Raw genomic sequence first — 54,336 nt, 5'->3', positions numbered from 1 at the left:
CGATGGGATAGTCAGGCTGTATGTTGGCCACACTACTGTGCCCAATGTCAGTCGCCTTGGAAATACTTTCTTTATAGACACTGGATGTTCATTTTCGGATGGCGCTCTAAGTATCGTTGAACTGGGTACCGGTGCAGTCACAACCATCACCTAAAACTTAGAGATTCTCTCGACAAAATGTCGGCATAGATCATTCAAGGATTACGCGAATATTATCGGCCAATCACGATAGTTTTCTGTACCTAAAGTCTCTGAGTTGTAATGTTTTAGCTGATATCACTTTGTGGTGTTTCTCTGTGAGTTGTGCAATGACAAATGCTATTAGATTTGACGCAAGCCAGGAAAGTAGTAGGCCGGAAAGTCCGGAAAAACCGGATTTCTGCAGCCAGAATAATACAGTGTATTGAGTTAGAAATAATGTAAAGCTATATCCCGCCAGGACCTCCAGGGTCATCGATGTTATCGGATGAACTTTAGCGTCCGAATTGTTCGTGTTGGCAGCGAAAAATATAAGCCCGAGGGAAAGTAATGTTCCGGCAAAGAGGTTGTATGCATTAAGTGTGATCATATATGCCAAGGCGGCGAGAAAGATTGATAGCGCCGCGATGTGCTTGCGGTGTCTGACCTGCGTTGCTTTGTCGAAGAGGAGAGCCGCGACTGCACCAATAAGCCAGATAAATTCAAAATGTCCTGCTTCTCCCTTGGCATTGATGAAAAACGTGTAGTAAGCGCCGATACAGATGCAAAATGCTCCTACAAGCCATTTTTTTAAAGAAAACGATTCCGCTGAAAATTATGTAAATCCACCGTTCAAACATCAAACTCCAGATGGTCCTCATTGTGCCAAATGGCATTGACGGTATTAGTGATAAGTTATGCAGGAATATAGAGAGGTTTAAATTTCTCCTAGCTCGAAGTCAGGGTGAATTACGTAGAAGGCGTAATCCACACATCCAACAAAAAGCAAACAAGGAATCAGTGTGCAATATATTCTCGAGAATCTGTCCGCGAAATATCGAGCATAATCCGAGTTCTTGTATTTGATGTTGGTCATTGCGCTTCTGCATATCAGAAATCCAGAGACGAAAAAAAACCTACAACCGCAACTGATTGATGTATGGAACCTTTAGTGGGAAGAAACCATTCCAGTATCCAAAAAAGAATCCGAAACCATGCCCAATAACCGCTATCTGTGCGAGAAGGGCTCTGAGACCATCAAAAAAAGTGACGCACCTTGAACTCAACGCACTCACAGATACTCCCCTTTAAGCTGATATTAATAATGATGTAGGTGGTGTTTCTTATCGTTTTTTGTTTTGTTGAGGAAGCTCTATCGATTTTGCGAAGAGTATTTGTTACAGGTGCGATTTTTTGAAAGTCCTGTTTTTCTGATTCCGATTCCTCGTATTCAGACCGCAGCGCCCAGCATAATCGTGGTCAGTCGCTGGCGGCTATTATGCCGGTGTTTGGGTTGATTTGCATGGATCGGGCCTGTGGCATTCGCTCCGCGGTTTACTCTGCGCGACGCTTCCAGCGTCTACCTACAGCGAGACCCTATCTATCAGAAACATCGTCTCGAACCCTGATTGTTTCATATCCTGCAACAGACACATTTTTGACAGGCTCCAAACATCGCCTAAGTTTAGGAGGTAGCTTTGGAAAAGCTGCTTTCTCAATCGATGTCATGGAGCGTCATTTATGCGTACTGGCTACTTCTACTCTCTGGTTTTTGCCCTGCTCACCAGCGCTTCTATTGCGGCCATTGCTGCACCGACGGCCAAGCCAGAGGCTGGCACTGCACCCTTGGTGCTGGAAGTTTCTCCCGCGGCACAGTCCGGCAAGGTCGATCTGAATCAGGCCGATGCGCCAACCCTTCAGCGCGAGTTGTCTGGTGTGGGGGAAGCCAAGGCCAAGGCGATTGTTGCTTATCGTGAGAGTAATGGGCCGTTTGCGTCCGTGGACGAGCTGCTTGAAGTGAAGGGAATCGGTAAAGCCATTCTGGATAAGAATCGCGAGAAGCTTGAGGTGAACTAAGCTTATACGTCAGCGCCAGGGGCCGGTCATTGACCGGCCTTTTTGCTATGTGGCGAACGCTGTCATGGTGCGCCTTTCGTCGATGCGTGAAAAATTATGGCTATCATATACGGCTAAGATTATGCCTGTAATAAATTAGGTTTTCGCTAAGCGTTCTGGCCTCAGGCGCTTGTCTTTCCCTTTGGCATCTCACAGGAGCACTGTCATGAATTCTGTCCAGTCCCAAGGTACGGCCCTCGTCACCGGTGCTTCTTCCGGTATCGGTGCGATTTACGCCGAGCGGTTGGCGGCGCGTGGTTTTGATTTGTTATTGGTCGCCCGTGATCAAGAGCGGCTGGAAGCAGCGGCTACCAAATTGCGCGCAGAGCATGGCGTTCAGGTCGAGATGCTCAAGGCGGATCTGACTCAAAAGGATGAAGTGCTGAAGCTTGAGCAGCGTCTTCGCAGCGATTCGAGTATCAGCCTGCTGCTGAACAACGCCGGTGTTGCAGCGGATGGTTTGTTGGCCAATGCCGACATGGATCAACTGGAACGCTTGATTCAACTGAACGTGACAACGGTCACGCGACTGGCCTCGGCAGCGGCCGCCAGTTTTGCCAAGGCGGGTCGGGGTACGATCATCAATATCGGGTCAGTGGTGGCCTTGTTTCCCGAGCGCTTCAATGCCACTTACAGCGCCAGCAAGGCTTATGTGTTAAGTCTGACTCAGTCGTTGAACGCCGAACTGGATGGCACCGGGGTCAAGGTGCAGGCCGTGTTGCCAGGCGTAACACGTACCGAAATCTGGGAGCGCTCCGGTATCGACGCAACCCAGATTCCGGCGGATATGGTTATGGAAGCTGGGGAGATGGTCGATGCGGCGCTGTCGGGTCTGGACCAGGGTGAGTTGATCACCATTCCTTCGTTGACGGATGCGGCCGACTGGGATGCCTTCATTGCGGCGCGTCATGTACTGGCGCCGAATCTTTCCAAAAGTAAGGCCGCCGCGCGTTACACGTGAGGCATCATGAATCGGCTTGAGGTATTTGCGGTATGAGTGATCGTCGAGTAGTTGTAACGGGCATGGGCCTGGTGTCTCCATTGGGTTCTGGTGTGGAAGCCGTTTGGTCGCGTCTGTTGGCCGGGCGTTCCGGGTTGCGTAATTTGCCGGATGAGGTGGTTGCCGATTTGCCGGCCAAGGTCGGGGGCGCAGTGCCGACGCTGGCTGACGATCCCGAAGCGGGTTTTGACCCGGATCGGGCGACGCCACCCAAAGAGCAGAAGAAGATGGACCGCTTCATTATGTTTGCCATGGAAGCGGCGCGTCAGGCGCTGGAGCAGGCCGGTTGGCAAGCGGCGGACGCCAATGCCCAGGAGCGTACGGCAACCATTATTGGTTCCGGCGTGGGTGGTTTCGGTGCGATAGCGGATGCGGTGCGCACCACGGACAGCCGTGGGCCGCGACGCCTGTCGCCGTTCACCATTCCCTCATTTCTGGTCAACCTCGCTGCGGGTCATGTGTCGATCCAGCACGGTTTCAAGGGCCCATTGGGTGCGCCGGTGACGGCTTGCGCCGCCGGGGTCCAAGCGATTGGTGATGCGGCGCGGTTGATTCGTTGTGGCGAGGCAGACATCGCGGTATGTGGCGGTGCGGAAGCGGCGATCGATCGCGTCAGTCTCGCCGGGTTTGCCGCTGCTCGTGCCTTGTCCAGCGGTTACAACGACACCCCGGAGCGTGCCTCGCGGCCGTTCGACAGTGACCGCGATGGCTTTGTCATGGGGGAGGGCGCTGGCCTTCTGGTGATTGAATCCCTGGAGCATGCCTTGGCCCGCGGTGCTCAACCGCTGGCGGAACTGGTAGGTTACGGCACCAGTGCCGACGCCTATCACCTGACGGCGGGTCCCGAGGATGGCAGCGGTGCGCAACAGGCGATGTCACTGGCGTTGGCCCAGGCGGGCATTTCGCCGGCGCAGGTGCAGCATCTCAATGCTCATGCAACCTCGACACCGGTCGGGGACTTGGGAGAGTTGGCGGCCATCAAGGCGTTGTTCGGCACGGATAACAAAATCGCCGTGACATCGAGCAAATCGGCCACCGGGCATTTGCTGGGTGCAGCAGGCGGAATCGAGGCGATCTTCACGTTGTTGGCGATTCGCGATCAGATCGTGCCGGCCACCCTCAACTTCGATAACCCGGACCCCGCCGCCCAAGGAGTGGACATCGTTCACGGTCAGGCGCGGCCGATGGCGATCGAGTACGCACTGTCCAATGGTTTCGGGTTTGGCGGGGTCAATGCCAGCGTGCTGTTCAAGCGCTGGCAGGATTAGTCCTGGGGCTGTTTGAGAAACTCGCGTGTCACGTCGAGAATCCGCTGGGCCAGTTCTGGGTTCTCGACACTGCGCGATAGCAGCAACGCCCCGACCAGGGCGGACATGATGAAGATGCTGCGGTCGGCGGCATCTTCGCCTTCAAGCGTGCCTTGCACTTGTTCGAGCCTTGAATTGAGCACCACGTCAGAGGTTGGACTGGGTTGTCCGCGCAGACCTAGTTCCGATGACATGGTCGGCAGCGGGCAGCCTTCATCGGGCGTGGTCTGGTGCCATTCGGACAGATAGGTGTCGATGAACGTTTCCAGCGGGCGATCCTGAGCGAAGAGCTCGGCGCAGGTGGCGTCGCACTGCTCGCCGGCGGCCTGCAGTGCCTTTTCCACCAGTTCGTCCTTGGACTTGAAATGCGAGTAGAAACCGCCGTGAGTCAAGCCCAATGCTTTCATCAGGGGTTGCAAGCCGGTCGCGCCGATACCGTCACGGCGAAATCGCGCTGATGCTTCCTTGATGATGCGTTGATGGGTCTGGGCTTTATGGTCCTGCGAGTAACGCATCTGGAATCTCCGCAACAATGCGCCATCTTAACCAATGAAAATTGGATGGTGACTGTACTTCTACTTCTAAAAAGCATGCAGATGCGTCCAACGTCGTCCTGCCGCGTCGAATGAACTGGCACGAATAGTGATTATTAGTCAGTTGACGATTGTTGAACAATCACGAGGCGATGAGCATGAACAGTGGACTGTCCCTGGCCGACCACATCACATTGGAGATACGCGCCGACATCATTGGCGGTCGTCTATTGCCTGGCATGGCGTTGGTGGAAAACGATCTGGTGTCTGCCTACAACGCCTCCCGTAACACCATTCGCGAAGCCTTGCACCGCCTAGGACAGGATGGTCTGACTCGATACGTGCGCAACAAGGGCGTGATGGTGCGCAGGCTGGGCGTGGATGATGCGCGGGATCTGTTCAAGGTTCGGCGCACCCTGGAGTTGCAGGCCATCAGCGTCAGCCCGCCACTTCGCGACGACCAGTCCGTCCGGATGCTCGAGGCGCTGGAGGCCACCGAACTTGCCCGTGAGCGCGAGGACTGGCGCGCCGTCGGCACCCATAGCCTGGCGTTTCATCAACACATCGTCGGATTACTGCGCAGCCCATTGTTCGATGAGTTTTTCACCAACGTTGTTGCGCAACTGCGCCTGGCGTTCTGCACCGCTCCCGATGAATCACGGTTTCAGGCGCCTTGGCTGGCTCGCGACCGACAGATTCATGACCTGCTGGCCGAGGGCGACAAATCCGCAGCCGAGGATGCCATGAGCCTTTATCTGGACGATTCCGAACACCTCCTGTTGCAGATGCTTGCACCGATTTCCCGTCACTGATCGAGGATTCTTGCCATGTACAAAGACTATCCGGCGGCCTATCAAGTCAGCAAAGGCTCGGCCTTGCAGGTGGACAAAGCCTTCTACGAGCGGATCCGCGACACGAAGGAGGGGCGTACGCTGATTGAGCAGTTCGAAGTGCCGATCCGCACCGGTCGGGCCTGGAACGTACCGGCCGGGCACGTGTTCCGCGTGACCACGCCGGTCGGCCCGCAAGTCGGCGACTTCAACGTCTGGAATGCCAACGACCCGCGCGAGCGTCTTTGGGCTTCTCGGACCCGGCAACTGCAGGGCGCCCATGTCAGCACCCACGACCGGCTCTGGTCGAACCTGCCCTTTTTACGACCGCTGGTGACCATTACCGACGACAGCCTGGCCGGTTATGGCATTGATGAACATGGCGGCCGCTTGCACGATTTGCTGGGCACTCGCTGTGATCCCTACGTGAACAAAATGCTCACCGGAGAGGATTTTCATCATCACTGCCACTCCAACCTGACTCGCGCCGTGTTGCCCCATGGCCTGACCGAGTTCGACGTGCATGACGTGCTGAACATTTTCCAGTGCACGGGCCTGAACCATGACGATATGTACTTCATGAAGGCCTGTCCGGCGCAGAAGGGCGATTACCTGGAGTTCTTTGCCGAGATCGATTTGCTGTGTGCGCTGTCGACTTGTCCGGGAGGTGATCTTTCGCTGGCCATGTGGGGGCCAGAAGCGCAGGACCCGCTGAGCGTCTGTCGCCCGCTGGGGGTGGAGATTTATCGATTGGAGGATTCGTTGCTCGCGGGCTGGAGCCAGCCGGAACGTGCAGCGTACAAAGGGCTGCATGGCTTGCACATTGCCAAGGCGGATTGGGAGCAGTAGAAACGTCAAACCCTGTCATTCATCAGGAATGACAGGGTTTGTTTTCAGCGGTCCTGCGCATCCTTGGCGTCCGCTTCCGCGTTGCGTTCAGCGACTCGTTTACGTTGCTCTTCGGTGAGGTCGACCTTGTTGGCGGTGTCACGCAACATCATCAAACCACCAACGATCGAGCCGATTGCAACGACCAGAATCAACCAGGCATACCAGGGCATAGGGCTCTCCTTGAGGGCAGGCCGATTGGCGGGTTTCGCCAATCGATCGTGCATACCACTTTGAGCGATTTCATTTCGCAGTGGTTCCATTCTATGCCTGATATGACAGCTGCACTGCGCCTGATTAAAGTCCGGTCAACATTGCGTCTGCCGGCGCATCCGCGCGCAACTGCGCCGTGAGCATGAAATACACGAAACCCACCGCCATGAAGCCGAGGAAGATCAACCCGATCAACGTGTTGAACCAGGCCATCGCCACCAGGCACACCACCGCCAGTATCAGCGCAATCAATGGCACCAACGGGTAGCACGGCGCGCGGAAGGTGCGCTCCAGGTTCGGTTCGGTTTTGCGTAGTTTGAACAGGCTGAGCATGCTCATGATGTACATCACGATCGCGCCGAACACCGCCATGGTGATCATCGCCGCGGTCAGCGTCATGCCGCCCAAATTGATCAGGCCGTCGCTGTAGATTGCCGCAATACCGATCACGCCGCCGGCAATGATGGCCCGGTGCGGGGTCTGGAAGCGCGACAGTTTCGCCAGTGACGCCGGCAGATAGCCGGCGCGGGCAAGGGCGAAAAACTGCCGCGAGTAGCCGAGGATGATCCCGTGGAAACTCGCCACCAGGCCGAACAGGCCGATCCATACCAGCATGTGCAACCAGCCCGAACTTTCGCCGACCACGGTTTTCATCGCTTGTGGCAGCGGGTCGTTGATGTTCGAGAGGGTGCGCCAGTCGCCGACGCCGCCAGCAAAGAACATCACGCCCATGGCCAGCAATACCAGGCTCAGAATGCCGCTGATGTAGGCCTTGGGGATTGTGCGTTTCGGGTCTTTGGCCTCTTCCGCGGCCATGGCTGCGCCTTCGATGGCCAGAAAGAACCAGATGGCGAAAGGAATCGCCGCGAACATCCCGGCAATCGCCGGCGCCCCGAACACATCGGAACCGGCCCAGCCATTGAGTGCGAAGTTACTGAAGCTGAACGCCGGCGCAACCACACCCATGAACACCAGCAGTTCCGCCACGGCCAGTACGCAGACAATCAACTCGAAGGTTGCGGCCAGTTTCACCCCGAGAATGTTCAGACCCATGAATACGATGTAGGCGCCGACCGCTGCGTGTTTCGGGTCGAGGGCCGGGAATTGCACATTCAGGTACGCACCGATTGCCAGTGCAATCGCCGGCGGGGCGAAGACGAATTCAATCAGCGTCGCCAGCCCGGCGATCAATCCGCCTTTCTCGCCAAAGGCACGGCGGCTGTAGGCAAAGGGGCCGCCGGCATGGGGAATCGCCGTCGTCAGTTCGGTGAAACTGAAGATAAAGCAGGTGTACATCGTGGCGACCATGAAAGAGGTCACCAGGAACCCGAGTGTTCCGGCCACGCCCCAGCCATAACTCCAGCCGAAATATTCACCGGAAATCACCAGCCCGACCGCAATGCCCCACAAGTGCAACGTGCCCAGCGTGGGTTTTAGTTGTGTGTTCATTCGTTTGCTCCCTGAACGGTTTGGACAGCTTCGGGGGAGGGCGTTTGCAGTGGGCGTGCCAGCGTTGTGATAGCAGTCGTAAAGCGTAAAAAGGCGTCGTAGCGGGGATGTTCTGTGGTGGATGGGCACTTTTTGTGCGCCAGTTCGGAGCGTTGTTGCCTGTAATGCCGCCTTCGCGAGCAAGCCCGCTCCCGCATTCGGATTGCGTTTGCCCAAACAACTCCGAACCCTGTGGGAGCGGGCTTGCTCGCGAAGAGGCCCGAACAAACACTGCAAAACTCCGCTGTAACAAACCCATAAACCCACTCTTTACTCTTTCTTTATGCCCAGCCAGCCCCCTCGATCTCGCTCCTTTACAGCCTCCCTGCCGACAATCACTCCACACGCGGCAATACGCCGTAACACGGAGAACTTCCATGAGCGTTCTGGACGGGGTGTCACTGCTACTCGCAGTGGGGCTGTTCATTTATCTGTTGGTTGCGCTGTTGCGCGCGGACCGGAACTAGGGGCGGCTATGCACAGTTATGACTATTGGCTGATCCTGGCCTTCTTTGCCTTGGTGCTGATCCCGGCACCGTTCCTCGGGCGGTTCTACTACAAGGTAATGGAAGGTCAGCGCACCTGGCTGACACCGATCCTGGGACCTGTGGAGCGTGGCTGTTATCGGGTGGCCGGCGTTGATCCGCAGGCCGAACAGAGCTGGCAGAAATACACCCTGGCCTTGCTCGCCTTCAACCTTGCGGGCTTCTTGCTGTTGTTCGTGATCCTGTTGTTCCAGGACCACTTGCCACTGAACCCGCAGAACCTGCCGGGTCAAGAGTGGACGCAAGCGTTCAATACTGCCGTCAGCTTTATGACCAATACCAACTGGCAGTCTTACAGTGGCGAAGCGACCCTGAGCTACCTGAGTCAGATGGTCGGCCTCACCGTGCAGAACTTTGTCAGCGCCGCCACCGGCCTCGCCGTGTTGGTTGCCCTGTGTCGCGGGATCGGCCGCAAGTCGAGCAAAACCCTCGGCAACTTCTGGGTCGACATGACCCGCGCCACCCTCTACGGTTTGTTGCCGCTGTGCCTGCTGCTGGCGCTGTATTTGGTCTGGCAGGGCGTACCGCAAACCTTCGCGCAGTACGTGAATGCCGTGACGATGCAAGGCGTCGATCAGGTGATCCCGCTTGGCCCGGCCGCCAGTCAGATTGCGATCAAGCAACTGGGCACCAACGGCGGTGGTTTCTTCGGCGTCAACTCGGCGCACCCGTTCGAGAACCCGACGGCGTGGAGCAACCTGTTCGAGATGACTTCGATCATCCTGATCCCGGTCGCCCTGGTTTTCACCTTTGGCCACTACGTGAAAGACCTGCGTCAGAGCCGCGCGATCATCGCCTGCATGCTGGCGCTGTTCCTGATCGGCGGCGCGACTTCGCTGTGGGCCGAATACCAACCGAACCCGACCCTGAACAACATCGCCGTCGAACAGACCGCGCCGCTGGAAGGCAAGGAAGCACGGTTCGGCACCACCGCCACGGTGCTGTGGTCGGTGACGACTACCGCGGCGTCCAACGGTTCGGTCAACGGCATGCACGACAGCCTCAACCCGCTGAGCGGCATGGTCGCGCTGGTCAACATGATGGTCGGCGAAGTGATCTTCGGTGGCGTCGGTGCCGGGCTCTACGGCATGTTGCTCAACGTGTTGATCGCGGTGTTCCTCGCCGGCCTGATGATCGGTCGCACGCCGGAATACCTCGGCAAGAAACTGCAGGCCAGGGAAGTCCAGTTGCTGGTGGTGACCTTGCTGGTGATGCCGGTCGGCGTGTTGGTGCTCGGTGCGATTGCTGCGAGCCTGCCCGGTCCAGTGGCCTCGGTGAGTAACCCCGGCGCCCATGGTTTCAGTCAGTTGCTCTACAACTACACCTCGGCCAGTGCCAACAACGGTTCGGCGTTCGGCGGCTTCGGTGCCAACACGGCGTTCCACAACCTGATGCTCGGTCTTGGCATGTTGATCGGTCGCTTCGGTTACATCCTCCCGGTACTGGCGTTGGCCGGCAGCCTGGCGATGAAGAAAACCGCACCGATCGGTCAGAACAGCTTCCCGACGCACGGCCCGCTGTTCGTGACCCTGCTGACCGTGACCATTTTGCTGGTGGGCGGTTTGACCTTCCTGCCAACGCTGGCTCTGGGTCCTATTGCTGAACATTTGAGTATGGGCTTCTAAGGAATCCATCATGAATATGCCTGTAAGCAAAACCGTCGCCGCCAAGGCGCCGGAACAACCGAAAACCGCGATCTCGGCCCTCTGGCGCCCGGCGCTGGTGCAAGCCTTCGTCAAGCTCGACCCACGGCAATTGCAGCGTGCGCCGGTGATGCTGGTGGTCGAACTGACCGCCGTCCTGACCACCGTGCTGTGCTTCATTCCCGACAGCGCCGTGCCAACCTTCGTCGCCGCGCAAATCGCACTGTGGTTGTGGTTCACCGTGCTCTTCGCCAACTTCGCCGAAGCCCTGGCCGAAGGTCGCGGCAAGGCCCGCGCCGACAGCCTCAAGGCCGGCAGCGAAGGCTTGAGCGCCCGCCGCAAAACCAGCAACGGCACCTTTCAAGTGGTGCCGGCGACCATTCTGCGCAAAGGCGATGTGGTGCGCGTTGAAGCCGGGGAAATGATCCCCGGTGACGGCGAGGTCATCGAAGGTATCGCCGCCGTCAACGAAGCGGCGATTACCGGTGAATCCGCGCCGGTGATTCGCGAGTCCGGGGGCGACCGTTCGGCCGTCACCGGCAACACCCGCCTGGTATCCGACTGGCTGCTGGTGCGCATCACCGCCAATCCCGGCGAGTCGACACTGGACCGCATGATCGCCCTGGTCGAAGGCGCCAAGCGCCAGAAAACCCCGAACGAGGTCGCGCTCGACATCCTGCTGATCGGCTTGACCCTGATCTTCCTGCTGGTGGTCGTGACCCTGCAACCGTTCGCCCACTTCGCTAACGGCAGCTTGCCGCTAGTGTTCCTGGTGGCGTTATTGGTCACGCTGATTCCGACCACCATTGGCGGTTTGCTGTCCGCCATCGGTATCGCCGGGATGGACCGTCTGGTGCGCCTGAACGTCATTGCCAAATCCGGTCGCGCCGTGGAAGCGGCGGGGGACGTTCACGTCCTGCTGCTGGACAAGACCGGCACCATCACCTTCGGTAACCGTCGCTGCACCGCTGTTTATGCAGCGCCCGGCGTGACCGCGAAGGAGCTTGCTGAAGGTGCGTTGTTCGCTTCGCTGGCCGATGACACCGCCGAAGGCAAGTCCATCGTCGAATACCTGCGCGGGATGCATCCGCAACCTGAGCCCTCCGCTGACCTGTTGACCGCTGTGCCGTTCAGCGCCGAAACCCGTTTGTCCGGTGTCGACTATCAAGGCCGTGTATATCGCAAAGGTGCGGTCGATTCGTTGCTGGCTTTCGTTGGCCTGAAACGCGCCGATCTGGCCCCGGCCCTGTCCCGGGAAATCGACAAGATCGCCCAGAGCGGCGGCACGCCATTGCTGGTCTGCGCCGAGGGTAAATTGCTCGGCGCGATCCACCTCAAGGACGTGGTCAAGCCCGGCATCCGCGAGCGTTTCGCCGAGCTGCGCAAACTGGGGATCCGCACGGTCATGGTGACCGGTGACAACCCGCTGACCGCTGCCGCCATTGCCGCCGAAGCGGGTGTCGATGACGTGCTGGCCGAAGCCACGCCAGAGAAGAAACTGGCGCGCATTCGTCACGAACAGAACGACGGTCGCCTGGTCGCCATGTGCGGTGACGGCGCCAACGACGCCCCGGCCCTGGCCCAGGCTGACGTCGGCATGGCGATGAACGACGGCACGCAAGCGGCTCGCGAGGCGGCGAACATGGTCGACCTCGACAGCGACCCGACCAAGCTGCTGGACGTGGTGCAAATCGGTAAAGAATTGCTGGTGACCCGTGGTGCGTTGACGACGTTTTCCATCGCCAACGACGTGGCCAAGTACTTCGCCATCCTGCCGGCGTTGTTTGCCTCGATTTACCCGCAATTGGGTGTGCTGAACGTCATGCACTTGAGCAGTCCGCAGAGCGCGATTCTGTCGGCGATCGTGTTCAACGCCTTGATCATCGTGGTGCTGATTCCGCTGGCGCTGCGTGGTGTGCGAGTGCAGGCGGCCAGTGCGGCGGCGTTGTTGCGACGCAACCTGCTGATCTACGGATTGGGCGGGATTCTGGTGCCGTTTGTGGGGATCAAGGCGATCGACATGCTGTTGACCGCGTTGCATCTGGTTTGACGATCTATCGGGTGGCGCAGGCTCTGTGGCGAGGGGATTCATCCCCGTTCGACTGCGAAGCAGTCGCCAACCCAATAAATGCGCTGTATTGGAAGAAATGAGGTCGCAGGTGTTTGGGGCTGCTGCGCAGCCCAACGGGGATAAATCCCCTCGCCACAGGGTTGGTGGCGGCCTGAATGCATGTGTTTTTTTCACCGAATTCGAGGATTTTGAAATGTCCACAATGATACGTCCGGCCCTGAGCCTGCTTGTGCTGATGACCCTGATCACCGGCGTCGCTTACCCCTTGGTCGTCACCGGCGTCGCTCAGGTCGCGTTCCCGGATCAAGCCAATGGCAGCCTGATGCGCGACGCCGACGGCAAGGTCCGTGGCTCGTCGCTGATTGCCCAGGATTTCGTTGGTGATGCCTGGTTCCACCCACGGCCCTCCGCCGGTGCGTTTGCCACGGTGTCGAGCGGCGCCAGCAACCTTTCGCCGAGCAACCCGGCGCTCGCGACTCGCGTGATTGACGATGCCAGTAAACTGCTGGTGCCAGGTCAGGGGCCTGTGCCGTTGGCCATGCTCACCACCTCCGGCAGCGGCCTCGATCCGCACTTGCCACCGGCCGCGATTGCCTATCAACTGGCGCGTGTTGCGGCGGCGCGTAATCTGCCGGTGGCGACCCTCCAGCAATTGATGGATGCGCATATCGAGCAGCCATTGGTGGGCCCGCCGGTGGTTAATGTGTTGGCACTGAATGCGGCGTTGGAAAACCTGTAGTTCGGTGGTGCTGCCAATCGCTAGCAGGCTAGCTCCCACAGGGGATCTTCAGTGTCCACAAATCTAATGTGGGAGCTAGCCTGCTAGCGATGGCGACAGAACAATCACCACATCAACATCTGAATAAAGTGAGCTTCAAGCATGAGTGACTCCGGCCGCGCCGACGCGCTGTTAGCAGACCTGCCCCGCGATGGCCGTGGCCGGCTCAAGGTTTTCCTCGGCGCCGCGCCCGGTGTTGGCAAGACCTACGCCATGCTGCAAGCAGCCCACACCCAATTGCGCCAGGGCGTGAAAGTCATCGCCGGCGTGGTCGAAACCCACGGCCGCGCCGAAACCGAAGCGCTGCTCGGCGGCTTGCCGCAACAGCCTTTGGTGCGCTCGGAATACCGTGGCGTGATGCTCGAAGAAATGGACCTCGACGGCCTGCTCGCCGCCCAACCGAAACTGGTGCTGGTGGACGAGCTGGCCCACAGCAACGCCCCCGGCAGCCGCCACGCCAAACGCTGGCAAGACATCCAGGAATTACTGTCCGCCGGCATCGACGTGTTCACCACGGTCAACGTCCAGCACCTCGAAAGCCTCAACGATCAAGTGCGCGGAATCACCGGCGTGCAGGTTCGCGAAACCCTGCCGGACTGGGTGCTGCAAGAGGCCTACGAACTGCTGCTGATCGACCTGCCGCCCCGCGAACTGCTTGAGCGTCTGCGCGACGGCAAAGTCTACGTGCCGGAGCAGGCACGGGCGGCCATCGATGCCTTCTTCACCCAGACCAACCTCACCGCCCTGCGCGAACTGGCGATGCAGACTGCTGCGGCTCAAGTCGACAATGACCTGGCCCAGGGTTATCGGCAGCTCGGTCAAGCGGCACCGGCCGTGCGCGGTCGTTTGCTGGTCGGCGTCGATGGCGATGCTCAGGCCGAACGCCTGGTGCGTCACGCCAGCCGCGTTGCCCAGCGGCGGCATCTGCCGTGGAGCCTGGTGCACGTGGACAACGGGAGCGTGCGCGACGAGCAATCGCGCCTGCGCCTGCAAAGTGCTCAGCAACTGGCGGAGCGCCTCGGCGGCGAAGTGGTTTTATTGCGCGCTGGCGAAGTCGCCAAGACGCTGATCCAGCACGCCGCCGAGCGCCGCGCCAGTCTGGTATTGGTCGGTCAGTCCCGGCAGCGATGGCATCGTCGACTATTCGGCGGTGGTCTGGCGTCTCGCCTGCTGCGCAATGCGCGCGGGCTGGAAATCAACGTCCTCGACAGCGATCACGAACAGCACCAGCCACGACAGCGATCAACGCAGTCGCTGGTGTGGTTCGATTACGCGCTGGCCCTGGTGGCTACGGTTTTGGCCAGTGCTTTGGCCTGGGCAGTGGCGAGCGTTTTGCCGCTGCCGAATATCTCGCTGGTGTTCCTCGCCGCCGTGTTGCTGGTGGCGGTGCGCAGCAGCCTAGGCCCGGCGCTGGCCTGTGCGGCGCTGTCGTTTCTGACTTATGACTTTCTGTTCATCCCACCGACCTTCTCCTTCCGCATCCAGCGCGAAGAAGATGTGTTGACCTTGCTGTTCTTCCTGCTGATGGCCGCCCTCACCGGTAACCTCGCGGCGCGGCAACGGCGGCAATTGCAGGCATTGCGCGACACCCAAGAAGAGACCACCGAACTGCTCGACCTTTCGCGCAAACTCACCGCCGCCACTGACCGCCAGGCCGTGGTCAGCGCCGCAGCCCAGCATCTCAATGGTTGGAGCGATCTGCAATTGTGCCTGCTCAACCACGACGGCCAGGGTGGCTGGAAAGTCGAGGCCGGTGGCCCGCTGGAGTTTTCCGAAGCCGAGCGAGCCGCCGCCGATTGGGCCTGGCAACACGATCAACCGGCAGGCGCGGGCACTGGCACGCTGCCGTTCGGGCGCTGGTGGTGGTGGCCGCTTTCAGTAGAAGACGGACCATTGGCGCTGCTCGGTGTGTGTGCTAAAGAAGGCCAGACCTTGAGCGGCCAGCGTCGGCGTTTGTTGACGGCATTGAGTCAGCCGCTGGCTCAAGCATTGGCGCGTGCGCAACTGGCCGAAGACCTCGAAGCGGCGCGCCTGCATGGCGAAACCGAGCAGTTGCGCAGTGCCTTGCTGGCGTCCGTGTCCCACGATTTACGCACGCCGCTGACCGCCATGCGCGGCAGCATCGACAGCCTGCTGGCCCTCGGTGAAGCCATCCCGCTGGAGGATCGCCTTGAACTGCTCGAAGGCACCCGCGATGAGGCCGAGCGCCTCGACCGCTACATACAAAACCTGCTGGACATGACGCGCCTCGGTCACGGCGCTTTGAAGCTGGCGCGGGATTGGGTGTCGCCGGCCGACATCGTCGGCAGTTCACTCAACCGCCTGCGCGCGGTACTGGCGCCGTTGCAAGTCAGCACCGAAGTGCCGCCCGAATTACCGCTGCTGTACGTGCATGCCGCGCTGATCGAGCAGGCACTGGTCAACGTGCTGGAAAACGCCGCGCGTTTTTCGCCGCCTCACGGTCGTCTACAATTACGCGCCGGAGCCGATGACCGTGAGCTGTTTTTCTCGGTGTGCGATGAGGGACCAGGGATTCCGGAGGAGGAGCGGGCGAAGATTTTCGACATGTTCTATACCGCCGCGCGCGGTGATCGGGGCGGGCAGGGCACTGGGCTGGGACTGGCGATTTGTCAGGGCATGGTCGGCGCGCATGGCGGTCGGATCAGCGTCGCAGACGGCATTGAAGGGCGCGGCACCTGCATCACGTTGCACTTGCCCTTGCAGGAGCAACCAGACATTGAAAATGAGAGCTGAAAGTGAGCGTTGAACGTGAAGCCTGATACCCTTTGGACATCTCCATGCCGCGACCGGAAACCATGAGCCAGACCTCGACCATTTTGGTCATCGACGACGAACCGCAGATTCGCAAGTTCCTGCGCATCAGCCTCGCCTCCCAAGGCTACAAAGTGCTGGAGGCCGGCACCGGCAACGAAGGCCTGGCCCAGGCGGCGTTGAACAAACCCGACTTGCTGGTGCTTGACCTCGGCCTGCCGGACATGGACGGCCAGCAAGTGCTGCGCGAGTTTCGCGAGTGGTCGACGGTGCCGGTGCTGGTGCTCTCGGTGCGTGCCAGCGAAGGCCAGAAGGTTGAAGCGCTCGATGGCGGTGCCAACGACTACGTGACCAAGCCGTTCGGCATTCAGGAGTTCCTTGCCCGGGTGCGGGCCTTGTTGCGACAGGCGCCGGTTGGCGAAGCTCAACAAGCGGCGCTGACATTTGGCCCGTTGACCGTGGATCTGGCCTATCGCCGGGTGCTGCTCGAAGGCACCGAAGTCGCGTTGACTCGCAAGGAGTATGCGGTGCTGGCGCAACTGGCGCGGCATCCCGGGCGGGTGATCACGCAGCAGCAGTTGCTGAAAGATATTTGGGGGCCGACGCATACCGAGGACAGTCATTATCTGCGAATTGTGGTGGGGCATTTGCGGCAGAAGCTGGCGGATGATCCGACTCAGCCTCGGTTTATTGTCACCGAGGCTGGGGTAGGGTATCGGTTGTTGAGTGAGGTTAGTCTCTAGGCCTTTGTTGTCCGGCCTATGTCTTCGCGGGCAAGCCTTAATGCCAGTCAGTTAAGCCCTCCAGCCCTCTTTTTGGGGTATTTGACTGGTCTAGGCTTGACCACTCTTGGGTAACTTCGCTCTCGTCTGGCTGGCAGTATGAAGTGCTGAGCCTGGATTCTCAGTTCTGCCAGTCGTTTAGGGATCGTGCCTGGCGTTTCCAGCGGACAGAAGCGCAGCGCATTGCTGACCGCTTGAGACAACCAGAGAAAACTCAAGCGTTGCGGTACCACCTTTATTTCTTCAGCCATCAAGCGCATTTCCTGACGGATCAGGTTGTAGGCCAGCAGAGTTCCCCACAGTTCTTGACGCACCAGATCAGGTTGTTTACTGCGTAATTGCTCTCCTTTGAGCAGGTTTTGCTTGATCTCGCGGTAACCCAACTCGATTTCCCAGCGTTCGTTGTAGTGCCCCGCCACCTGATTGGCAGGGTAACGTTCGGCATCGATCAACGAGGTGAGATAGCGGCGGGGTTTGTCGTCTATCGAGTACTCAATCAGTCTTGCCTGCCAATGGCTAGGAAGGTCTGGACGTTGCTTGAGCGCATCTCTGGAAACCGTCAGTCGCACAAGCCAATCACCGGCGCCCAACTCTTCGATCACCTCGTACTTGAGCGGTTTGCGTGCCCGCATGAGCCAGTGCCGTTCGGTTCCACTGTGCTGCCAGTCGAGCAAGAGGGCCGCCGAGTAATAGGCGCGGTCAAAAATCGTCACCGAATGATCGCTTACCGCTTTCTCCAGACCTTTGGCATAGCGAAGTTCGCCGACAGCAAACTCGCCAAAACAGGCAGCCCGAATCAAGTGACTATAGGTATCCATCAGGCAAACACCGCGCACTTGTGGCCAGGCTCCGTCTCCCGAGTGAGTCCGCCCGCCACCAAAGGCTTGGCGGTTTTCTGGTGTGTCAGGGGTGGACCAAACCACGCCGTCTACCGCAAAGCTGCGTAACCCTAAAAAGCCAGCCGAAGCTGGCTGCTCAGCACCGCCCCATGACTCTGCCAATTGCTTAAACAGTGCGGCAAGGGGCTCTGCTCCCAGCCGTTGCCGGGCCTGGACTGCTGCGCTGGGCACAGGCACCTTTGCTTCGCCCAAAGCCAGTCCCAGCTGCTGCACGATGAGCCAAATCGGCTCGTTCTTGAACAAGGCCAACCCCACCACCAACCAGACAATACGCTCGGCCGGCAGGCGTCTACGGCGCAGAGAAACCGTTCCGGTCGAGGCCAGCGCTTGCTCGATCCACAGGGGATCGATCAGTTGCGCAAAGCGTTCGAAAGAGATCGGATTGAGTTTGGTAACTTCTTGAAGGGCGTTTTGTAGGGACATGAAGCGGGCTCATAAAAACATAAGCCCGTTTCTATTACTGCTGGGCGGGCAAGTCAATTTCTTAACTGACTGGCATTAGGGCAAGCCTCGCTCCTACAGTATTTGAGTCGTTCGCAGGCTTTGTAAGCGACTCAAATCCTGTAGGAGCGAGGCTTGCCCGCGAAGAGGCCCTCAGATTCACTCGAGAACTTCAGGAATCCCGCTCGCTCTCATACCGATCCAGCGTATCCCGCGCAATCTCCCGCCCCAGCGCGATCAACTCCGGTGCCTTGTAAAACTCGAAAAACCGGCACACCCGTTTCGGCACGTTGATCAGGATATCCGGCGGATACCCGGCGATCTTGTACTGCGCCAATGACGTCTGCATCACCTCGAAACTCTGGTTGATCAGGTCCAGCAAAGACGCCGGCCCCACGTTGTCGATGATGAAAGAACCGGTGGCGGACTTCGGCGCGCCTTCGCGTTCGCGTTCGGGGGCGGCCGCCGGTTGCTGGGCTTCGGGTTCGGCGGATTCGATCCAGGGGTTGATGTCGGCCGCTTCCGCCATCAACGCTTCCTTCTCCAACAGCAGCAATTGCTCCGCCTGCTTGCGCCGGAACGGCATTTTTGAACCCAGCGAGTTGATCAGGCTGTCGAACCGGGTCTTGAACGCCGCCGGACGCTGAATCACCGGCAGTTGATAATGGCGCTGGTTGGTGGAGTTGAGGTTGACCGCGATGATCAGGTCGCAGTGACTCGATACCACGGGCACGATCGGTAAAGGGTTGAGGATGCCGCCGTCCACCAGCATGCGATTGCCCTGCATCACTGGCGTGAACAGGCTGGGAATCGCTGCCGAGGCCCGCATGGCCTGGTGCAGGCAGCCTTCCTGGAACCAGATTTCCTGCTGGTTGGTCAGGTCGGTGGCCACCGCCGTGTAAGGGATGCGCAGGTCTTCGATGTTGATCTCGCCGACGATCTTGCGGATCTGTCCGAACACCTTCTCTCCGCGAATCGCGCCCAGGCGAAAACTGACGTCCACCAGACGCAAGACGTCGAGGTAGTCCAGGCTTTCGATCCAGTCCCGATAATCGTCGAGTTTGCCGGCGGCGTAGATCCCGCCGACCACGGCGCCCATCGAGCATCCCGCGATGCAGGCGATGTCGTAGCCGCGCCGTTCGATTTCTTCAATGACACCGATATGGGCATAACCCCGGGCTCCACCCGAGCCCAACACCAGCGCGACACGCTTTTTCATGAATCGCCCTCGTCTGACAAGGTTCAACAATGCACCCATCAAGGGGCGCGCTTCAATCGCCAAGGTCGCTCGGCGGGCCGAGAGCGTCGTTTTTTCGACACTCCATGGCGGACATGGGTATTCTCGTGAGCGCTTGAAGTTTGCGCGGTGGGGCCAAGGCACTTTTCACGTGCCAGACCGTCTTACCTGCAGGACTGTTTACCTATTTTTGAGGTGTGATTGATGAAAGCCTGGATCTGTGTGCCTTTGATTGCCCTGGCACTCGCCGGTTGTGCCGGCAAAACCGCTTATCGTGACAGTTGCGGTGGCGGGCTCGATGCCGCGTGGCATGAACTGGACCTGGCCAAGGCCGAGGGTTTTGCCGGCACCGTCAGCTACTCCAAGGCCTTGTCGCTGTTGACGGCGGCCAAGACCCAACAGCAATTCGAAGGCTTCGAAGGCTGCACCAAGAAGGCCGAGAAGGCGCGTTTCTATATTCGTGAGTCACGCGCCGGCCGTTAAGGCATGATCTAGGCTTAGGGAAATTCATTTCAGGGAGCAAAAAATGCCTGCCTTGGTTGATCGGTTGGTGGCTCAAGTACTGGGTATGGAGGTTCGCCTGCTGGCCTGCCAGGCACGTCTGAGTGCGCGCACTGACCCGGAGGCTTTGCACGACCTGCGCACTACGGTTCGCCGTTTGCGCAGCCTGTTGCGGCCTTTGCGTGGGCTTCCCGGCGTCGAGCAGCTGGAAGCGGCGGCGTCCCGGGTTGGCGAGCTGACCACGCCCATGCGTGATCGCGAGGTGCTGGCGGCGTACTTGCTCCAGCACGATCAACCGGAAGCGGCGCAACGGCGCATGGCGCAGATGGCCGCGGCTTATCCGGCGGTGGCGATAAGCCCCGAGGTGACGCAGTTGTTGATGATCCTCGACGCCTTTCCGCGTTTTCTGCGCGCCTCCCAGCGTCAGGGCTTGCTCAAGGGCTTGCGCAAACGCATCGAAAAACGCCTGGCCAAACAATGGAAGAAGCTCGATCAGGCCCTGCACGATCCCGCCCACGATCGCCATCGCTTGCGCCTGCTGATCAAACGCGTGCGCTATGGCATCGAAGCCTATCCCGAACTTGATCGATTGCCCAAGGCGGCGATGCCGCGTTTGAAGGCTGCGCAAGGTGCCCTGGGCGACTGGCACGACTGCTGGCAATGGCTGGCCAGGGCCGAACAGGAAGCCGATTTGCAGCCTTGCGTCGCGGTCTGGAAAACCACAATGGCCGAGGCCGAAGAGCGCGCCGACCGCGTCCTCGACAAACTCAGCAACGCCTGCTTCAAATCCTGAAAACAACACAAATCAAAATGTGGGAGCGGGCTTGCTCGCGAAGAGGGTCTGAGATTCAACGCAAATGTTGACTGTCAGACCCTCTTCGCGAGCAAGCCCGCTCCCACAGTGGATCTCTGTTGAATTTGGAATCGATGTTCAACGCGGCCTATCTGTCAGCCTATTTGGCCGGAATAAGCGCTGTGCCAGTCTCCCTGGCTGGTTAAGATCCCTACATCCTTTTTCCGCACCGAGGTTTCCATGCGCTTTTCCGATTTGCTCGACGCCGTCCGCAGCCAGTCACTGGAGCTGTCTATCCCGGCCGGATGGGCTCAAGGACGTGCGAGTTTCGGTGGCCTGGTGGCCGCGTTGCAATACGAAGCCATGCGTGCAAAAGTCCCGGCGGATCGACCGGTGCGTTCCTTGGCGATCACCTTTGTCGGACCGGTCGAACCCGAAGTGCCGGTCAGTTTTGAGGTCGATGTGTTGCGCGAAGGCAAAGCCGTCAGTCAGGTGCTGGGCCGGGCAATGCAGAAGGGGCAAGTGGTGACGCTGATCCAGGGCAGCTTCGGCGCGTCCCGACTTTCCGAAGTCGCGGTCGCGGCCGAGCCTGCACCTGAAATGAAACACTGGGACGACTGTCAGGAACTGCCGTACATCAAAGGCGTACTCCCGGAATTCATGCAGCATCTGGCGATGCGCTGGAGTGTCGGCGGTCTGCCGTTCACCGGCAATAAGTCCCGCGAGATGGGTGGCTGGGTGCGTTTGCGTGGGGATGTGAAGGAAGAGGCGGTCAGTGAGTCGCATATTCTGGCGCTGGTGGACGCCTGGCCACCGGCCTTGTTGCCGCACCTGAACAAACCGGCGATGGGCAGCACGCTGACCTGGACCATCGAATTTGTTCAGCCGGTGCTTGAGCTGAGCACGCTGGATTGGTGCAAGTACCTGGTTGAAATCGAGCATGGCGCCGACGGCTACGGCCATGCGGCCGCGAAACTGTGGAGCGCGGACGGTCAGTTGATCGCCATGAGCCGGCAGACGGTAACGATTTTCGCCTGATCAGTGACGACGGTGGCGCTCACGCCAGGCGCGCCACCAGCCGCCGCTCAAGAAGAACCGTGGGAAGGTCAGGAACTGCTCGACGACCAAGCGCGACAGCTCATCTTTGCGATCGCTGAACGGCTCGGAGGCTTGCGCCTCCAGGCTATGGCCGTGGCGTTGCAAGCCCAGTGCGGCGATCACGCCAATGACACCGATGGCGAAGTTCGCGAAATTCAGGCCGAACACCCCGGAAACAATCAGCAGAAACGCCACGATGAACAGCGGCACGGCAATCAGGTGCAACACCAGATTGGTCGGGTGCTGGTGATTGCCAGGGTAGACGCGCCATTGCCAGGCGGGAAGGTTGGGATGACGTTTGCCCATGATGCTAATCCTCGATCCATGTTGAACACATGATTGAAGAATAGGCGGGGCAAGAGCGGGCGGCGAATCGAGGTTGGCTATCGAAGTGATAGCGGTGATGGTCAGGATTGATGTTGGCCAGGCTGACGCCTTCGCGGGCAAGTCGGATCGACGCACCGCTCCCTCCTACAGTTCGTACGCAGCTTCCGTAGGAGCGAGCGGTGCGTCGATCCGACTTGCCCGCGAAGGGGCCCTCAAAGCTTGAGCTGCCCTATAGCCTTGTTCAATTCCCCGGCCAACGCCGCCAGTTCATTACTGGTAGTCGCCGAATCCACCGTCTGCTGCACGGTATTCTCGGTCACATCCCGAATACTCACCACCGCCCGGTTCATCTCTTCCGCGACCTGACTCTGCTGCTCGGCCGCCACCGCAATCTGTGTATTGCTTTCGCGCATTTGCGCCACCGCGCTGGTGATTTGCGCCAACGCGACGCCAGCCTCCTGGGCCTGTTGCACGCAGTCGTCGGCCTTGAACGAACTTTCCTGCATGAAGTCCACAGCGTCCCGGGTCCCGGCCTGCAGAGCGGACACCATGATGGTGATCTCGTCAGTGGACGTCTGGACACGCTTGGCCAGGTTGCGCACTTCATCGGCGACAACCGCAAAGCCGCGCCCCATTTCGCCGGCCCGGGCCGCTTCAATCGCTGCGTTCAGCGCCAGCAGATTGGTCTGCTCGGCAATGCTGTGAATCACGCCGACCACGCCGTTGATTTTCTGACTGTCCTCGGCGAGGCGCTGGATCATCTCCGCCGTCTGCTGCACGCCGCTGGACAACCCAGCGATGGATTTCTGCACCCGACTGACCACTTCCTGCCCGCTGCCGGCCAAGGTGTCCGCGGTTTGCGAGAGGTCGCGGGTCGCGCCGGCGTGCTGGGCGATGTGATAGACGGTGGCGGTCATTTCGTTGATCGCCGTGGCGGCTTGATCTGTTTCGCTTTGTTGGCCGAGCATGCCATGACGCACCTCGTTCATGCTCGAGGCCAGTCGCGCCGCGCCGACATCCAATTGCCGGGCGGTGCTGGCGACGGTGTTGACCACTCGCTGGTAACCGGCCTGCATCGCATTGAAGGCATTGGCCATCTGCCCGACTTCGTCCTTGCAGGCCAGCGGCACACGGGCTGACAGGTCGCCGGTTTTCTCGACGTGGAGCATCACGTCTTTCAAGGTGTTGAGTTGACTCAGCAGGAAGCGGATCAACAACTGCGAAGCGCCCAGCATCGCCAGCATCAAGATGAACACCGCCACCGCGTAGTTGGCGAAGCGTTCGCCGAACACCTGGCTCAGGCTCGGGCCGTGGGCGACTACCGCGAGCTGCTGACCGTCGGGGCGAGAGAACACCTCGGCGCCCATCAACGGGTTGTCGCCGAACAGCGGCATGACGTTGATCTCGACCCAGCCATTGGCATCGACCAGTTCCAGCACCGGCTGCTCGTTCAGCAACGGCGCCTGCCCGCGACTGAAGGTCAGCAGATTATCGGCCTTTGGTAGCGGTTGCCCGGCAGGCCAGGCATTGAGCAAGCGTGCCTGAGCCTGAGCCGCTGCTTGAGAGGCATGGCTGCGGGCCTGTTGCTCGAGCTGCACGGCGTACAACACCAGCATGAGCGTGGTGATGAAGGCGACTGCATTGACCGCCCAGAATTTGTATTTCAGCGAGATGTTGCTAAGCCAGGCACCCATGGAGGTCTTCTCTGATAGCGGAAACAGCTTTGGCAAGGTGCCAGCATTGTGCCGCTATGCAGGGATTCCGGACTTGATGTGGATCAATGATCACCAAAAATCCCTGTAGGAGCGAACCTGCTCGCGATAGCGTCGGCACATCCAACATTGGTGACTGACAGGGCGCTATCGCGAGCAGGCTCGCTCCTACAGGGGGATTCGTGGTTACTGGGGGATTGAGGGCAGGCCGTAGAACGCACGTGCACAGGAAGTGGTGTGGGCAGCCAGATCCTCTTCCGTCTCACCCCGATGCAACGCCACTTCCCGCAGCACTTCCGTCAAATACGCCGGCTCGTTGCGACCGTTCTTCGGCTTGGGTCGCAAGCTGCGCGGCAGCAGATACGGCGCATCGCTCTCCAGCATCAGACGCCCGCGTTTGATCTCCTTCACCAGCGGATGCAGATGGGTGCCCCGGCGCTCGTCGCAGATCCAGCCAGTGATGCCGATGTGCAAATCCAGATCGAGGTAACTGAACAGCGCCTTCTTTTCCCCGGTGAAGCAATGCACCACTGCGGCCGGCAGCTGATCACGGTAATCACGGAGGATTTCCAGCAGTCGCTGGCTGGCATCGCGCTCGTGGAGGAACACCGGCAATTGCAGGTCGACCGCCATCGCCAGGTGTTCTTCGAGGACTTTTTCCTGCTGTGGGCGCGGCGAGAAATCGCGATTGAAATCCAGCCCGCATTCACCCACGGCCACCACGTTGGGCTCCTTGAGCAAACTGCGCAGGCGCTGGGCGCTGTCGGCGTTCCAGTCGCTGGCTGAATGAGGGTGAATGCCTGCGGTGGCAAACAGCCGCTGAGCCGATTCGTCCAATTGTCGGCACAGTTCCAGTGCCTGTTCGCTGCCCTCGACACTGGTGCCGGTCAGGACCAGTTGGCAGACCCCCGCGGCATACGCGCGATCGAGTACGGCCTGGTGCTTATCCGCAAAACTGGGGTTGGTCAGGTTGACGCCGATATCGATGAGTTGCATGGTGCTACCTCGGACCAAAGGCCGGAAAGCATATCAGAGCTGTAGATTTAGAAGAAAAGCCAAGAACTACAACGAGTTAAAGCTGTCTCTTGATGCCGCGAGACACGCCGGGGTGGCCAAGGTGCCATCACTGTGCCAGTCTTTCGCACTTTGTCAGCGCTCAAGGCGCTCTGTTTCTGTCGTTCGATTTCATGAAAATTCGTGAGGTCGGCCCAGTATTCTTTCCGGAGAGTGGATGACACGTCCCTCGATGTTGCTTTTGCTGTGCTGTTCGTTGCTGCTGCCGATGCCGGCGGTTGCGCGTCTGGCCGGCCCGCTGCAAGCCGTGCCGGCGGCCAAGGTCCGTGACCTGACGGAGATTCGCAGCAGTCGTGTGTTGCGGGTGCTGGTCAACCAGAGCCGCAACAGCTCCGGGGAAGTCCAGGGCCAGGCCATCGGTGTCGAATACCACCGCCTGCGCGCCTTCGAGCAGTACCTCAACGGTCACGCCCGTGACGGTCAGGAAATCACCCTCAAGATCATTCCCAAAGCCAAGGATCAACTGCTCGGTGCCTTGCAACGCGGGGAAGGTGACCTGGTTGCGCCGGGTGAGCTGCTCGATTTGCAACCGGGCCACGCCGTCAGCAGCAGCGAACCGATTGCCAGCAACATCCCGTTGGTGCTGGTGGGGATCAAAGGTGAGCGCCGTTACACCCGAGTCGAACAACTCTCGGGCAAAACCCTGGCGCTGCCCACCGGCAGTGCCGCCGGGGACGCGGTCAGTCAGATCAATTCAAAGCTCGCCCTGCACAAACTGGCACCGGTGAAAATCGAATGGGTCGACCCCAGTCTTGCCGTCGAGGATGTGCTGGAAATGGTCCAGGGCGGGATTTTTCACCTGACCATCGTCGAGCAACCGATTGCCGAACGCTGGGGCAAGATCCTGCCCAAGTTGCGCTTCGACAAGCAGGTGCTGATCAGCGAGCCGGGCGAGGAATACTGGTTCGTGCGCCGTGACGCCTCGATGCTGCGCGCGAGCATTGATCGCTTCCTGACGACCTACAAGAAACCGTCGGATCAGGATGCGGCGTTCCTGCGTATCTATCGACGTCTGTATCAAGTGCACTATCCATTGGCCAAAGCTGACCGGCAGCGTCTGGAAAAACTTCGCCCGGTGCTGCAAAAGCACGCTGATGCCCAAGGCATGGACTGGCTGAACCTGGCGGCGCTGGCTTTCAAGGAATCAGCGCTGCAACCCAATGCCCGCAGCGGTAGTGGCCCCACCGGGCTGATGCAGATCACCCCGTCCGCGGCCCAGCGTGTTGGGGTCAGCAACATTCAGAACCTCGACGCCAATGTTCAGGCCGGTGCCAAGTACCTGGCGATGATCCGTCGCAAATTCTTCGCCAGCCCCAAACTCAATGAGCGCGAGCGCATGGCGTTCGTGCTGGCGGCTTACAACATGGGGCCGGAACGGGTGCAGGGCATGCGCGCCGAAGCCCGGCGGCGCGGCTTGAATCCCAATCAGTGGTTCTTCCAGGTCGAACGCATTGCCATGGAGCAGGTGGGAATGGGCGCCGTCAGCTATGTTAATAGTGTGAACAAGTATTACCTGGCGTTCGATCGTGAAAGGGAGTCGTTGGAGCCCCAGGGGCAGAAAGTTGCCTCACGTAAGTAATCGACATAACTGATTGTTATGTCGCAAAAATTGCGCTTTTAACATTAGGTTTATCGATTAATATAGCGGCCAACCAACACACAATCATAATGGATGACACAGCATGAGCACACTGATCAATAAGGTACTGTTTACCCGCGCTGGCTACGGCTTGACCGTTCTGCGGATCTTCGTCGGCATCATCTTCGCCGCTCACGGTGCGCAGAAACTCTTCGGCATGTTCGGTGGTTACGGCATTGCTGGCACCGCGCAGTACATGGAAAGCCTGGGCCTGGCACCGGGTCACCTGATGGCGATCCTGTCCGGTGGTACTGAGTTCTTCGGCGGTCTGGCCCTGATCATCGGTCTGCTGGTACGTCCGGCAGCACTGGGTCTGGCCTTCCTTTCGCTGGTCGCCATTTTCACTGTGCACATCAGCCACGGTCTGTTCATGTCCAACAACGGTTATGAATTCGCCCTGGCCTTGCTCGGCGGCAGCATCGCTGTACTGATCGAGGGTGCCGGCAAACTGTCGGTAGACCGCGCGATCGCTGACTGACCGCTCTGGCTCAACGAAAAGGCCCGCATTGCGCGGGCCTTTTTTGTTGCGCGTCATTCTTGACACTGTCCGGTCAGCTTCTCTAGGATGCTGCTCATGCGCCGATTTAAACAGCTACTTGCGGGGCGTCAGGTGACTCATCCAGTTACCGATAGAAGCTTGAAACAGGCTTCGAAATACCGCTAAAGCGCTGGTTCGGTGTTGCCTCTCACCTGCCATGCAGACTTTTGAGGCAGAGACACGACACAATGAATGCACTAAGCCCCGTTGTACGCCCCGCGCCGATCACGGCACACCTCACCCAGCGCAATCCAAAAATCCTGCTTGGCGGAAAACATCAGCCGACGCTCTTGCGTTATCTCGATGGCTGGCCACGTCGTACTGGCGGGCCCGCGGCGTTCCTGATCCAGTTTGTCGAAGACGGTGAATCGCTGGCGCGATTTGCCAGCGACAGTTTTGATCTGGCGGTGATTCAATCGCCCAGCGTTGAAGACGCACCGGAAGTGATCAGGCAACTGACCCGGGTCGCCCGGCAAGGTCTGATTACGCGCCGCTGAAGCTTTAGAGATACTCGATCGCCACGATGTACACGCACTGCTCACCGGTCGGTGTCTGGACCCGAACCTCGGCGTCCAGCGCCTTGCCGATGAGGGCGCGGGCGAGCGGCGAGTCGATGCTGATCAGGCCCAGTTTCAAGTCCAGCTCATCCGGCCCGACGATGCGATAGCGTGACTCTTTGCCGTCCTCATCTTCGATGGTGACCCAGGCGCCGAAGTAGACCTTGTTCGGGTCGCTGGGCTTCTCGCTGACAACCTTCAGTGCTTCGAGCCGCTTGGTGAGAAAGCGCACGCGACTGTCGATCTCGCGCAGCATCTTTTTGCCGTAGGTGTATTCGGCGTTTTCCGAGCGATCACCCTGTGCCGCCGCCTCGCTGACCGATTGCGTCACCTGAGGCCGACGGACATGCCAGAGCTCATGAAACTCGGCCCGCATCCGCGCTTCACCTTCGGGGGTGATCAGCGCGGTGCCAGCGGTGCGGGGAGGGCGATAACGGCTCATGGCAACTTCTTGTGAAGGAAAGGCCTTGAGTCTATCAACCCTCGCGCAACACTGTCAGGGGGCTGGCGTTCAACGCGCGACGGGTACCGAACACGCCGGCGCCGCCAATCAGCACCGCGCCAATCAACGGCAACACCAACAGCCACGGGTGCGGATGCCACGGCAGGTCGAAGGCATAGCGGTAAAGCACCAGGCTCACCAGTTCCGAACCCAGCGCCGCCAACAGCCCGCTGACCGCGCCGAGCAAACCGAACTCGATTCGCCGTGCCTTGACCAGTAACTGCCGTTCGGCCCCCAGAGCGCGCAACAGCGCGCCTTGGCGAATGCGCTCATCGAGGGTCGCCTGCAAGCCCGAGAACAACACCGCCATTCCCGCGGCCAATACAAACAGCAGCACATATTCCACCGCCAGGGTGACCTGGGCGAGGATGCTGCGTAGCTGCTCCAGCAAGGCTTCGACTTGCAGAATGGTCACCGCCGGGAAGGCCCGGGACAGGTCGACAATCTGCTGATCGTGACCGGCCGCCAGATAGAAACTGGTCAGGTAGGTCGCCGGCAAATCCTTCAACGTGCCGGGCTGGAAGATCATGAAGAAGTTCGGTTGGAAGTTGTCCCAATTGATCTCCCGCAGGCTGGTGACTTTCGCTTCGCGATTGGCCCCGCCAACGGTAAACACCATGTGATCGCCGAGCTTGAGCTTCAAGCTTTCGGCAACCTTGCCTTCCACCGACACGCCAGGTACGTCGTCGTGTGGCTGTTCGCTCCACCAGTTGCCCGCCGTGAGTTTGTTGCCGGTCGGCAGATCCGCCGCCCAGGTCAGGCTCAGGTCGCGCTGGATGGCCCGATCACCCGCTGAATCCTTGCTGACGATTTCCTGCACCGGCTCGCCGTTGATGCTGATCAAGCGTCCGGGCACTACCGGGTACAGTGGCGCCGATTGGGCTGACAGTTCGATCAGGCGATCGGTGAAGGCCTGTTTGTCGGCTGGCAAGATGTTCAGGGCGAAATAGTTTGGCGCGTTTTTCGGCAATTGGTTTTGCCAGGTGTCCAGCAACTCGCCGCGCAGCAATGCGATCAGCGCCATGGACAACAGGATTAGACCGAACGCCAGGGCTTGTCCCGCTGCCGCGAGAGGATGACGCAGCAGTTGGCCCAGCCCAAGGCGCCACGGCAACGAAGCGCGTGCCAGCATCCGACGCAGGCTTTTGAGCAAGAGCAACAGCAGGCCACCGAGGATCAGCGCCGCAATCACGCCGCCGCCGAGCAGGGCGAAGGTCAATACCAGATCGAGGCTCAGGCGCCACATGATCAGGCCGAGGGCGCCCAAGGCGGTGCCGTAGACCATCCAGGTGCTGGAAGGAATCGGCAGCATGTCCCGACGCAGAACCCGTAACGGTGGTACTCGACCGAGTGCAGCCAGTGGCGGCAGGGCAAAACCGGCTAATGCCACCAGCCCGGTGCCGATCCCGGCAATGGCTGGAAACAACCCTCCCGGTGGCACATCGGTCGGCAACAAATCATGCAGCAAAGCGAACAATCCAAGCTGTGCGAGCCAGCCGAGGAGGGCGCCACCGAGGCTGGCAAGCAGGCCGAGTACCGTCAGCTGCAAACTGAACAGCACCATGGTTTCCCGGCGCGACAAGCCCAGGCAGCGCAACAAGGCACTGGCATCGAAGCGGCGGGTGGCGAAGCGCGTCGCCGACAGCGCCACGGCCACGCCGGACAGTAGAACCGCCACCAGACTGGCCATGTTCAAGTAACGCTCGGCCTTGCCCAGCGCACCGCCAATCTGCCGGTTGCCGTCGCGTGCATCCTGTATGCGCTGGTTGGCGGCCAGGCCGGGTTTGATCAGTTGACGATAGGATTCCAGCGCTTCGGCTTTGCCGCGCCAGAGTTCGCGGTAACTGACCCGGCTACCCGGTTGCACCACGCCGGTCGCGGCGAGGTCGCTGAGGTTGATCAGCACGCGTGGCGTGAGGCTGTAGAAATTGCCGGCACGGTCCGGTTCGTAGGTCAGGACTCGCGCCAGTTTCAGGGAGCGCAGGCCGACATCGATGCTGTCGCCGATCTTCAAATCGAGCGCGGTCAACAGCCGCGCTTCGACCCAGGCTTCGCCGGGTTTCGGTCCGCCACCGGCTTCTTCCGGGGCGAAGGGCTGCGGGGCGCTTTTCAGTTCGCCACGCAGCGGATACACGTCGTCGGCTGCTTTGATGCTGGACAGCTGAATGCCGTTGTCGGTGGCGATGACACTGGAGAACTCCACCACTTGAGCGTGTTCGAGTCCCAGCTCCGTGCCGCTTTTGATCTGTTCGGGCCGCGCGGGAGAGCTGCCTTCAAGCAGCAGGTCGGCGCCGAGAAACTCGGTGGCGCGCAGCATCATGGCGCCGTTCAGGCGGGCACCAAAGTAACCGATGGCGGTGCTCGCCGCGACGGCGACCACCAGGGCAAAAAACAGCACACGCAGTTCGCCGGCACGGGCGTCGCGCAGGAGTTGGCGGATGGCAAGACTGAACAGGCGCAACAGCGGCAGGCGTGCCATCAAGGCTCCAGAGGGGCGACCAGCAGGCCGGCTTCAAGGCGGATCAGGCGCCGGCAGCGATGTGCCAGGCGTTCGTCGTGGGTCACCAGCACCAGGGTCGTGCCGCGTTCCTGATTGAGTTCAAACAACAGGTCACTGATGCGCTCGCCGGTATGGCTGTCGAGGTTGCCGGTGGGTTCGTCGGCGAACAGCACATCGGGTTCGGCGGCAAACGCCCGGGCAATCGCCACGCGCTGCTGCTCGCCACCGGAGAGCTGGCGCGGTGAGTGAGTCAGGCGCTGGCCCAGGCCAACGCGCTGGAGCAATTGAGTGGCACGTTCACGGGCGTCTTTGCGGCCATCAAGTTCCAGCGGCAGCATGACGTTTTCCAGGGCGTTGAGGCTGTCGAGCAGCTGAAAGGACTGGAACACAAAACCGACATGCTCGGCCCGAATGCGCGCGCGCTGGTCTTCGTCGAGATTGCTCAGGGCTTGCCCTGCGAGGGTGACTTCACCGCTGCTCGGCAGGTCGAGGCCGGCGAGCAGGCCCAGGAGGGTGGATTTACCGGAACCGGAGGCGCCGACAATCGCCAGGCTGTCGCCCTTGTTCAGTTCGAGGCTGAGTTCGTGCAGGATAGTCAGTTCACCTTCCGCGCTGGGAACCACTTTGCTGAGGTTCTTCGCGGTGAGAATGCTTGCGCCCATGGAGAATCCGATGCGTGTGTGGTTTTTGAGTGCTGGCCTGGCCTTGATGTGCATGGCCCAGAACGCAGCGGCGGGTACTGTCCTGATCGTTGGCGATAGTATCAGCGCCGGTTTCGGCCTGGATACCCGCTTGGGGTGGGTCTCGTTGCTTGAACAACGGCTCAAGCGCGAAGGTTTCGACGATAAGGTGGTGAACGCCTCCATCAGCGGCGACACCAGCGCCGGAGGCCAGGCGCGCCTGCCCGCGCTGCTTGCAGAGCATAAGCCTGAGTTGGTAATCCTCGAGTTGGGCGGCAACGATGGCCTGCGCGGATTGCTGCCAACGCAATTGCAACAAAACCTTGCGGCGATGATCGACAGCTCCCGCGCCAGTGGCGCCAAGGTGCTGCTGCTCGGCATGCAATTGCCACCCAACTACGGCGTTCGTTATACCGAGGCCTTTGCGAAGGTCTACAGCACGCTGGCCAACGAGAAAAAGATCCCGTTGGTGCCGTTTTTTCTCGACGGCGTGGGCGGTCATCCGGACTTGATGCAAGCCGACGGCTTGCACCCGGCTGTCGGGGCTCAGGACAAGTTGCTGGAAAATGTCTGGCCGACACTGAAACCGCTGCTTTGACGCTTTTCTAGCGGCGGTGTTTCGGCTAAGGTGGCGCCCCCGATTTGGAGCCCCCGATGCCGCGTCCTGCCTGGTCCCTTTTTGCCTACCAACTGATCGAGCCTGACGAACAGCTGGATCTGTTCGCCTGCCAGGAAGTGCGGGTGCATCTGGTGACTCGTCAGCTGGAGCTGGGCGGCTCGGCCGATCGAACCTTGTGCGGCAGTCTGCTGCCCGCGCAACCGCGCTGGTCGAGTGTCGACCGCCGGGTGTTCCAGGACCAGCGCCTGTGTTCGCTGTGCCGGGCCATCCTGGAATCGCAAAAACGCGGCACCTCGCCGATCTGGCCAGAGTTGCGGTTCGAGCTATAGAGCATCAAAGATAGCTTGCTATCGGCCAACTCCCCGAAATTCCAGACTCCGGTGTACAATCGCGTTTTTATACCCTTGTCGATCATGCGAAGGATTTTCCGGATGTTGCCGCGTTTTCCTGCCGTCACCCGCTGCCTGTCTCTTGCCGCCCTTTGTGTGGCGGGCCCCGTAGCCGCATTGGAGCTGCCCCTGCCACCACCCGGTGAAGACATCATCGGTCAGGTGCAAGTGATCAAGGCCAAGTACGAAGACACCTTCGCCGACCTTGGCACCACCTACGATCTGGGCTACACGGAAATGGTCGCGGCCAACCCGGGCGTGGATCCGTGGTTGCCGGGCGCTGGTACCGAGATCGTCCTGCCGACGCGCTTTATCCTGCCGCCGGGCCCGCGTGAAGGCATCGTCATCAACCTGGCTGAATACCGCCTTTACTACTTCCCGAAAGGCCGGAACGTGGTCTACACCTTCCCGCTGGGTATCGGTCGTGAAGGCTGGGGCTCGCCGATTGCCCATACCAGCATCATCGCCAAGACGCCGAACCCGACCTGGACTCCTCCAGCGTCGATCAAGGCCGAGCACGCCGCTGATGGCGATCCGCTGCCGAACGTCGTGCCGGCAGGCCCGGATAACCCGCTAGGGCCGTTCAAGTTCACCCTGGGCACGCCGGGCTACCTGATCCACGGTTCGAACAAGAAGTTCGGCATCGGCATGCGCACCAGCCACGGCTGCTTCCGCATGTTCAACAACAACGTGCTGGAAATGGCGGGCATGGTGCCGGTCGGTACGTCGGTACGCATTCTCAGCGATCCGTACAAATTCGGCGTCAGTGGTGGCAAGGTCTATCTGGAAGCGCACACACCGCTGGACGACAAGGGCAACCCTTCTGTGGTCGACAAACACACCGCGGTGATCAACGCGATGCTCAAGCGTGAGGACATCACCAATAACCTGCGCATGAATTGGGATGTGGTCCGCGACGTGGTTGCCGCGGAAGATGGCCTGCCGGTGGAGATCGGAGTGCCGAACTCCTCGGCACCGATGGTGACGAGTGCGCCGATCGACCCGCTGCAGTAACCCTTGAAAAGAACCCGCCGACGCAGGCCGCGTCGGCGGGTTTTTTGTTGCCGAGAGGAAACATCAGGCAATAAAAAAGCCGACCCATAAATGGGTCGGCTTGATAACAATCCCGAAGGATTATTACTTGCGGCTAGCTTTGTCCAGCATGCGCAGAGCACGCTCGTTAGCTTCGTCAGCAGTCTGTTGTGCTTTTTGAGCAGCAGCCAGAGCTTCATCAGCTTTACGGTAAGCTTCGTCTGCACGAGCCTGGGAGCGAGCTGCTGCGTCTTCAGTAGCAGTCAGACGTGCTTCGGTTTCTTTCGATACGCTGCTGCAACCGGTAGCCAGAACTGCGGCCAGAGCCAGAGCAGAGAATTTCAGAACGTTGTTCATCGTGTTCCCCTTCAAGGACTTTCTATTAAGTAGCTGTCTCCTCAGAGTGAGGAAATAGCCGGCGTACATACTACCCATTACTTCTAGTAAGTAAACTGACGTGTAGCAAGAAGCAAAAAAAATTGTAGGCGTTGATTCTTTTTCGAGCAACTTTTAACTGCATTGTTTAAAAAATATCCAGCTGGGAGGCCCGAGCTGAGCGAGCCGGCGAAAAAAGTTCCGTGCACTCAGCGCTGTTTTTCTCAATCTTGGCTAAAGTCTGTCTACATGGATTCGTCCATACTTTTGTTCGGATTTTGCGCCGTGGCTCTCATAATCTTTAACCATCTTGATGGTGACTTTAAAAGCGCGCGTTCGTCTTAAGTCTCAACATCCGGCAATGTTCAGGCTATCGACCCGCGGATATCTTCGGTCGAGCCGTCCCTGCGTAACCCGGAGCAGCACCCGCCACCTGCGCGCGATGACGAGCGTACCTTGAGCATTTCTGCCAATGGTGCCTACTATTTGATACGTGCCAGGTTGTGCGAGATCGGTGCAGCTCTTCTCGGTGTCCATTCAGGCACGGGGTGGCGTAGATGTTCCTTCGCCGGAAAAACATCGGTAAGGTAGGGGTCAGAATTCAAGACCCGCGAGGAGTAGTGATGAGCGAGGCGTTGTCCATCCACCATGACCAGGCTGGTCATCAGTTCGAGACCAGTGTGGACGGTCATCGTGCCTACCTGACTTATATGGATCTGGGGAAACAGACCCTGGATATCTATCGCACCTTCGTGCCCAACGCGTTGCGTGGTCGCGGCATCGCGGCAGCCTTGACCGAGAAGGCGCTGGAGTACGCCGAGGAAATGGGCTACACCGTCATTCCTTCGTGTTCCTACGTGGAGCGCTACATGGAGCGTCACCAGCGGCATGCCGCCAAGCTGAGCCAGTAACCTCAAAATACGAACACAAAAAACGCCGGGTTTAGCCCGGCGTTTTTGTGTGCGGCGAAAAGTGATCAGGTGCGAGCGCGTTTCGGCAGCACATCCGTGAGCTTGGTGTGCATGCTGCGCAAGGTGTTTTCAGTCGCGGTCCAATCGATGCAGGCATCGGTGATCGACACGCCGTATTGCAGGTCGGCGAGGTCTTTCGGAATGGCCTGGCAGCCCCAGTTCAGGTGACTTTCGACCATCAGGCCGATGATCGACTGGTTGCCTTCGAGGATCTGGTTGGCGACGTTTTCCATCACCAGCGGTTGCAGGGCCGGGTCTTTGTTGGAGTTGGCGTGGCTGCAATCGACCATGATGTTCGGTTTGATTTTCGCCTTGTTCAGCGCTTGCTCGCAGAGCGCGACGCTGACCGAATCATAGTTCGGCTTGCCATTGCCGCCGCGCAGTACGACGTGACCGTAGGCGTTGCCCTTGGTGGTGACGATCGACACGCCACCTTCCTGGTTGATACCCAGGAAGCGGTGCGGGCTGGAAACCGACTGCAGGGCGTTGATCGCAACCGTCAGGCCGCCATCGGTGCCGTTCTTGAAGCCGACAGCCGAAGACAGGCCGGAAGCCATTTCGCGGTGAGTCTGGGATTCGGTGGTGCGCGCGCCGATGGCGGACCAGCTGATCAGGTCCTGCAAGTATTGCGGGGAGATCGGGTCAAGGGCTTCAGTGGCGGTAGGCAGGCCCATCTCGGCCAGGTCCAGCAGCAACTGACGACCGATGTGCAGACCGTCCTGAATCTTGAAGGAGTCATCCAGGTACGGGTCGTTGATCAAGCCTTTCCAGCCGACGGTGGTGCGTGGCTTCTCGAAATACACACGCATGACCAGATACAGGGTATCGGACACTTCCGCTGCGAGTACCTTCAGGCGCTCGGCGTATTCGTGGGCAGCCTTGATGTCGTGGATCGAGCAAGGCCCGATCACGACGAACAGGCGGTGGTCGGTGCCATCAAGAATGTTGCGAATGACTTCGCGACCCTTGGTGACGGTGCGCAGCGCAGCGTCGCTCAGAGGGATATCACGCTTGAGCTGATCGGGAGTGATCAGGGTCTCGTTGGAGGCGACGTTTAGGTCGTTGATCGGTAAATCAGCCATCGTTTACTCGTCAGGTCACGGGTGCCGGCCGCCAGCGAACCCGCGCGGCGGAGCACAGCAAATTAAGCGCGTCGGGGAGCCGAACCTTAGCGCGTTACGCGCCTGCTCGACAATGGGCAGACAGCGGTTTCGGGGGCATTCTCACTAATTGAGAACGCCGCCTAACCCAGCGCAGGCTGTGCAAATGCCTTGCGAACCGTGTCGTGAGAGAACTCGTCGGCATGCTCCTGGACCCAGTCGAGGGCCAGGGCCTGAACATCCTGCAGGTCTTCGTGTGCGTCACGCAGGCGGCAATAACGTTCGATCTGGCAAACCTGCTCGCCCATTCGCGCGCTGAACAGCATCTGTTCGTCGACGAAGGCAATGCCCACCAGATAGCCGCGCTTGCGTCGCAGGCACCAGGCCACATAGCCCAGATAGCGCAAATCGGGATTCAGGGTTGGCATGCGCACTTCCAGCGCCGTACCGTGGCGCCAGGCGCGGTGGTAATTGCAAGCCATGCCGCCGAGGCTGATAGTGTGCAGCCGTTGCCGCGAAATGCACTCATGCTTGAGCAACGTTAATTCGACGGGCACATCGTCAGGGTGAGGTAGAAAACGTCCCATGAGCACAGACTCCATGTGTCGGCCATTTGACATTGTTTCCCCCAGTATAGTGGTCGAATTGGAACTGACTGATTTCGACACCGACCAACGGCTGCTGGAGATGAGCGGTGTGTCGCTGGTGATTTTCACCAGCGTGGGCTGCGCCAGTTGCCGTTTTGCCCGTGAGCAATTGCCAAGACTTGATCTTGCAATCGACCGGCTGTGCTGGATCGATGCCGGGGGCAATGGCGGGGTGGTCGAGCGTTATCAGGTTTTTCATTTGCCGGCGCTGTTTTTGGTGCGCGGCGGCGAGTTCTTCGGGCCAGTACAGTCGTGCCTGACCAGCACCGGGCTTAATGAAGCCGTGCGCCAGGCGCTCAGTCGATATGCAGAGGAGTTGCCATGATGGGGGCAGTTGCCAAACCGACAATCGGTATTATCGGAACCGGCGCAATCGGCGGGTTCTACGGGGTGATGCTGGCGCGTGCCGGTTTCGATGTGCACTTCTTGTTACGCAGTGAGTTTGCAGCCGTCGCCGAACACGGGTTGCAAGTCGACAGTGCGGCCCATGGCGCACTGACATTGAATCCGGTCCAGGCCTATTCGTGCGCTGAAGACATGCCGGCCTGCGACTGGTTGCTGGTCGGCGCAAAAACCACCAGCAACGCAGACCTGGCGCCAGCCATCATTCAAGCTGCTGCACCGAATGCCAACGTCCTGCTGTTGCAAAATGGCCTGGACGTCGAAGACAGCTTGCGCGAGTTGCTTCCCGATTCGCTGCACTTGCTTGGCGGGTTGTGTTTTATCTGCGTCCATCGCGCAGGGCCTGGCGTCATCACTCATCAAGCGCTCGGTGCGGTGAATGTCGGCTACCACAGCGGTCCCGCAGCCGATGAGCAGGCGCGAATGACGATTGTCGAGGAGGGCGCCGGGCTGTTCCGCAGCGCCGGCATCGACTCCCAGGCCATGCCGAACCTGCACCAGGCACGCTGGCAAAAACTGGTCTGGAATATCCCTTACAACGGTCTGTCGGTTCTGCTTGGGGCCAGCACCACGCCGTTGATGGCCGATGCCGACAGCCGGGAACTGATCCAGGCGCTGATGGCCGAAGTGGTTCAGGGGGCAGTCGCCTGTGGTCACGATATACCGGCCGGGTATGCCGACCATTTGTTCAAGGTGACTGAGAAAATGCCCGACTATTGGCCGAGCATGTACCACGATTTCCTGCACAAACGACCGCTGGAATTGCAGGCAATTTACGCGCGACCTCTGGCGGCGGCCAAGGCGGCGGGGTGCGAATTGCCGCGAATCGAAGCCTTGTATCGCAGCTTGAGTTTTATCGATCGACGCAACACGTGAGTCGATCAATCTGAGGGGGAAGGGCATGGCAAAGACTATCGACGACAAACTGGTGCTGGCGATTTCGTCGCGGGCACTGTTCGACCTGAGCGAAAGTCACAAGGTCTATCTGTCGAGCGGCGTCGAGGCCTACCGGCAATACCAGATTGAACACGAAGACGAAATCCTCGAACCCGGTGATGCGTTTCCGTTGGTGGAAAAACTCCTCACTCTGAACGCCAGCCTCGGTCGGGCCCGGGTCGAGGTGATCCTGGTGTCGCGCAACAGCGCCGACACCGGCCTGAGGGTGTTCAACTCGATTGATCATTACGGCCTGGCGATTTCCCGTGCGGCGTTTGTTGGCGGACGCAGCCCTTATCCGTACCTCAAGGCCTTTGGTTGCGACCTGTTTCTCTCCACCCATGCCGAAGACGTGCGCAGCGCGCTGGATGCCGGGTTCGCCGCAGCGACCATTCTGTCGGGCGGTGCCAGCCGTGCGGCCAGTGATGAACTGCGCATCGCCTTCGACGGTGATGCGGTGCTGTTTTCCGACGAATCGGAGCGGATCTATCAGTCCGGTGGTCTGGAAGCGTTTCAGGCCAGCGAACGGGAATCGGCCCGAGAGCCCTTGCGCGGTGGGCCGTTCAAAGGCTTTCTCGCCGCGCTCAATTTGTTGCAACGCGAGTTTCCCGATGATGCCTGCCCGATCCGCACCGCCCTGGTGACGGCTCGGTCGGCGCCGGCCCATGAACGGGTGATTCGTACGTTGCGCGAATGGGACATTCGTCTGGACGAGTCGCTGTTTCTTGGCGGGCTGACCAAATCGGCATTTCTCGAAGCGTTTGCCGCCGACGTGTTTTTTGACGATCAGGCCGGCCATTGCGAGTTGGCACGGGAAGTGGTCGCCACCGGTCACGTGCCTCACGGCATAAGCAACGAACAAAAAGTTTAAGCCCGCCGTTCAACGCGTTACGCCGAGCGTCGTACTCGCCAAGGCACTGCTAAGCTGAATCAAATCTCCGCCATGTTGGCACGCGAGGAGGTCATATGATTCGTTCGATGCTGTATGCCACTGACCTCGGCCTGTATGCACCGTTGGTGATGCAGCATGCCCTGGCGTTGGCGCGGACATTCAATGCCGATTTGTATGTGGTGCACGCGGTTGAGCCCATGGGGTTGTTTGCTGAATCCGTGCTGCAGAGTTACCTCGATGAGCAGGCCTTGAGCGAGTTTCACAGTCAGGGCCTGAGTAAGGTGATTGCCAGTATCGAGCAGCGGGTGCTCGACAGCTTTCGTGAAGAGTTGGGGGATGAAGGGGAGCAGGACCTGGAGCGGATTCAAGCGGTGCGGGTGCTGCAGGGTGACCCGTCGCAGGTGATTCTCGACCAGGCGCAGAAACTCTCTGTGGATTTGTTGATCGTAGGTAGTCATAGCCATGGTGCTGGCGCGGAAACGCCTTTGGGCCGGACCGCAGCGCGGGTGTTGCAGTTGGCACGGGTCCCAGTCTATCTGGTGCCGCTGGTGGAACGTCGTCGCCAAGGCGATCGGTAGTGTCCTGCCTCGCAGGACACCAGAACATGAATAGTGGCAGTTTGACAAAAAAGTTCTAGATTTATTCTTCAAACCATTAATATAGTTATATACCGTCGCTGATGCCCGTGGCGTCTACCTGCTTTGAGGGATTCATATGAAGCTTCAACAACTGCGCTACATCTGGGAAGTGGCGCACCACGACCTCAACGTTTCCGCTACAGCCCAAAGCTTGTACACCTCGCAACCGGGTATCAGTAAGCAAATCCGTCTGCTGGAAGACGAACTCGGCGTCGAGGTTTTTGCTCGCAGCGGCAAGCACCTGACCCGCGTCACCCCGGCCGGCGAGCGCATCATCAACACCGCCGGCGAGATCCTGCGCAAGGTTGAAAGCATCAAGCAGATCGCCCAGGAATTCTCCAACGAGAAGAAAGGCACCCTGTCGATCGCCACCACGCACACTCAGGCCCGTTATGCATTGCCGCCGGTGATCAGCAATTTCATCAAGCAGTACCCGGACGTTGCGCTGCACATGCACCAGGGTTCGCCAATGCAAATCGCCGAAATGGCCGCTGACGGCACCGTCGATTTCGCCATTGCTACCGAAGCGCTGGAACTGTTCGGCGACCTGGTGATGATGCCCTGCTACCGCTGGAACCGCTGCGTGGTCGTGCCTCAGGGCCACCCGCTGACCAAGCTGTCGAAGCTGACCCTGGAAGCCCTGGCCGAATACCCGATCGTGACGTACGTGTTCGGTTTCACCGGCCGTTCGAAGCTCGATGAAGCCTTCAGCCATCGTGGCCTGACGCCGAAAGTGGTGTTCACCGCCGCCGATGCTGACGTGATCAAGACTTATGTTCGCCTGGGTCTGGGCGTAGGCATCGTGGCGAAAATGGCCGTCGACGCCAAACTCGACAGCGACCTGGTCATGCTTGATGCCAGCGACTTGTTCGAATCCAGCATCACCAAAATCGGTTTCCGCCGTGGCACCTTCCTGCGTGGCTTCATGTGCGACTTCATCGAGAAGTTCGCCCCGCACCTGACCCGCGAAGTCATGGCCAAGGCCATTCAGTGCCACAACAAGCAGGAACTGGAAGAGCTGTTCGACGGCGTCGAGCTGCCAGTTCATTAATCTCCTTTAGACCACCTCGGTAACAGCAAACTGTTGCCGAGCACCCGCCACCAGAATCTCCACCTCGTCCCCTTCGAACTTGCCCAGCAGGCTTTTGCCCAGCGGTGAACGAGGGGTGATGACGGTGATCATTTGCCCCACCATATCGACTTTCAATCCTGCCGCGTCCGGGGCCAAAAACAGCCATTGCTCACGACCCTTTTCGTCTTCCAGACCGAGCAGGGCGCCGACTTCGATTCCGCGTTGTTCGTCATAAGGACGCAAGGTCAGGTTCTGGCAAAGCGTGAGTGAATGACGGATTTCTTCCACACGTCTGGCTTGTCCAGCCGCCAGATAAGACGCTTCCAGGCCCAGTGTGTCGTACTTGTTTTCGGCGATGTTTTCTTCGTGGGTCGCGGTTTCGTAAGCGGTTTGCGCGGCACGCTCGGCGATGTCGAGATCGATCCGAAGCTTGTCGATAATCAATTGGTGGACGGCTGGCTTGTGCATAGAGAGCTTCATGGTCAGTCGCAGAATTGCAGGACGTTGGCGCGGCTTTTTTCGCTCGGCGCGGTCGCGTCCTGTTGCAGCCAGAACTGGCATTTCGGATTGGACAGATTGCGGCGGGTGCTGCGGGCCTGATCCATTCGTTGCTGCTGCTCGTTCTTGCGCAGGTTATCTTCGTACTGTTCGAACAGCGGGCTCTGCGGCGGGATGTCCGGCACCGGTTGCACCACCACCACCGGCGGCTTGGCCAGTTGCTCTACAGCGGCGGCGACGGGCGCGAGTTGCTCGCTGAACAGCAGGCGCGAGGCGAGCCAGCAGGTCAGCGCGATCGCGAGGAATCCAAGCCACAGACCGAGTGCAATGCTGCCGGTCAACTGCAGCGCATTGAGCTGAATCGGCAACGGACGGCGCGGGTTGGGACGGTAGGGCATGGCTGCCTCCTGGCGGGTGGTCGCGGGCGAATGGCGATTGTCGCACGAAGATTAATCGCCGTCGGCTCTTCTGCGCGAGGTAATTTATGCGGACAATCGGCGCCTTTGCCAACGGGAGCCTGGAATGCCTGAAATGCCTGAAGTGAAAAACCGCTGGCGCTGGGATATTTTTTGCACCGTGGTCGACAACTTTGGCGACATCGGTGTGACTTGGCGCCTGGCCCGACAGCTGGTGGCCGAACATGCCGTGGCGGTGCGCTTGTGGGTCGATGACCTGCGGGCCTTCGAACGCATCTGCCCTGACATCGACATCAGCGCCGCGCAGCAATGGCAGCAGGGTGTCGAGGTGCGTCAGTGGCCGACCGAATGGCAACCCGCTGAAGCCGCCGATGTAGTGATTGCCGCGTTCGCCTGCCAGTTGCCGAGCGCCTACATGGAGGCCATGGCCTCGCGGGAAAAGCCGCCACTGTGGATGAACCTTGACTACCTGAGCGCCGAAGACTGGGTGATCGGCTGTCACGGTTTGCCGTCGGTAAAGTACAAGAGCGTGCAGAAGTACTTCTTCTTTCCGGGGTTTCAGAAAGGCACGGGTGGCTTGCTGCGTGAAAGCGGATTGCTTGAACGTCGCCGGCAGTTTCAGCAGAACCCCGAGGCGCAGAGAGAATTCCTGCAAGGCCTGGGGATTGATCGCGCACCGAACGCACAGCTGATTTCGTTGTTTGCCTACGAAAATGCCGGATTGGCCAGTTGGCTGGAGGTGATGGCCGCTGATTCGATACCCACACATCTGCTGGTGCCCGAAGGGCGGATTCTTGGGGATGTCGAACGCTGGCTCGGTGTCGATCAGCTGGCGGCCGGTGCGGTGCACGTGCGCGGCGAGTTGACCGTGCAAGTGCTGCCGTTCGTCCGACAGGATCAATACGACCACCTGCTTTGGTGCTGCGATTTCAACGCCGTGCGCGGCGAAGATTCCTTCATTCGCGCGCAATGGGCAGGGCGGCCGCTGCTCTGGCACATTTATCAGCAGGACGAAGACATCCACCTGGACAAGCTCGACGCCTTCCTGACTCTATACACCAAAGGCCTGTCCGAGCCTGCCAGCGAGGCGATCAGCGGTCTTTGGCGTGCGTGGAATGCAGGTCAAAATATGTCTGACCACTGGCTGGCAACCCGTAAACACTGGCCGGAGCTGCAAAAACACGCCGAGAAGTGGTGTCTGGAACAGGCCTTGCAGGCCGATCTTGCCGCAGCGCTGGTACAGTTTTATGTAAATTGGATATGATACGCGGCCTAGATTTTTGTAAATCCCATCCAAATTCGGATATTCGCAATGAAAACTGGTAAAGAACTGAAACCCGGTACCGTGATCCGTCTCGAAAACGATCCTTGGCTGGTTCAGAAAGCTGAATTCACCAAATCCGGTCGTAACAGCGCGATCATGAAGACCAAGCTGAAAAACCTGCTGACCGGTTACAAGACCGAGATCGTTTACAGCGCCGACGACAAACTGGACGACGTAATCCTCGACCGCAAAGAAGCGACCCTGTCCTTCATCAGCGGCGACACCTACACGTTCATGGACACCACCGACTACACCATGTACGAGCTGAACGCTGAAGACATCGAAGCCGTTCTGCCTTTCGTTGAAGAAGGCATGACCGATGTTTGTGAAGCGATCTTCTTCGAAGAGCGTCTGGTTTCCGTAGAACTGCCGACCACCATCGTGCGCGTAGTTGACTACACCGAAGGTTCGGCTCGCGGCGACACTTCCGGCAAGGTGATGAAGCCTGCCAAGCTGAGCAACGGCACTGAGCTGCAAGTTGCTGACTTCATCGAAATCGGTGACCGCATCGAAATCGACACCCGCGAAGGCGGTTCCTACAAAGGCCGTGCTAAATAAGCACAGCTTCAGGAATGAAAAAGCCCGACCATTGAGTCGGGCTTTTTTGTGCCTGTCAGAAACACGCAGTCTTCCGTAGGAGCGAGGCTTGCCCGCGAAGGCGGTTTGTCATCCAGCATTAATGTCGACTGACACAACGCCTTCGCGGGCAAGCCTCGCTCCTACAAGGTGTCGTTATTTCAGGTGTTGCTTCAGTTCTTCGGAGGCTTGTAGCATCGCCGAACGCACCGCCGGCACCTGGCTCACCACATTCAGCAAACCATAATCGTGAATCAGGCCGTTGTAGCGAACCGACGTGACCGGCACACCCGCCTCGTCGAGTTTACGGGCATAGGCTTCGCCTTCATCGCGCAACACGTCGGCACCGGCCGTCTGCACCAGCGCAGGAGGCAAGCCCTTCAGCTGCGCGGTGGTTGCCCGCAGCGGTGAGGCGTAGATCTCGTTACGCTGTTTGGCGTCCGTGGTGTAGTTGTCCCAGAACCACTTCATCATGTTTCTGGTGAGGAAGTGCCCCTCGGCAAACTGGTTGTAGGACGCGGTTTCGAAGCTGGCATCCGTCACTGGCCACAGCAGCACCTGGAACTTGATCGCCGGGGTGCCCCTGTCCTTGGCCATCAGCGCAACCACGGCCGCCATGTTGCCACCGACACTGTTGCCGGCCACGGCCAGACGTTTGCCGTCGACGTTGATCTCTTTACCGTGCTCGGCCACCCATTTGGTTGCAGCGTAAGCCTGGTTGATCGCAACCGGGTAATGCGCTTCCGGCGACGGGGTGTAATTGACGAACACCGCCGCCGCTCCCGACCCCGTCACCAAGTCGCGAACCAGGCGTTCGTGGGTCGGGTAGTCCCCCAGCACCCAGCCACCGCCGTGGAAGAACATGAACACCGGCAGCTCGCCTTTCACCCCGGCCGGCCGGACGATGGTCAGGCTGAGCGGTTGGCCGTCGACTTGAATGGTTTTCTCGCTGACATCGGCTTTTGGCAGTGTCAGTTTCACCGAGGCTTGCGCACCCACCAGCACCGCGCGGGCTTCCTTGGGAGTGAGTTGTTCCATCGGTTTGCCGGTGCCCGCATTCAGAACGTCGAGGAAGGCCTGGGTGTTGTGTTCAACCCCATCGTTTGCAAACGCGTTGCTGATGGACAAAGCGAGAAGGGTACCGGTCAAGACTTTGCTGAAAGTGTTCATGTTCATTTCCTGTTCGGACTTGGTGGTCAGCGGTTAGACGGTAACGTGCAGGCGCACATCGACGTTGCCACGGGTAGCGTTCGAGTACGGGCAGACCTGGTGGGCAGCCTCGACCAGGCTTTGCGCGTCGGCTTGTTCAAGACCCGGCAGGATGATGTGCAGGTCGATATCCAGGCCGAAACCGCCAGGGATCTGGCCGATGCCGACATGGGCAGTGATCGACGCGTCGTTCGGGATGCTGCGTTTGGTCTGGCTGGCGACGAATTTCAGCGCGCCGATGAAGCAGGCCGAGTAGCCGGCGGCGAACAGTTGCTCAGGGTTGGTCGCAGCACCGCCGGCACCACCGAGTTCTTTCGGGGTAGCGAGTTTGACGTCGAGGATGTTGTCACTGGAAACCGCACGACCGTCACGGCCGCCAGTGGAGGTTGCGATTGCGGTGTAGAGAGTTTGCATGGTGTGAGCCTCGTTTGGATTTTGGTGTTTTGCGCTAAATGTTTGCGCGCTAAGTAAGTGCGAAATGAATGTATCGCGCTAATATTTAGCGCGCAAGATAAATTTTAGAAAAAGTTTTGCTTTAAGCATGGGCGTTGGTTGGATGTGTTGAGTTAGAGCGGTCGCGGCAGGATTTTCAGCGGAAAAACTTTTTTAAGTTGGCCAGGTCGGCAGGGACACTGCAAAGCAAATGTGGGAGCGGGCTTGCTCGCGAAAGCAGTGTGTCAGTCAACACTAATGTCGAATGAAGCACCGCTTTCGCGAGCAAGCCCGCTCCCACAGGGGTTTTAGTGGTTTGAGGATTAGAGGCTGTCTTGCAGGTTGCTGCGCAACACTTGCAGCTCCGCTTGCAGTTTCTGCAATCGTTCAAGTGTCATGCCGCTGGCGCCGAGGATGCACTGCGGCACGCCCCGCGCCTTGTCCCGCAAGGCACGACCCTGTTCGGTCAGCTCGACAATCACCACCCGTTCATCTTCACGGCTACGGGTACGACTGAGCAGTCCTTCGACCTCCAGCCGTTTGAGCAAAGGTGTCAGTGAGCCGGGGTCTGTCAGCAGTCGCGTGCTGATTTCGCCTACAGTCAAACCATCCCGCTCCCACAGCACCATCATCGCCAGATACTGCGGATAGGTCAGGCCCAGCGCTTGCAGCAGCGGCTTGTACACTTTGGTCATCAGCAGTGAGGTGGAATGCAGGGCGAAGCAAGCCTGATTGTCCAGCAGCAGGTCATCGCAGTTATCCGGGGTGTCGCGGTCGGTGTTCATTTCAAAGCCTTGATCAGTGATCTTGATGAATCTAGTGGGCGAATCTTTAATGCGCCAGATAATTCTCGGCTAGTGATGGACCAGCGTGTTTTGCAGGGCCAGATCCCACGGCGGAATGGGGCTGAAGCGGGTTTTCAGGTATTCCAGCAACAAACGGCTGCGGGAATTGGGTTGTTGCGACAGGCGCAGCGCATAGATGCCGGTGGTCTCCGTGGGCGGCAGGCCTTTATCGCAAAACAGTGGCAGCAGCTCGCCGCGTAACAGGTATTCGCTGGCCAGCCAGGTCGGCAAATGCGCGATGCCCAATCCGGCCAGCGCACCGCAGACCAGCGCCTCGGCATTGTTGGCACTCATGCGGATTCGCGCAGGGCGATGCAGGTGCATGTGGCCGTCACGCTCAAAGCGCCAGGCGAAGGGTGGGGCCAGGCCATCCCAGTCGAGGCCGTCGTGTTCGAACAATTGTTCCGGCTCGGTCGGGACGCCGCGACGTTTCAGGTACTCAGGGCTGGCGCAGGCAATACGCACCATACTCGCCAGCGGCGTGGCCACCAGCCGGGTGTCGGCCATTTGCCCAGCGCGCAGCACCAGATCGACCTTGCCGAGGTTCAGCCCCTGCATGTCGACGAAACTGTCGATCAAATGCAATTGCACGTCTAGGCCGGGGTAGAGCATCAGGAAGTCGGCAATCACCGGCGCCAGATGGCGTCGGCCGAACGCCGCTGGTGCATCAATCCGGATCAAGCCTTCCGGCGCGCTGCTCAAGGACACCGCTTCGGCGCGGGCCAGGCGCAATTCCGCCACGATCCTTCGCGCCCGTTCGGCAAACGCCAGGCCGGCGGGAGTCGCGCGCACCGCGTGGGTGCTGCGAATGAACAGTTGGCTGCCGACCGCATTCTCGAGGCTGTCGATACGCCGCGCCACGGCCGAAGGTGTCAGCGGATGCCGACGGGACGCGGCGGAAAAGCTCCCGGTTTCCAGCACATCAAGGAACAGGCCGAGCTGATCGGTCAATTGATTGGGGTTCATGATTTGTCGGTGCTTGTGCGAAGTTGGCACAACCATTGTGCGTTGCTGTGCGTTTCCCCGCCAGCCTCGACTGCGTAGGATGAATGGCCTGACAAAAGGAAAATCGCCTGTGATTGAGTTCGTGATGTATCTGGCCTTTGGCGCAGCCCTGGGAACGCTCGGCGGGATATTCGGCATTGGCGGTGGATTGATCGCGATTCCGTTGCTCGGTGTGCTGTTCGGTCTCGATCAGCAAATTGCCCAAGGTACGGCGTTGGTCATGGTGGTGCCCAATGTGATGCTGGCGCTGTGGCGTTATCACCAGCGCATCCGCATCGAAATGCGCCATGCCCTGCCATTGGCCGCGATGGGTTTCTGTTTCGCCTGGATTGGCTCGATCTGGGCAGTAGGCATCGACGCGCAAACCATGCGCGTAGGGTTTGTCGCATTCCTGATTGCCCTGTCGGCCTACAACCTTGTGCGCATGTTCACCGCTAACGCTCCTGTTTCTGCACAAATGCGTTATTCCTGGCCGTGGTTGGGTGTACTCGGTGCGGCATCCGGCACCATGGGCGGGCTGTTTGGGGTTGGCGGTGCGGTGGTGGCGACGCCGGTGTTGACCAGCGTGTTCGGCACCACCCAGGTCGTGGCCCAGGGTTTATCCCTGGCGCTGGCGCTGCCCAGCACCGGTGTCACGCTGGTGACTTACGCGGTGCATCATCAGGTGGACTGGATGATCGGGTTGCCGTTGGCCGTCGGCGGATTGATGAGCATCAGCTGGGGCGTGAAGATTGCTCACGCCATGCCGGAGCGGCTATTGCGCGGGTTGTTCTGCGGTTTCCTGGTGCTGTGTGCGGTGATGCTCGCGTTTAAAGTTTGAAGCCTTCGACGATGTGCTCGGCCAGGCACTCGGTAATCGGTGACGGGTTGTGCAGGTTGCGCACCAGCATGATGCTGGCTTCCGGCAACAGCGGCAGGTCTTCGGCGGCGCCGAGGATGCGCATGTCCGGTGTGATCAGGCTTTCCAGTTGTGCGGTCACCGCGAGGCCTGCACTGACCACGGCCATCAGCGCCGACAGGCTCGAACTGTTGTAGGCAATGCGGTAATCGCGACCCATGGCGTCCAGCGCATTGCATGCCCACAGCCGGCAGAAACAGTCACTGTTGAACATCGCCAGTGGCAACGGCGTCTGCTCGTGGGCGCTGTAGCATTGTGCTTCGGCCCAGACGAAGCGCTCCTTGCGCAGCAACTGACCGATTTCAGTGCCGGGCTCACGGGTGACGATGGACAAGTCCAGGTCCTGGCGCTGCAACAGTTGCTTGGTTGATTCGCAGTGAACTTCGATCTGGATCAGCGGATAGAACTTGGCGAAGCGCGACAGAATCCCCGGCAGAAAACGCATGACGTAATCGTCGGGCGTGCCGATGCGCACGGTGCCGACCATATGCGGCTCGCGCAGGGTATTGAAGACTTCGCTGTGGAGTTTGAGGATGCGCCGCGCGTAACCCAGCAATACCTGGCCTTCGGCGGTCAACTTGACTTGGCGTCCATCACGTTCGAACAGTTGGCGCTGCAACACGTCTTCCTCCAGACGCTTCATCTGCATGCTCACTGCTGACTGCGTGCGGTTGACCATTTCACCGGCACGGGTGAACCCGCCCTGGTCGGCGATGGCGACGAAAGTGCGCAGCACATCAGTATCGATACTTGGGTACGCCGACATCCATCAATCTCCGAGATGGTTACCATCAGAAACATTCGTTGGATTGATCTTAGCTCTGAGGCGAGACTTGAGCCATCCCTAAAGGAGGGCAACAAGATGAAAGGTCATAACGAACATATAGCGGAAGAAAAATTCTCAATACACGCGGTATCCGATCTGCTGCACAAGTTTAGTCGCTGGTACGAACTTCACCGTGAACGTGAGCTACTGGCAAGCTTGAGCGACGAAGCACTGAAAGACATCGGCGTAAGTCGTGCCGATGTGGAACATGAATCGGTCAGGCCGTTCTGGGACGATCCGATGCATAAATGATGAGGCCATTGCTACACAAACCCCTCTATGGTGAGGTAGGTTGCGAGCAGACAAGGAGATGCTCATGCCCGCAACAGTGTCCTTTACCCTCAAACAGGCTCGACGTCTGGCGCTGGCCGCCCAAGGGTTCAACGGGCGGCAACCGCCAGCGGCGATCAAACCGGTTCAGCTCAACCGGCTGATCGAACGGCTGGGCATTCTGCAGATCGATTCGGTCAATGCGTTGGTGCGTTCGCACTACCTTCCCTTGTTTTCCCGCCTCGGCAATTACTCCTCCGATTTGCTCGATCAGGCTGCCTGGAGTCAGGGCCGACGACGCACGTTGTTCGAATACTGGGGCCATGAAGCTTCGTTACTCCCCATGTCGATGTACCCCTTGATGCGTTGGCGCATGCTGCGTGCGACTCGCGGCGAAGACATCTATCAGCAACTGGCGCGTTTTGGTCGCGAGCAGCAGGACACGATTCGCCGGGTGCTGGCCTCGGTTCAGGAACTCGGCGCACTGGGGGCCGGAAGCTTGTCGACCCGTCAGGAACGGGCAGGGCCATGGTGGGACTGGAGCGCTGAAAAACATGCGCTGGAATGGTTGTTCGCCGCCGGTGAAGTGACGGTCGCCGGCCGCCGTGGATTCGAACGGCTTTACGATCTGCCGGAACGGGTAATTCCTTCAGCGGTTCTGCAACAACCTTTGCTCAATGAGGCCGAGGCCCAGCGCGGGCTGTTGCTGCATGCCGCGACGGCATTGGGTGTCGGCACGGAAAAGGATCTGCGTGATTATTTTCGCCTGAGTCCGGCAGACAGTCGGCCGCGTCTTGCGGAGCTGGTAGAGGCGGGTGAGTTGCTGGCCTGCGAGGTTCAGGGCTGGCGGCAACCGGCCTATTGCTTGCCCGAGCCGAAAGTGCCGCGCAAGGTCGAGTCCAGTGCCTTGCTATCCCCGTTTGATTCGTTGATCTGGGAGCGCAGCCGCACCGAGCGGCTGTTCGATTTCCGTTACCGCCTGGAGATCTACACGCCGCAGGACAAGCGGGTCTACGGCTATTACGTGCTGCCGTTTTTGCACAATGAACGGATTGCTGCACGAGTTGATCTGCGCGCCGAGCGAGCGTTGGGCCGGTTGGCGGTGCACGCCGTGCATGAAGAGGAACCGGGTCTGGACGAGGCGGGGATGCTGGCGTTGGCGGTCAACCTGCGGCAGATGGCCAATTGGCTGGGGCTGGAGCAGGTTCAGTTGAACTGCCCGAGGGCGAGTGCGGCGCGGTTGCGGGTGGCATTGGCACAGATCGGTGGTGATTAACCTGACGCCTTCGCGGGCAAGCCTCGCTCCTACAGATTTTATGAGAGACAAAGATCCAGTAGGAGCGAGGCTTGCCCGCGAAGGGCTTAACGCGATTTAACGGCGGACCTGCTTCAGCGTCTCGGCAATTAGAAACGCCAACTCCAGCGACTGATCAGCATTCATCCGCGGGTCGCAATGGGTGTGATACCGATCCGACAACCCGTCTTCAGTAATCGGCCGCGCGCCACCAATGCATTCGGTCACGTTCTGCCCGGTCATCTCGATGTGGATACCGCCAGCGTAACTGCCTTCCGCTTCGTGAACCTGGAAGAACTGCTTCACCTCACCGAGGATCTGCGCGAAGTCGCGGGTCTTGTAACCGCTGCTGGCCTTGATGGTGTTGCCGTGCATCGGGTCCGAACTCCAGAGCACCTGCTTGCCTTCACGCTGCACTGCGCGGATCAACGCCGGCAAGTGATCGCCGACTTTGTTCGCACCCATCCGCGCAATCAGGTTCAAGCGGCCCGGGTCGTTGTCCGGGTTGAGCACGTCGATCAGGCGAATCAGGTCTTCGGGGTTCATGCTCGGGCCGACCTTGACCCCGATCGGGTTATTCACGCCGCGCAGGAATTCGACGTGAGCGCCGTCGAGCTGACGGGTGCGGTCGCCGATCCACAGCATGTGCGCCGAGCAATCGTAGTAATCGTTGGTCAGGCTGTCGCGGCGCACGAAGGCTTCTTCGTAGTTGAGCAGCAGCGCTTCGTGGGCGGTGAAGAAACTGGTTTCGCGCAGTTGCGGCGAAGTGTCCATGCCGCAGGCGCGCATGAAGGCCAGGGTTTCATCGATGCGATCGGCCAGGTGGCTGTACTTCTCGGCCAGTGCCGAGTTGGCGATGAAATCCAGGTTCCACTTGTGCACCTGATGCAGGTCGGCAAAACCGCCTTGGGCGAAAGCACGCAGCAGGTTCAGGGTGGCGGTGGACTGGTGATAGGACTGCAGCAGACGTTCCGGGTCCGGCACGCGGCTTTTTTCGTCGAAGCCGATACCGTTGACGATGTCCCCACGGTAGGCGGGCAGGGTCACGCCATCGATGGTTTCATCGTTGGCCGAGCGAGGCTTGGCGAACTGGCCGGCCATGCGCCCGACCTTGACCACCGGGCAGCCTGCGGCGAAGGTCATGACGATTGCCATTTGCAGCAAGACTTTAAAGGTGTCGCGAATTTTTGCGGCGGAGAACTCGGCGAAGCTTTCGGCGCAGTCGCCCCCTTGCAACAGAAACGCGCGGCCCTGGGTGACCTGGGCAAACTGACGGCGCAACTCCCGGGCCTCACCGGCAAACACCAGGGGCGGATAGCTCGCCAGGGTTTGCTCGACCTGCAGCAAATGCGCCGCGTCGGGGTAGTGGGGTTGTTGCTGGATCGGCAGGGCGCGCCAGCTGTCAGGGCTCCAGGGTTGGCTCATCACGGTCTCGGTTGTTTTACGCTCGGACGTTCATGTTATCAGCAAATTAGTGCGTGACCTGTTCCCGTTGCTTCGCGGACAATCGCGCCTTTGCCGCTTCATGTTGCGGTTTGTTGCGTTGCCGGGCTGGGCGACGATCAGGAGACGAAATGACTGAGGAGCGCGTCGAGCATCTGCTCGCCGAGGTACAGGATGAGTTCGGCGTGATTCGCGTGCTGGAGGTGGCCGATTACCGTTTTCTCGAATTCGGTGATGCCATCGAGCAGAGCTGCGTGTTCACCGCTGACCCGAGCTGGCTCGAGTACGATTACACCCGGGCGATGCTGATTGGCGCGCTGTGCCACGAACAGCCGGAAAGCGCTCTGTTTCTCGGCCTCGGCGCCGGGACGCTGACCCAGGCGTGCCTCAAGTTTCTGCCGCTTGAAGATGTCGAAGCCATCGAGCTGCGCCCCGACGTACCGCGTCTGGCCATCGAATACCTTGGGCTGGATGACGATCCGCGGCTGTATATCCGCGTTGGCGATGCGCTGGAGTTGCTCGATACCGCTGAACCGGCGGACCTGATTTTCGTCGACCTCTACACCGATGTCGGTCCGGGTGTCGGGCATCTGGCCTGGCGTTTTCTGGAAGACTGTCAGAAACGCCTGAATCCGGGCGGCTGGCTGGTGATCAATCAATGGGCCACCGACGACGGCAAGCCGTTGGGCGCGGCGTTGTTTCGCGGGCTCTATCACCGGCACTACTGGGAACTGCCGGTGAAGGAGGGCAATGTGATTCTGATCGTGCCTTCGGAGCTGGATCAGGAGCTGGACATGGATGGCTTGAACGCCCGGGCCGAAGGGCTGGCGCCACGTTTGGGGTATTCGTTGCAGTCGTTGATCAAGGCCATCCGCCCGGCGACATAAGTCGTTGCTCTTTCGGGCCTCTTCGCGGGCAAGCCTCGCTCCTACAGGGCTTGCGTGATCCCGTAGGAGCGAGGCTTGCCCGCGAAGAGGCCCTTACAGCCGATACATCACTTAGATCCCTTTGAAGATTCCCGGCCGCTTCTCGATCATCGACCGCACACCCTCCCTGGCATCCTCACTCGCCAGCAACTTCTTCACCAGCGGCGGCAACCCCAGCGCCGCGGCTGTTTCCCCTTCATAACGTGCCTGCCTCGCAGACATCAACGTCGCTTGAACCCCCAGCGGCGCCTGCCGGGCAATCCGCTCAGCCAACTCAATGGCCCGTGGCAGCAGATCCTCGCTGGCCATGACCTCCTGCACCAACCCCAAGTGCAAGGCTTCGTGAGCATCGAATTCATCGCCGGTCAGCAGCCAGCGCATGGCGTTGCCCCAGCCGGCGACTTGATGCAGACGCAACGTCGCGCCACCGAAGGGGAAGATCCCGCGCTGCACTTCCTTCTGGGCAAACCGGGTGTTGCTGGCGCAGAGGTTGATGTCGGCGGCCAGCATCAGCTCGATGCCGATGGTCAGGCAGTAGCCTTGCGCGGCGACAATCACCGGTTTGCTCACCCGGGGGCCGGCAAACACGCCCCACGGATCGCAACCGCCGGGCGGTGCCTGCCAGCCTTCGGCCAGGGCCGCGCTGGCATTGATCAGGTCGAGCCCGGCGGTGAAATGTTCACCATGAGCAAACACCACCGCCACCCGCGCCTCGCTGTCGGCCTCGAACTCGCCGTAGGCCAGGCTCAGCTCGTTGAGCAGGTCGAGATCGAAGGCGTTGCGCTTGGCCACCCGATCCAGGCCGATCATCAGGACATGGCCGTGTTTTTCACGGGTGACACGACTGGAGTCGGGCTGATTCATGGAGCATTTCCTCGGGCGGGAAGGGTGTGCCAGACCGAAGGTCTGCGTCACAAGGATGAACCGTTTTAGCGCCATCGCCAGCAGGGCCGGGCCTTTGAAAAATAGACTGTTGCACGATTATCCGCAAAGCCTGTGACACAACGGTGTATACGTCAGTTTTCCGACAAATAATGCTCCCTTTTTGGGCGAATTCCGGTATAGTGCGCGCCGGCCTTTAACCGGGCCGCGTTTAGGTAGCGCAATTTCCCGAAGTCAGCTTCGGCTGCACGTCCGCACAGCGGACTCTCCCTTGACGAATCTTTTTCATTCATTCGTTTTCGCAAATCCCCGCCGACAAAGCAGCCAGGGCGACTCTTGAGTCTTACACGGCATGCGCAGCTTTGGAGCATGGGTCTTTGCGGATGCACTTAGAGGCAGACCCATGACCCAGGAAACCGGCGGCTTCGCCGCTTTTAATCTTAATCCGAATATTCTTGCAGCCGTCATTGCGACTGGCTACGAAGAGCCTTCGGCTATTCAGCATCAATCGATCCCGATCATCATGGCCGGTCACGACATGATTGGTCAGGCGCAAACCGGTACGGGTAAAACCGCCGCGTTCGCCCTGCCGATCCTGCATCGCATCGATCCTGCTAAGCGCGAGCCGCAAGCCCTGATCCTGGCGCCAACCCGTGAGTTGGCGCTGCAAGTAGCAACCGCTTTCGAAACCTACGCCAAGCAAATGCCGGGCGTTACCGTTGTGGCCGTTTACGGCGGCGCCCCTATGGGTCCACAACTGAAAGCAATCCGTAATGGCGCACAGATCGTTGTCGCCACGCCGGGCCGTCTGTGCGACCACCTGCGTCGTGACGAAAAAGTCCTGTCGACCGTGAACCACCTGGTTCTCGACGAAGCGGACGAAATGCTCAAGCTGGGTTTCATGGACGACCTCGAAGTTATCTTCAAGGCTCTGCCTCCAACCCGTCAGACCGTATTGTTCTCGGCTACCTTGCCGCAGTCGATCCGTGCCATTGCCG

The 54,336-nt window shown here is 59.5% G+C and carries 57 protein-coding genes (2 of these 57 running past the window's edge); 34 read left to right on the top strand and 23 right to left on the bottom strand.

The window, feature by feature from the left end:
- The 4 genes from ACYZTM_RS06180 to fabF all read left to right on the top strand — a co-directional run.
- Positions 1 to 154: the 3' portion of a metallophosphoesterase gene (locus ACYZTM_RS06180; protein WP_461987624.1), read on the top strand. The gene continues 578 nt to the left of window position 1, outside the view; 154 of the gene's 732 nt are visible here — the last part of the coding sequence; its start codon lies beyond the left edge, outside the window; it ends in the stop codon at positions 152 to 154.
- 1,544 nt (positions 155 to 1,698) lie between these two features.
- Positions 1,699 to 2,034: a ComEA family DNA-binding protein gene (locus ACYZTM_RS06175; RefSeq protein ID WP_461987622.1), complete on the top strand. Its 336-nt coding sequence runs from the start codon at positions 1,699 to 1,701 to the stop codon at positions 2,032 to 2,034.
- 205 nt (positions 2,035 to 2,239) lie between these two features.
- The gene (locus ACYZTM_RS06170; RefSeq protein ID WP_461987620.1) at positions 2,240 to 3,034 is read left to right on the top strand and encodes an SDR family NAD(P)-dependent oxidoreductase; all 795 of its coding nucleotides are present in this window, start codon (positions 2,240 to 2,242) and stop codon (positions 3,032 to 3,034) included.
- Positions 3,035 to 3,066: 32 nt separating this feature from the next.
- A complete protein-coding gene (gene fabF / locus ACYZTM_RS06165; RefSeq protein WP_461987618.1) occupies positions 3,067 to 4,341 on the top strand; it encodes a beta-ketoacyl-ACP synthase II in 1,275 nt (424 codons plus the stop codon).
- Here fabF and ACYZTM_RS06160 read toward each other — a convergent pair.
- Complete coding sequence (locus tag ACYZTM_RS06160; protein ID WP_461987616.1) at positions 4,338 to 4,895, bottom strand: TetR/AcrR family transcriptional regulator; 558 nt, start codon at positions 4,893 to 4,895, stop codon at positions 4,338 to 4,340. The genes fabF and ACYZTM_RS06160 overlap by 4 nt on opposite strands.
- Positions 4,896 to 5,071: 176 nt before the next feature.
- On the opposite strand from ACYZTM_RS06160, the gene ACYZTM_RS06155 reads away from it, so the two are divergent.
- Together ACYZTM_RS06155 and ACYZTM_RS06150 are read left to right on the top strand one after the other, a co-directional pair.
- Positions 5,072 to 5,725: a GntR family transcriptional regulator gene (locus ACYZTM_RS06155; protein WP_461987614.1), complete on the top strand. Its 654-nt coding sequence runs from the start codon at positions 5,072 to 5,074 to the stop codon at positions 5,723 to 5,725.
- 15 nt (positions 5,726 to 5,740) lie between these two features.
- Positions 5,741 to 6,592, top strand: a complete 852-nt coding sequence (locus tag ACYZTM_RS06150) for an urea carboxylase-associated family protein (RefSeq protein WP_461987612.1) — start codon at positions 5,741 to 5,743, stop codon at positions 6,590 to 6,592.
- Between the two features lie 44 nt (positions 6,593 to 6,636).
- Here ACYZTM_RS06150 and ACYZTM_RS06145 read toward each other — a convergent pair whose 3' ends face one another.
- On the bottom strand, positions 6,637 to 6,804 hold the full coding sequence (locus ACYZTM_RS06145; RefSeq protein ID WP_094468421.1) for a DUF2897 family protein: 168 nt from the start codon (positions 6,802 to 6,804) through the stop codon (positions 6,637 to 6,639).
- 124 nt (positions 6,805 to 6,928) lie between these two features.
- Positions 6,929 to 8,293: an ethanolamine permease gene (gene eat / locus ACYZTM_RS06140; RefSeq protein ID WP_461987610.1), complete on the bottom strand. Its 1,365-nt coding sequence runs from the start codon at positions 8,291 to 8,293 to the stop codon at positions 6,929 to 6,931.
- A gap of 416 nt (positions 8,294 to 8,709) precedes the next feature.
- Between eat and kdpF the strand changes: the two genes are divergently transcribed.
- From kdpF to ACYZTM_RS06110, 6 genes are all read left to right on the top strand, one after another.
- Positions 8,710 to 8,799 carry a K(+)-transporting ATPase subunit F gene (gene kdpF, locus ACYZTM_RS06135; RefSeq protein ID WP_007899818.1) on the top strand — a complete coding sequence of 30 codons (90 nt, stop codon included), beginning with the start codon at positions 8,710 to 8,712 and terminating at the stop codon, positions 8,797 to 8,799.
- Positions 8,800 to 8,807: 8 nt separating this feature from the next.
- The gene (gene kdpA, locus ACYZTM_RS06130) at positions 8,808 to 10,502 is read left to right on the top strand and encodes a potassium-transporting ATPase subunit KdpA (protein ID WP_131060012.1); all 1,695 of its coding nucleotides are present in this window, start codon (positions 8,808 to 8,810) and stop codon (positions 10,500 to 10,502) included.
- A 10-nt stretch (positions 10,503 to 10,512) separates the two neighbouring features.
- The gene (gene kdpB / locus ACYZTM_RS06125; RefSeq protein ID WP_131060013.1) at positions 10,513 to 12,570 is read left to right on the top strand and encodes a potassium-transporting ATPase subunit KdpB; all 2,058 of its coding nucleotides are present in this window, start codon (positions 10,513 to 10,515) and stop codon (positions 12,568 to 12,570) included.
- 214 nt (positions 12,571 to 12,784) lie between these two features.
- Positions 12,785 to 13,330 (top strand): potassium-transporting ATPase subunit KdpC, encoded by a 546-nt coding sequence (kdpC, locus tag ACYZTM_RS06120; RefSeq protein ID WP_131060014.1) that lies wholly within the window; start codon positions 12,785 to 12,787, stop codon positions 13,328 to 13,330.
- 141 nt (positions 13,331 to 13,471) lie between these two features.
- Positions 13,472 to 16,123: a sensor histidine kinase gene (locus tag ACYZTM_RS06115; RefSeq protein ID WP_131060015.1), complete on the top strand. Its 2,652-nt coding sequence runs from the start codon at positions 13,472 to 13,474 to the stop codon at positions 16,121 to 16,123.
- A 62-nt stretch (positions 16,124 to 16,185) separates the two neighbouring features.
- A complete protein-coding gene (locus ACYZTM_RS06110) occupies positions 16,186 to 16,884 on the top strand; it encodes a response regulator (protein WP_131060124.1) in 699 nt (232 codons plus the stop codon).
- A 47-nt stretch (positions 16,885 to 16,931) separates the two neighbouring features.
- On the opposite strand, the gene ACYZTM_RS06105 is transcribed toward ACYZTM_RS06110, so the two are convergent.
- Together ACYZTM_RS06105 and ACYZTM_RS06100 are read right to left on the bottom strand one after the other, a co-directional pair.
- On the bottom strand, positions 16,932 to 18,245 hold the full coding sequence (locus ACYZTM_RS06105; protein WP_131063535.1) for an IS4 family transposase: 1,314 nt from the start codon (positions 18,243 to 18,245) through the stop codon (positions 16,932 to 16,934).
- Between the two features lie 190 nt (positions 18,246 to 18,435).
- Positions 18,436 to 19,482: a patatin-like phospholipase family protein gene (locus ACYZTM_RS06100; RefSeq protein WP_131060016.1), complete on the bottom strand. Its 1,047-nt coding sequence runs from the start codon at positions 19,480 to 19,482 to the stop codon at positions 18,436 to 18,438.
- Between the two features lie 222 nt (positions 19,483 to 19,704).
- Here ACYZTM_RS06100 and ACYZTM_RS06095 point away from each other — a divergent pair, with 222 nt between their 5' ends.
- The 3 genes from ACYZTM_RS06095 to ACYZTM_RS06085 all read left to right on the top strand — a co-directional run bounded on the left by ACYZTM_RS06095 (position 19,705) and on the right by ACYZTM_RS06085 (position 21,832).
- Entirely contained in the window at positions 19,705 to 19,983 is a 279-nt protein-coding gene (locus ACYZTM_RS06095; RefSeq protein ID WP_131060017.1) for a hypothetical protein, read from the top strand.
- 43 nt (positions 19,984 to 20,026) lie between these two features.
- Positions 20,027 to 20,794, top strand: a complete 768-nt coding sequence (locus ACYZTM_RS06090) for a CHAD domain-containing protein (RefSeq protein WP_461987606.1) — start codon at positions 20,027 to 20,029, stop codon at positions 20,792 to 20,794.
- Between the two features lie 240 nt (positions 20,795 to 21,034).
- A complete protein-coding gene (locus tag ACYZTM_RS06085) occupies positions 21,035 to 21,832 on the top strand; it encodes an acyl-CoA thioesterase (RefSeq protein ID WP_461987604.1) in 798 nt (265 codons plus the stop codon).
- On the opposite strand, the gene ACYZTM_RS06080 is transcribed toward ACYZTM_RS06085, so the two are convergent.
- The 3 genes from ACYZTM_RS06080 to ACYZTM_RS06070 form a co-directional block, all read right to left on the bottom strand.
- On the bottom strand, positions 21,833 to 22,198 hold the full coding sequence (locus ACYZTM_RS06080; RefSeq protein WP_461987602.1) for a terminase: 366 nt from the start codon (positions 22,196 to 22,198) through the stop codon (positions 21,833 to 21,835).
- Between the two features lie 233 nt (positions 22,199 to 22,431).
- Complete coding sequence (locus tag ACYZTM_RS06075; RefSeq protein WP_461987600.1) at positions 22,432 to 23,913, bottom strand: methyl-accepting chemotaxis protein; 1,482 nt, start codon at positions 23,911 to 23,913, stop codon at positions 22,432 to 22,434.
- A 204-nt stretch (positions 23,914 to 24,117) separates the two neighbouring features.
- A complete protein-coding gene (locus ACYZTM_RS06070; protein ID WP_461987598.1) occupies positions 24,118 to 24,927 on the bottom strand; it encodes a TatD family hydrolase in 810 nt (269 codons plus the stop codon).
- A gap of 235 nt (positions 24,928 to 25,162) precedes the next feature.
- Between ACYZTM_RS06070 and ACYZTM_RS06065 the strand changes: the two genes are divergently transcribed.
- The 3 genes from ACYZTM_RS06065 to ACYZTM_RS06055 all read left to right on the top strand — a co-directional run bounded on the left by ACYZTM_RS06065 (position 25,163) and on the right by ACYZTM_RS06055 (position 27,679).
- Positions 25,163 to 26,584 carry an MltF family protein gene (locus tag ACYZTM_RS06065; RefSeq protein WP_461987596.1) on the top strand — a complete coding sequence of 474 codons (1,422 nt, stop codon included), beginning with the start codon at positions 25,163 to 25,165 and terminating at the stop codon, positions 26,582 to 26,584.
- A gap of 103 nt (positions 26,585 to 26,687) precedes the next feature.
- Positions 26,688 to 27,122, top strand: a complete 435-nt coding sequence (locus ACYZTM_RS06060; protein ID WP_131060023.1) for a DoxX family protein — start codon at positions 26,688 to 26,690, stop codon at positions 27,120 to 27,122.
- A 248-nt stretch (positions 27,123 to 27,370) separates the two neighbouring features.
- Positions 27,371 to 27,679, top strand: coding sequence for a class I SAM-dependent methyltransferase (locus ACYZTM_RS06055; protein ID WP_438658195.1), 309 nt, complete (start codon positions 27,371 to 27,373; stop codon positions 27,677 to 27,679).
- 4 nt (positions 27,680 to 27,683) lie between these two features.
- Here the strand turns inward: ACYZTM_RS06055 and greB are convergent, their stop codons facing one another.
- Genes greB through ACYZTM_RS06040 form a run of 3 tightly spaced genes read right to left on the bottom strand, consistent with a single transcriptional unit; the run spans position 27,684 to position 31,403 of the window.
- Positions 27,684 to 28,181, bottom strand: coding sequence for a transcription elongation factor GreB (greB, locus tag ACYZTM_RS06050; RefSeq protein WP_033057207.1), 498 nt, complete (start codon positions 28,179 to 28,181; stop codon positions 27,684 to 27,686).
- A gap of 34 nt (positions 28,182 to 28,215) precedes the next feature.
- Entirely contained in the window at positions 28,216 to 30,720 is a 2,505-nt protein-coding gene (locus tag ACYZTM_RS06045; RefSeq protein WP_461987593.1) for an ABC transporter permease, read from the bottom strand.
- Positions 30,720 to 31,403, bottom strand: coding sequence for an ABC transporter ATP-binding protein (locus ACYZTM_RS06040; RefSeq protein ID WP_461987591.1), 684 nt, complete (start codon positions 31,401 to 31,403; stop codon positions 30,720 to 30,722). Before ACYZTM_RS06040 ends, ACYZTM_RS06045 begins: the two co-directional genes overlap by 1 nt.
- 10 nt (positions 31,404 to 31,413) lie before the next feature.
- On the opposite strand from ACYZTM_RS06040, the gene ACYZTM_RS06035 reads away from it, so the two are divergent.
- The 3 genes from ACYZTM_RS06035 to ACYZTM_RS06025 all read left to right on the top strand — a co-directional run bounded on the left by ACYZTM_RS06035 (position 31,414) and on the right by ACYZTM_RS06025 (position 33,443).
- The gene (locus tag ACYZTM_RS06035; RefSeq protein WP_131060026.1) at positions 31,414 to 32,019 is read left to right on the top strand and encodes an arylesterase; all 606 of its coding nucleotides are present in this window, start codon (positions 31,414 to 31,416) and stop codon (positions 32,017 to 32,019) included.
- A gap of 56 nt (positions 32,020 to 32,075) precedes the next feature.
- On the top strand, positions 32,076 to 32,369 hold the full coding sequence (locus tag ACYZTM_RS06030; protein ID WP_003226812.1) for a hypothetical protein: 294 nt from the start codon (positions 32,076 to 32,078) through the stop codon (positions 32,367 to 32,369).
- Positions 32,370 to 32,471: 102 nt separating this feature from the next.
- Entirely contained in the window at positions 32,472 to 33,443 is a 972-nt protein-coding gene (locus ACYZTM_RS06025) for a L,D-transpeptidase family protein (protein ID WP_131060027.1), read from the top strand.
- A 123-nt stretch (positions 33,444 to 33,566) separates the two neighbouring features.
- On the opposite strand, the gene oprI is transcribed toward ACYZTM_RS06025, so the two are convergent.
- Positions 33,567 to 33,818 (bottom strand): outer membrane lipoprotei OprI, encoded by a 252-nt coding sequence (oprI, locus tag ACYZTM_RS06020; protein ID WP_002553018.1) that lies wholly within the window; start codon positions 33,816 to 33,818, stop codon positions 33,567 to 33,569.
- A 641-nt stretch (positions 33,819 to 34,459) separates the two neighbouring features.
- On the opposite strand from oprI, the gene ACYZTM_RS06015 reads away from it, so the two are divergent.
- Positions 34,460 to 34,747, top strand: coding sequence for a GNAT family N-acetyltransferase (locus ACYZTM_RS06015; RefSeq protein ID WP_010461341.1), 288 nt, complete (start codon positions 34,460 to 34,462; stop codon positions 34,745 to 34,747).
- Positions 34,748 to 34,812: 65 nt separating this feature from the next.
- Here ACYZTM_RS06015 and ACYZTM_RS06010 read toward each other — a convergent pair whose 3' ends face one another.
- On the bottom strand, positions 34,813 to 35,889 hold the full coding sequence (locus tag ACYZTM_RS06010) for a 3-deoxy-7-phosphoheptulonate synthase (protein ID WP_461987588.1): 1,077 nt from the start codon (positions 35,887 to 35,889) through the stop codon (positions 34,813 to 34,815).
- A gap of 161 nt (positions 35,890 to 36,050) precedes the next feature.
- On the bottom strand, positions 36,051 to 36,494 hold the full coding sequence (locus tag ACYZTM_RS06005; RefSeq protein ID WP_461987586.1) for a PilZ domain-containing protein: 444 nt from the start codon (positions 36,492 to 36,494) through the stop codon (positions 36,051 to 36,053).
- Between ACYZTM_RS06005 and ACYZTM_RS06000 the strand changes: the two genes are divergently transcribed.
- From ACYZTM_RS06000 to cysB, 5 genes are all read left to right on the top strand, one after another.
- On the top strand, positions 36,493 to 36,879 hold the full coding sequence (locus tag ACYZTM_RS06000; protein WP_461987584.1) for a YbbN family protein: 387 nt from the start codon (positions 36,493 to 36,495) through the stop codon (positions 36,877 to 36,879). The two genes, ACYZTM_RS06005 and ACYZTM_RS06000, sit on opposite strands and share 2 nt — an antisense overlap.
- Complete coding sequence (locus ACYZTM_RS05995) at positions 36,876 to 37,832, top strand: putative 2-dehydropantoate 2-reductase (protein ID WP_131060031.1); 957 nt, start codon at positions 36,876 to 36,878, stop codon at positions 37,830 to 37,832. The genes ACYZTM_RS06000 and ACYZTM_RS05995 overlap by 4 nt, the downstream gene beginning before the upstream one ends.
- A 25-nt stretch (positions 37,833 to 37,857) precedes the next feature.
- A complete protein-coding gene (locus tag ACYZTM_RS05990) occupies positions 37,858 to 38,763 on the top strand; it encodes a 5'-nucleotidase (RefSeq protein WP_461987582.1) in 906 nt (301 codons plus the stop codon).
- Positions 38,764 to 38,858: 95 nt separating this feature from the next.
- The gene (locus ACYZTM_RS05985; RefSeq protein ID WP_131060033.1) at positions 38,859 to 39,362 is read left to right on the top strand and encodes a universal stress protein; all 504 of its coding nucleotides are present in this window, start codon (positions 38,859 to 38,861) and stop codon (positions 39,360 to 39,362) included.
- A gap of 136 nt (positions 39,363 to 39,498) precedes the next feature.
- Entirely contained in the window at positions 39,499 to 40,473 is a 975-nt protein-coding gene (gene cysB, locus ACYZTM_RS05980; protein WP_461987580.1) for an HTH-type transcriptional regulator CysB, read from the top strand.
- 6 nt (positions 40,474 to 40,479) lie between these two features.
- On the opposite strand, the gene ACYZTM_RS05975 is transcribed toward cysB, so the two are convergent.
- Together ACYZTM_RS05975 and ACYZTM_RS05970 are read right to left on the bottom strand one after the other, a co-directional pair.
- Positions 40,480 to 40,962, bottom strand: a complete 483-nt coding sequence (locus tag ACYZTM_RS05975) for a GreA/GreB family elongation factor (RefSeq protein WP_131060034.1) — start codon at positions 40,960 to 40,962, stop codon at positions 40,480 to 40,482.
- A gap of 14 nt (positions 40,963 to 40,976) precedes the next feature.
- A complete protein-coding gene (locus tag ACYZTM_RS05970; protein ID WP_461987577.1) occupies positions 40,977 to 41,390 on the bottom strand; it encodes a hypothetical protein in 414 nt (137 codons plus the stop codon).
- A gap of 124 nt (positions 41,391 to 41,514) precedes the next feature.
- Here ACYZTM_RS05970 and earP point away from each other — a divergent pair, with 124 nt between their 5' ends.
- Together earP and ACYZTM_RS05960 are read left to right on the top strand one after the other, a co-directional pair.
- On the top strand, positions 41,515 to 42,672 hold the full coding sequence (earP, locus tag ACYZTM_RS05965) for an elongation factor P maturation arginine rhamnosyltransferase EarP (protein WP_461987575.1): 1,158 nt from the start codon (positions 41,515 to 41,517) through the stop codon (positions 42,670 to 42,672).
- Between the two features lie 48 nt (positions 42,673 to 42,720).
- Complete coding sequence (locus tag ACYZTM_RS05960; RefSeq protein ID WP_032626910.1) at positions 42,721 to 43,290, top strand: elongation factor P; 570 nt, start codon at positions 42,721 to 42,723, stop codon at positions 43,288 to 43,290.
- A 174-nt stretch (positions 43,291 to 43,464) separates the two neighbouring features.
- On the opposite strand, the gene ACYZTM_RS05955 is transcribed toward ACYZTM_RS05960, so the two are convergent.
- The 4 genes from ACYZTM_RS05955 to ACYZTM_RS05940 form a co-directional block, all read right to left on the bottom strand.
- A complete protein-coding gene (locus tag ACYZTM_RS05955; protein WP_461987573.1) occupies positions 43,465 to 44,478 on the bottom strand; it encodes an alpha/beta hydrolase in 1,014 nt (337 codons plus the stop codon).
- A 33-nt stretch (positions 44,479 to 44,511) separates the two neighbouring features.
- Complete coding sequence (locus ACYZTM_RS05950) at positions 44,512 to 44,931, bottom strand: organic hydroperoxide resistance protein (protein WP_131060038.1); 420 nt, start codon at positions 44,929 to 44,931, stop codon at positions 44,512 to 44,514.
- 341 nt (positions 44,932 to 45,272) lie between these two features.
- Positions 45,273 to 45,734 carry a MarR family winged helix-turn-helix transcriptional regulator gene (locus ACYZTM_RS05945; RefSeq protein WP_131060039.1) on the bottom strand — a complete coding sequence of 154 codons (462 nt, stop codon included), beginning with the start codon at positions 45,732 to 45,734 and terminating at the stop codon, positions 45,273 to 45,275.
- 69 nt (positions 45,735 to 45,803) lie between these two features.
- Positions 45,804 to 46,760 carry a LysR family transcriptional regulator gene (locus tag ACYZTM_RS05940; protein WP_131060040.1) on the bottom strand — a complete coding sequence of 319 codons (957 nt, stop codon included), beginning with the start codon at positions 46,758 to 46,760 and terminating at the stop codon, positions 45,804 to 45,806.
- Between the two features lie 124 nt (positions 46,761 to 46,884).
- Here ACYZTM_RS05940 and ACYZTM_RS05935 point away from each other — a divergent pair, with 124 nt between their 5' ends.
- Complete coding sequence (locus ACYZTM_RS05935; RefSeq protein WP_371928413.1) at positions 46,885 to 47,619, top strand: sulfite exporter TauE/SafE family protein; 735 nt, start codon at positions 46,885 to 46,887, stop codon at positions 47,617 to 47,619.
- Here the strand turns inward: ACYZTM_RS05935 and ACYZTM_RS05930 are convergent.
- Positions 47,609 to 48,463 carry a LysR substrate-binding domain-containing protein gene (locus ACYZTM_RS05930; RefSeq protein ID WP_131060042.1) on the bottom strand — a complete coding sequence of 285 codons (855 nt, stop codon included), beginning with the start codon at positions 48,461 to 48,463 and terminating at the stop codon, positions 47,609 to 47,611. The genes ACYZTM_RS05935 and ACYZTM_RS05930 overlap by 11 nt on opposite strands.
- Before the next feature lie 96 nt (positions 48,464 to 48,559).
- On the opposite strand from ACYZTM_RS05930, the gene ACYZTM_RS05925 reads away from it, so the two are divergent.
- On the top strand, positions 48,560 to 48,775 hold the full coding sequence (locus ACYZTM_RS05925) for a DUF1127 domain-containing protein (RefSeq protein WP_131060043.1): 216 nt from the start codon (positions 48,560 to 48,562) through the stop codon (positions 48,773 to 48,775).
- A gap of 64 nt (positions 48,776 to 48,839) precedes the next feature.
- On the top strand, positions 48,840 to 50,069 hold the full coding sequence (locus ACYZTM_RS05920) for a winged helix-turn-helix domain-containing protein (RefSeq protein WP_461987570.1): 1,230 nt from the start codon (positions 48,840 to 48,842) through the stop codon (positions 50,067 to 50,069).
- A 96-nt stretch (positions 50,070 to 50,165) separates the two neighbouring features.
- On the opposite strand, the gene ACYZTM_RS05915 is transcribed toward ACYZTM_RS05920, so the two are convergent.
- Complete coding sequence (locus ACYZTM_RS05915; RefSeq protein ID WP_131060045.1) at positions 50,166 to 51,512, bottom strand: class II 3-deoxy-7-phosphoheptulonate synthase; 1,347 nt, start codon at positions 51,510 to 51,512, stop codon at positions 50,166 to 50,168.
- Between the two features lie 149 nt (positions 51,513 to 51,661).
- On the opposite strand from ACYZTM_RS05915, the gene ACYZTM_RS05910 reads away from it, so the two are divergent.
- Positions 51,662 to 52,417 carry a spermidine synthase gene (locus ACYZTM_RS05910; RefSeq protein ID WP_131060046.1) on the top strand — a complete coding sequence of 252 codons (756 nt, stop codon included), beginning with the start codon at positions 51,662 to 51,664 and terminating at the stop codon, positions 52,415 to 52,417.
- A 111-nt stretch (positions 52,418 to 52,528) separates the two neighbouring features.
- Here the strand turns inward: ACYZTM_RS05910 and ACYZTM_RS05905 are convergent, their stop codons facing one another.
- Positions 52,529 to 53,320, bottom strand: a complete 792-nt coding sequence (locus ACYZTM_RS05905) for a crotonase/enoyl-CoA hydratase family protein (RefSeq protein ID WP_461987568.1) — start codon at positions 53,318 to 53,320, stop codon at positions 52,529 to 52,531.
- A 421-nt stretch (positions 53,321 to 53,741) separates the two neighbouring features.
- On the opposite strand from ACYZTM_RS05905, the gene ACYZTM_RS05900 reads away from it, so the two are divergent.
- Positions 53,742 to 54,336, top strand: partial view of a DEAD/DEAH box helicase gene (locus ACYZTM_RS05900; protein WP_131060048.1) — the beginning only. Its footprint extends 1,079 nt past the window's final position; only the first 595 of its 1,674 coding nucleotides appear in the window; it begins with the start codon at positions 53,742 to 53,744; its stop codon lies off the right edge, out of view.

It is taken from the genome of Pseudomonas sp. MDT2-39-1 (genome assembly GCF_054898085.1).
This window is presented reverse-complemented; position numbering and strand designations above follow the sequence as displayed.

Bases quoted from the DNA above. Each gene is read 5' to 3' on its own strand.
- ACYZTM_RS05975 (WP_131060034.1), bottom strand. From the start codon at position 40,962: ATGCACAAGCCAGCCGTCCACCAATTGATTATCGACAAGCTTCGGATC.
- ACYZTM_RS06095 (WP_131060017.1), top strand. From the start codon at position 19,705: ATGAAAGCCTGGATCTGTGTGCCTTTGATTGCCCTGGCACTCGCCGGT.
- cysB (WP_461987580.1), top strand. From the start codon at position 39,499: ATGAAGCTTCAACAACTGCGCTACATCTGGGAAGTGGCGCACCACGAC.
- fabF (WP_461987618.1), top strand. From the start codon at position 3,067: ATGAGTGATCGTCGAGTAGTTGTAACGGGCATGGGCCTGGTGTCTCCA.
- ACYZTM_RS05970 (WP_461987577.1), bottom strand. From the start codon at position 41,390: ATGCCCTACCGTCCCAACCCGCGCCGTCCGTTGCCGATTCAGCTCAAT.
- ACYZTM_RS06115 (WP_131060015.1), top strand. From the start codon at position 13,472: ATGAGTGACTCCGGCCGCGCCGACGCGCTGTTAGCAGACCTGCCCCGC.
- ACYZTM_RS06005 (WP_461987586.1), bottom strand. From the start codon at position 36,494: ATGGGACGTTTTCTACCTCACCCTGACGATGTGCCCGTCGAATTAACG.
- ACYZTM_RS06040 (WP_461987591.1), bottom strand. From the start codon at position 31,403: ATGGGCGCAAGCATTCTCACCGCGAAGAACCTCAGCAAAGTGGTTCCC.
- ACYZTM_RS06025 (WP_131060027.1), top strand. From the start codon at position 32,472: ATGTTGCCGCGTTTTCCTGCCGTCACCCGCTGCCTGTCTCTTGCCGCC.
- ACYZTM_RS06085 (WP_461987604.1), top strand. From the start codon at position 21,035: ATGCGCTTTTCCGATTTGCTCGACGCCGTCCGCAGCCAGTCACTGGAG.
- ACYZTM_RS06145 (WP_094468421.1), bottom strand. From the start codon at position 6,804: ATGCCCTGGTATGCCTGGTTGATTCTGGTCGTTGCAATCGGCTCGATC.
- ACYZTM_RS06105 (WP_131063535.1), bottom strand. From the start codon at position 18,245: ATGTCCCTACAAAACGCCCTTCAAGAAGTTACCAAACTCAATCCGATC.
- kdpA (WP_131060012.1), top strand. From the start codon at position 8,808: ATGCACAGTTATGACTATTGGCTGATCCTGGCCTTCTTTGCCTTGGTG.
- ACYZTM_RS05910 (WP_131060046.1), top strand. From the start codon at position 51,662: ATGACTGAGGAGCGCGTCGAGCATCTGCTCGCCGAGGTACAGGATGAG.
- oprI (WP_002553018.1), bottom strand. From the start codon at position 33,818: ATGAACAACGTTCTGAAATTCTCTGCTCTGGCTCTGGCCGCAGTTCTG.
- ACYZTM_RS05935 (WP_371928413.1), top strand. From the start codon at position 46,885: ATGTATCTGGCCTTTGGCGCAGCCCTGGGAACGCTCGGCGGGATATTC.
- ACYZTM_RS06175 (WP_461987622.1), top strand. From the start codon at position 1,699: ATGCGTACTGGCTACTTCTACTCTCTGGTTTTTGCCCTGCTCACCAGC.
- ACYZTM_RS06070 (WP_461987598.1), bottom strand. From the start codon at position 24,927: ATGCAACTCATCGATATCGGCGTCAACCTGACCAACCCCAGTTTTGCG.
- ACYZTM_RS06090 (WP_461987606.1), top strand. From the start codon at position 20,027: ATGCCTGCCTTGGTTGATCGGTTGGTGGCTCAAGTACTGGGTATGGAG.
- ACYZTM_RS06080 (WP_461987602.1), bottom strand. From the start codon at position 22,198: ATGGGCAAACGTCATCCCAACCTTCCCGCCTGGCAATGGCGCGTCTAC.
- ACYZTM_RS06030 (WP_003226812.1), top strand. From the start codon at position 32,076: ATGCCGCGTCCTGCCTGGTCCCTTTTTGCCTACCAACTGATCGAGCCT.
- ACYZTM_RS06110 (WP_131060124.1), top strand. From the start codon at position 16,186: ATGAGCCAGACCTCGACCATTTTGGTCATCGACGACGAACCGCAGATT.
- ACYZTM_RS06075 (WP_461987600.1), bottom strand. From the start codon at position 23,913: ATGGGTGCCTGGCTTAGCAACATCTCGCTGAAATACAAATTCTGGGCG.
- ACYZTM_RS06170 (WP_461987620.1), top strand. From the start codon at position 2,240: ATGAATTCTGTCCAGTCCCAAGGTACGGCCCTCGTCACCGGTGCTTCT.
- ACYZTM_RS05995 (WP_131060031.1), top strand. From the start codon at position 36,876: ATGATGGGGGCAGTTGCCAAACCGACAATCGGTATTATCGGAACCGGC.
- ACYZTM_RS06035 (WP_131060026.1), top strand. From the start codon at position 31,414: ATGCGTGTGTGGTTTTTGAGTGCTGGCCTGGCCTTGATGTGCATGGCC.
- ACYZTM_RS06150 (WP_461987612.1), top strand. From the start codon at position 5,741: ATGTACAAAGACTATCCGGCGGCCTATCAAGTCAGCAAAGGCTCGGCC.
- earP (WP_461987575.1), top strand. From the start codon at position 41,515: ATGCCTGAAATGCCTGAAGTGAAAAACCGCTGGCGCTGGGATATTTTT.
- ACYZTM_RS05985 (WP_131060033.1), top strand. From the start codon at position 38,859: ATGATTCGTTCGATGCTGTATGCCACTGACCTCGGCCTGTATGCACCG.
- ACYZTM_RS05955 (WP_461987573.1), bottom strand. From the start codon at position 44,478: ATGAACACTTTCAGCAAAGTCTTGACCGGTACCCTTCTCGCTTTGTCC.
- eat (WP_461987610.1), bottom strand. From the start codon at position 8,293: ATGAACACACAACTAAAACCCACGCTGGGCACGTTGCACTTGTGGGGC.
- ACYZTM_RS06055 (WP_438658195.1), top strand. From the start codon at position 27,371: ATGAATGCACTAAGCCCCGTTGTACGCCCCGCGCCGATCACGGCACAC.
- ACYZTM_RS05930 (WP_131060042.1), bottom strand. From the start codon at position 48,463: ATGTCGGCGTACCCAAGTATCGATACTGATGTGCTGCGCACTTTCGTC.
- ACYZTM_RS05920 (WP_461987570.1), top strand. From the start codon at position 48,840: ATGCCCGCAACAGTGTCCTTTACCCTCAAACAGGCTCGACGTCTGGCG.
- ACYZTM_RS06065 (WP_461987596.1), top strand. From the start codon at position 25,163: ATGACACGTCCCTCGATGTTGCTTTTGCTGTGCTGTTCGTTGCTGCTG.
- kdpB (WP_131060013.1), top strand. From the start codon at position 10,513: ATGAATATGCCTGTAAGCAAAACCGTCGCCGCCAAGGCGCCGGAACAA.
- ACYZTM_RS06010 (WP_461987588.1), bottom strand. From the start codon at position 35,889: ATGGCTGATTTACCGATCAACGACCTAAACGTCGCCTCCAACGAGACC.
- ACYZTM_RS06000 (WP_461987584.1), top strand. From the start codon at position 36,493: ATGAGCACAGACTCCATGTGTCGGCCATTTGACATTGTTTCCCCCAGT.
- greB (WP_033057207.1), bottom strand. From the start codon at position 28,181: ATGAGCCGTTATCGCCCTCCCCGCACCGCTGGCACCGCGCTGATCACC.
- ACYZTM_RS05925 (WP_131060043.1), top strand. From the start codon at position 48,560: ATGAAAGGTCATAACGAACATATAGCGGAAGAAAAATTCTCAATACAC.
- ACYZTM_RS05990 (WP_461987582.1), top strand. From the start codon at position 37,858: ATGGCAAAGACTATCGACGACAAACTGGTGCTGGCGATTTCGTCGCGG.
- ACYZTM_RS05960 (WP_032626910.1), top strand. From the start codon at position 42,721: ATGAAAACTGGTAAAGAACTGAAACCCGGTACCGTGATCCGTCTCGAA.
- ACYZTM_RS06160 (WP_461987616.1), bottom strand. From the start codon at position 4,895: ATGCGTTACTCGCAGGACCATAAAGCCCAGACCCATCAACGCATCATC.
- ACYZTM_RS06155 (WP_461987614.1), top strand. From the start codon at position 5,072: ATGAACAGTGGACTGTCCCTGGCCGACCACATCACATTGGAGATACGC.
- ACYZTM_RS05940 (WP_131060040.1), bottom strand. From the start codon at position 46,760: ATGAACCCCAATCAATTGACCGATCAGCTCGGCCTGTTCCTTGATGTG.
- ACYZTM_RS06100 (WP_131060016.1), bottom strand. From the start codon at position 19,482: ATGAAAAAGCGTGTCGCGCTGGTGTTGGGCTCGGGTGGAGCCCGGGGT.
- kdpF (WP_007899818.1), top strand. From the start codon at position 8,710: ATGAGCGTTCTGGACGGGGTGTCACTGCTACTCGCAGTGGGGCTGTTC.
- ACYZTM_RS05945 (WP_131060039.1), bottom strand. From the start codon at position 45,734: ATGAACACCGACCGCGACACCCCGGATAACTGCGATGACCTGCTGCTG.
- ACYZTM_RS06015 (WP_010461341.1), top strand. From the start codon at position 34,460: ATGAGCGAGGCGTTGTCCATCCACCATGACCAGGCTGGTCATCAGTTC.
- ACYZTM_RS06060 (WP_131060023.1), top strand. From the start codon at position 26,688: ATGAGCACACTGATCAATAAGGTACTGTTTACCCGCGCTGGCTACGGC.
- ACYZTM_RS06045 (WP_461987593.1), bottom strand. From the start codon at position 30,720: ATGGCACGCCTGCCGCTGTTGCGCCTGTTCAGTCTTGCCATCCGCCAA.
- ACYZTM_RS05905 (WP_461987568.1), bottom strand. From the start codon at position 53,320: ATGAATCAGCCCGACTCCAGTCGTGTCACCCGTGAAAAACACGGCCAT.
- ACYZTM_RS05915 (WP_131060045.1), bottom strand. From the start codon at position 51,512: ATGAGCCAACCCTGGAGCCCTGACAGCTGGCGCGCCCTGCCGATCCAG.
- ACYZTM_RS05950 (WP_131060038.1), bottom strand. From the start codon at position 44,931: ATGCAAACTCTCTACACCGCAATCGCAACCTCCACTGGCGGCCGTGAC.
- kdpC (WP_131060014.1), top strand. From the start codon at position 12,785: ATGTCCACAATGATACGTCCGGCCCTGAGCCTGCTTGTGCTGATGACC.